The following is a 56,063-nucleotide window of genomic DNA, read 5'->3' as shown; positions in this document are numbered from 1 at the left end:
CTGATGTGGCGATCGGCCCCGTCGTCTCGGTGCTCGTCGGCCATCTGGTGAGAGCAGTGCTGCTGCCGGACGACTGGCGACGGGACCTGCTGCGCTCGCTCGAAAGCGTGCGCGGCCGGATCAACCAGATCCTCTTCAAGCTCGCCGCCCTTGCCGGCGGCGCTGAGATCGGCGAAGCCGACCGGCAGGAGCTGCGCCAGCTGGAAGACCGGCTGAAGGAAGTGGTGCTGATGGCGGAGACCTTTATTCCGCGCCCGCCCGGCGGGGTTTTCGATGCCACCGCTGATCCCGCCGCCGAGCTGGCGATCCGGCTCTTCGATGCGCATCTTGCTGCCGAGAGCGCGATCGTGCTGAGCTTCCAGAGTCCGCCGCCCTTTGCGCTGGTGCATGCCGTGATCGAGGCGGATGCGGTGGAACTTGGAAGATATGAGGAAATGGCCGAAACCATCAAGGACCAGCCGCAGGGCGAGACCGTGCGTGCGCTTCTCTGGCTCGGTAAGGCCCGGCAGGAACTGACGCAGGCGATCGGCGAGGGGCAGGCCTCCGGTTTCTCCGGCATTGACGCCGTCATGGATACGGGGCAACCTCAGCCTATCGACTTTTCGTTCGCCAATCCGCTGCTGCGCTTGGCGCTACAGATCACGCTCGCCTCGGCGATCGCCATGGGTTTCGGTCTGCTGCTGTCGCGCGAGCGCTGGTTCTGGGCGGTGCTCGCCTCCTTCCTCGTCTTCACCAATACCAATTCGCGCGGCGATACGGCGATGAGGGCCCTATCGCGCTCACTCGGCACGGTATTCGGCATCGCCATCGGCCTCGTGCTGGCAACGATGATTTCGGGCGAGCCTGATATCGCCATTCCGGTCGCCGCCATCTGCATCTTCCTCGCCTTCTATTTCCTGCAAGTTTCCTATGCGACGATGACCTTCTTCATCTCCATCGTGCTCTGCCTGGTCTACGGGATGACCGGCGTGCTGACGCTCGATCTGTTGAAGCTGCGCATCGGGGAGACCATGATCGGGGCGGCGGCCGGAACGGCGGTCGCCTTCGTCGTTTTCCCCACGCGCACGCGCGGCGCGCTCGATACTGCACTCGCGCACTGGTTCCAGGCGCTGCGCGACCTGCTTGCCGGGATCGGCGAGGGCAAAAGCGGTTTCGAGTTGATGGCGCTGTCGCAGACGATCGATGCCTGCTACCGCGACGTAACGGTGGCGGCGCGCCCGCTTGGCTCGTCCTGGTCGGTGGTGACGCGCCCAGGCCAGATCCGCCAGACGCTGGCGATCTTCCTCTCTTGCACCTATTGGGCGCGTATCCTGGCGAAGAGTTATGACGCGCCGGCCGCCGACGACAATCTGAAGACGCTGATCGCGGCGGATCTGGCGCTGATCGACAATGCAGCGCCGCGCGGCTCGACCTGTTTCCTCATTCAGCGCAAGGCATCGCGGACAACAGGCCGGCACCTGCCGCTGTCGCGCGAGGGCGCGAGACTCGGGCTCGAAATGATCGGTTCGGCGCTGGAAAGGCTTTATCCTGACGCAGACGTCTTGCCGTTTGCAGCAGGCGAGGCTATTGCGCGCTCGAAACAGGGATAGGACCATGGCAGGCACGAACAGCGAGCGTCAACTTCTGGCCGAAGGCCCGGCCATCATTCTGGTCGAGCCGCAGATGGGCGAGAATATCGGCATGGTGGCGCGCGCCATGGCGAATTTCGGCCTTGCTGAACTGCGCCTCGTCAATCCGCGCGACGGCTGGCCGAACGAGAAAGCCCTGGCGACCGCCTCCAAGGCCGATCACGTCATCGAGGCGACCAAGGTCTACGACACGCTGGAACAGGCGGTCGCCGATCTTAATTTTGTCTATGCGACGACCGCGCGCGAGCGCGACGGCTATAAGCCGGTGCGCTCTCCCGTCATCGCCGCCGAGACGCTCCGGGCGAGGTTCCGCGCCGGTGAGGGCACCGGCATCCTCTTCGGGCGCGAGCGCTGGGGGCTGACCAACGAGGAGGTGGCGCTTGCCGACGAGATCGTCACCTTTCCGGTCAATCCGGCCTTTGCCTCGCTGAACATCGCCCAGGCAGTGCTCCTGATGTCCTATGAATGGATGAAATCCGGCATGGAGGATCTCGGCGCCGTGCCTTTTCAGGCGATGGGGCAGACGCCTTCGACCAAGGACCAGCTGTTCGGCCTGTTCGATCAGCTGGAAGAGGCGCTCGATGCGCGGGGTTATTTCCATCCTGCCGGGAAAAAGCCGAAAATGGTCGACAATCTGCGCGCTGTTCTATCCCGCCGGGCCTTCACGGAGCAGGAAATCAGCGTGTTGCGCGGCGTCATCTCCTCTCTCGACCGCTTCTCGCGCAAGAGCCCGCGCGGCGGCAGGTTCCCGACCGCGACCAAGGAAACACCGCCAGATGACAGCGCCGACGCATGAGCTGAAACCCGTCCTCGTCTTCGATTCCGGCATCGGCGGGCTGACCGTCTTGCGCGAAGCGCGCGTGCTGATGCCGGAACGTGGCTTCATCTATGTCGCCGACGACGCCGGCTTTCCCTATGGCGGCTGGGAGGAACAGGCGCTGAAGGAACGGATCATCGGGCTTTTCGGCCGGCTGCTCGAACAACACGATCCCGAGGTCTGCATCATCGCCTGCAACACCGCCTTCACGCTGGTTGGCGCCGCTCTCCGCGCCGCCTTTCCTCAGATGACCTTCGTCGGCACCGTGCCGGCGATCAAGCCGGCGGCGGAGCGCACGCGCTCCGGCCTGGTCTCGGTGCTCGCGACGCCGGGTACGGTCAAGCGGGCCTATACACGTGATCTCATCCAATCCTTCGCCCAGCAATGCCATGTCCGCCTCGTCGGCTCGGAGAACCTTGCGCGCATGGCGGAGGCCTATATTCGCGGTGACGCCGTCTCCGACGACGCCGTGCTTGCCGAAATCCACCAATGCTTCGTCGAGAAGGACAGTCAGAGGACCGATATCGTCGTGCTTGCCTGCACGCACTATCCCTTCATGGCCAATCTATTCCGCAGACTGGCGCCTTGGCCGGTGGACTGGCTGGATCCGGCAGAAGCCATTGCCCGGCGGGCGCGCACACTCGTTCCGCAGATCGCCGATGCCGTTCACCCCGATAATTTCGACTTTGCCGCCTTTACATCCGGCAATCCCGACTTTGCGACGCGCCGACTGATGCAGGGTTTTGGTCTCAGCACGCGATAAGGCACTGCACGCTTTATTTCACTGATCTCATCGCGCAAGATCTCCGCGGGGAATCGCGGGCGGGTGTTTACCGCTCAAGACTTAAAAGGGATGCGCCGTGCCGCTGCAAAGACTTGTCATGCTGATCTTTTTTCTGCAGCCGATAGCCTTTGGCGCCTGGTTACCGCGCATTCCTGATATCCAGGCGAAGCTTGAACTCGGCACCGCCGATCTCGCCGTCGCACTTCTGGGATTGCCGATCGGCACACTGATCACCCTGCCGTTTGCCGGCCGCCTCGTCTCGCGCATCGGCGGGCGCATGGCGATCATCTATGGTTTCATCTTCTTTCTTGCCGTGGTTTCGCTTCCAGCCTTCGCGCCCAGCGCCATGCTTCTATTCTTCGCCTTGATTGTCGTTGGAGTCGCGCTTTCGACGGTGGAACTCGGCATGAATGTCGAGGCCGATGTGACGGAGAAGGCGACGGGGCTGATCATCATGAGCCGCTGCCACGGCTTCTGGAGCTTTGGCATCATGGCCGGCAGCCTGGTCGGCGTTGGTGCCATAGCCATCGGGCTTTCGCCGCACTGGTCGATTCTGATCACGGCGCTCGTCATCCTGCCGGCTGCGCTGATTGCCAGCCTGCGCCTGCCGAAATTGCCGGAAAGTCCCCATGCGGAGAATTCGCAGGCAATGACCGGCTTCAAGCTGCCGAGTCTCGCTCTGCTCGGGATCTGCGCCTTCGTCTTCGGCGTGACGATGACCGAAGGTGCGATGGCCGATTGGTCGGCGGTCTACCTCCGCGATGTCATGAATGCAGAAGGCGCGCAAACCGGCCTCGGTTATTCGGTTTTCGCTTTCATGGTTGCGGCGGGGCGCTTCAGCGGTGATTACATGAAAGGCCGTTTCGGCGCGATTGCCATTGCCCGTGGTTGCGGCATCGCCTCGCTTGCCGGCATGCTCGTCGTTCTCCTTGCACCGGCGACGCCGCTTGCGCTACTCGGCTTTGCCGCAGTTGGTGTCGGTGTCTCGGTCGGGTTTCCGCTTGCGGTGACGGCCGTTGCTTCGCTGACTGACCGCCCGCCCGCTTCAAGCGTTGCGACGCTCTCCTTCGCAGCCCTGACCGGTTTTCTCATCGGGCCGCCGATCATCGGCTTTCTCGGCGAACTCCTGGGCTTGCGCGCGGGGCTTGCGGTCTTGCTGGTACCGCTTTTCGTCAGCCTGCTCTGCACACGTTTGCTGATTCCGACGCAGAAGGACATGGCGGGCGACCTCGTCGAGCGCGAGGCGGTGTGAAGCCTTATGTCCCTAGAGCGCAGAGCCGATGCTATAGGGCTGGGTTTCCCTGTGGGTTCTTGAAGGTTTGACGACAACAGTGCCTGCGAATCTGCTACAGACGGGCCGGGAATTTGTAAGGGGAATGGGACGTGCAGGTTGGCATCGATATGGGATTGGCGTCCGGCAGCCCGGCGACGCTCGATATCGAGGAGCTGCTGGCGACCCGTCTGCTCGTGCAGGGCAATTCCGGATCGGGCAAGTCGCATCTGTTGCGCCGCCTGCTCGAGCAATCGGCACAATGGGTACAGCAGGTCATCATCGATCCCGAGGGTGATTTCGTCACGCTCAGCGACAGGTTTGGCCACGTCGTCGTCGACGGTGAGCGCACAGAGGCGGAGTTGGCCGGCATTGCCAACCGCATCCGCCAGCATCGCGTTTCCTGCGTGCTGACGCTCGAAGGCCTCGATCTCGAAGATCAGATGCGTGCTGCCGCCGCTTTCCTCAACGGCATGTTCGATGCCGATCGCGAATACTGGTATCCGGTTCTCGTCGTGGTCGACGAGGCGCAGATGTTTGCGCCGTCGGTTGGCGGCGATGTCTCGGAGGATGCGCGCAAGATGTCGCTCGGCGCGATGACCAACCTGATGTGCCGCGGCCGCAAGCGCGGCCTTGCCGGTGTGATCGCGACACAGCGGCTTGCCAAGCTCGCCAAGAACGTCGCCGCCGAGGCCTCGAACTTCCTGATGGGCCGTACCTTTCTCGATATCGACATGGCGCGCGCTGCCGACCTGCTCGGCATGGACCGGCGCCAGGCCGAGATGTTCCGCGATCTCAAGCGCGGCAATTTCGTCGCTCTCGGACCGGCGCTGTCACGCCGGCCGCTGCCGATCCAGATCGGCGCCGTGGAGACCTCGGCGCGCTCTTCCAGCCCGAAGCTGATGCCGCTGCCGGATGCGCCTCAAGATGTCGAGGACCTGATCTTCACGCCCGATCCGGAGGAATTCCAGCGCCCGCCCGTGCGCCGCGCCCCGCCGGCGCCGCGGCCGACGACCGACATTCTGGCCGAGCTCTCGCGCTCGACGCCGGCGGCATCGGCAGCACCTGCCGAGGCGAGGGCGAGCCAGGTGGAAGTCTCCGCCGAGGAGCGGGAGGAGCGCCTAGCCGGCGTTCTTGCCGAAATACTCGACGATCCCGCCTCCGCCTTCCGCACCGATTCGGTGCTCTACCAGGATTTTCTCGTGCGGCTGCGCATGCGCCGCGTGCCGGGACCGCCGATCGCGCTGCCGGATTTCCGTCGGCGGGTGGCGATCTCGCGTTCCGGCGTCGATGCGACGACAGCTGCGACTGTTGCCTGGGCGACGGCGCTGTCGCTGTCATCGGGTGTCACCGACGACCTGCAGGGCGTCTTCCTGATGCTCGCCAAAGCCGCCGTCTGCGGCGAGCCGTGCCCGTCGGATGCGCGCATCGCCCGCGCCTACGGCACCCATTCCGCCCGCCGCGCCCGCCGCCTGCTTGGTTATTTCGAGGAGCAGGGCATCATCGTCGTGCACGCCGATTTTTCCGGCAAGCGTATCGTCGCTTTCCCGGATATGGACTGCCAGACGGCGCCGGGCGACGCCAACGCCCCCGACACGGGCGACCAGCCGCTGGCGGCGGAATAGTGGCGCTTTCGGGGTTTGCCGCTGTTGACATTTTCATGACGGCCCTCTAAAGACCGCCGCAAGCACCGGGCAGCAATGTCCGGTGTTTCATTTGACATGTCCCGTGGATCGTTCCTGTTCGCTAACCGGAACATCCTGTCAGATCTCGGCAGAGATCAGAGGAGGGCGTGTTTCCTTCGTGCGGTTTGGCAACAAACCGTCATAAACCTTTGAAAGGAAATACGATGAGCAAGCGCGAATCGTCCAAGTACAAAATTGACCGCCGTATGGGCGAAAACATCTGGGGCCGTCCGAAGTCCCCGGTGAACCGCCGCGAATACGGCCCGGGCCAGCATGGCCAGCGCCGCAAGGGCAAGCTTTCGGATTTCGGTGTGCAGCTGCGCGCCAAGCAGAAGCTCAAGGGTTACTACGGTGACCTGCGCGAGAAGCAGTTCCGCGCGATCTTCGCCGAAGCCGACCGCCGCAAGGGCGACACCTCTGAAAACCTGATCGGCCTGCTGGAATCGCGCCTCGACGCAATCGTCTATCGCGCCAAGTTCGTTCCGACGGTCTTTGCTGCCCGTCAGTTCGTCAACCATGGCCACGTCACCGTCAACGGTGTGCGCGTCAACATCGGTTCCTACCGTTGCAAGGCCGGCGACGTCATCGAAGTTCGCGAAAAGTCGAAGCAGTTGGTGACCGTTCTGGAAGCCGTCAGCCTCGCAGAGCGCGACGTTCCCGACTATATCGAAGTCGATCACAACAAGATGGTCGCAACCTTCGGCCGCGTTCCGACGCTCAGCGACGTTCCGTTCCCGGTCGTCATGGAACCGCACCTGGTCGTCGAATTCTATTCGCGCTAATGCATTCGTCTCGCAGTCGAAACCGATTGCGAGACAACAGCATGCGTCGATATACGGAAAGCCGCTCTTTCGAGCGGCTTTTTTTGCGATCTGGAGAGAAGCGATGGCAGATTTGCAGGCGATCCTCGATAGCATCTACGCCGATATCCAGCCGCGGATCGGCGAGGGCAAGGTCGCGGACTATATTCCCGAGCTCGCCAAGGTCGACCCGAAGCAGTTCGGCATGGCGATCGTCACTGTCGACGGCAAAGTCTATCGCGTCGGCGATGCCGACACTGCCTTCTCTATCCAGAGCATATCGAAGGTCTTCATGCTGACGCTGGCGCTCGGCAAGGTCGGCGAGGGGCTGTGGAAGCGGGTCGGACGCGAACCCTCCGGATCGGCTTTCAACTCGATCGTCCAGCTTGAGCACGAGAGCGGCATCCCCCGCAACCCCTTCATCAATGCCGGCGCGATCGCCGTCAGCGACGTCGTCATGGCCGGCCATGCGCCGCGCGAGGCAATCGGCGAGCTGCTGCGCTTCGTGCGTTATCTGGCCGATGACGAGTCGATTACCATCGATGACAAGGTGGCGCGCTCGGAAACGCAGACGGGATACCGCAATTTCGCGCTTGCCAATTTCATGCGCGCCTACCGCAATCTCGACCATCCCGTCGACCACGTGCTCGGCGTATATTTCCATCAATGCGCCTTGTCGATGAGCTGCGAGCAGTTGGCCCGCGCCGGGCTGTTCCTGGCGGCGCGCGGGAGCAATCCGACGACTGGCCATTCGGTGGTTTCGCCGAAGCGGGCGCGGCGTATCAATGCGCTGATGCTGACCTGCGGCCATTACGACGGCTCGGGCGACTTCGCCTATCATGTCGGCCTGCCCGGCAAGAGCGGCGTCGGCGGCGGCATCTTCGCCGTGGCGCCCGGTATTGCCTCGATCGCGGTGTGGTCGCCGGGGCTGAACAAGGTCGGCAATTCGCAGCTCGGCGCCGCGGCGCTGGAAATGCTCGCAGCGCGCACCGGCTGGTCGGTTTTCGGCGATTGATGCTGTGTTGCGAGGCGCGTTTCTGCTAGAGCAAATGTGGAATTTCTGTAGGACGAAGCAATGAATATCGCAGCCAATATCGCCGACGAGTTGGAGAGTGGCGAGGCCGATAGCAGCGGCCATGCGCTGTTTGCTGATGCGCCGCGTTCGGTCTCCTTCAACAAGCTGCGCAAGCGCCTGCTGCGGCAGGTGCGCCAGGCTTTCGACGATTTCGACATGCTGAAGGGCCAGAAGCGCTGGCTGGTCGGCCTTTCCGGCGGCAAGGATTCCTACGGGCTGCTGGCGCTGCTGCTCGATCTCAAATGGCGCGGCCTGTTGCCGGTCGAACTCATCGCCTGCAATCTCGACCAGGGCCAGCCGAACTTCCCCAAGCACGTGCTGCCGGATTATCTCACCAAGATCGGCGTTCAGCACCGGATCGAGTATCGGGATACCTATTCGATCGTGAAGGAGAAGGTGCCTGAAGGCGCCACCTATTGCTCGCTCTGTTCGCGGCTGCGCCGCGGCAATCTCTACCGCGTCGCGCGGGAAGAGGGTTGCGATGCGCTGGTGCTTGGCCACCACCGCGAGGACATTCTCGAAACCTTCTTCATGAATTTCTTCCATGGTGGCCGGCTCGCCTCGATGCCGGCGAAACTTCTGAACGACGAGGGCGATCTGATGGTGCTCCGGCCGCTCGCCTATGCCGCTGAGGACGATCTCGCGAAATTCGCCGCCGCCATGCAGTTTCCGATCATCCCCTGCGATCTCTGCGGATCGCAGGACGGGCTGCAACGCAATGCGATGAAGGACATGCTCGCCGATATCGAGCGGCGGATGCCGGGCCGCAAGGATACGATGCTGCGGGCGCTTTCGCATGTGAACCCGTCGCATCTGCTCGACCCAAAACTCTTCAACTTTTCCACCCTTGGTGTCACCGATCCTTCATAAAGGGCCGGCTATGGAGGCTGGCTATTGAATGAAGGCAGGATTTCGCATGACTATTTCAGACCAGGATATTCTCTTTCTCGGCGATTGCGTCAGGGAGGCCGCGCGAGCCGAGATCATGCCGCGTTTCCGCAATCTCGGCGCTGCCGATGTTTCGGAAAAGACTTCGGCAATTGATCTGGTGACGCAGGCGGACGTGCTTGCCGAACACCGGATCACCGCGGCGCTAAGAGAGCGCTTTCCCGCAGCACTCGTCGTCGGCGAGGAGGCTTATGATGCCGACCGGTCGGTCGTGCCGGCCCTTGCCGATGCGGAGCTCGCCTTCGTCATCGACCCTGTCGACGGGACGTTCAATTTCGCCGCCGGGCTTCCCGTTTTCGGGACGATGCTGGCGGTGACGATCAAGGGCGAGACGGTCGCCGGCATCATTCACGATCCCGTTCTCGGCGATACAGTGACCGCGATCAGGGGCGCAGGCGCCTTTCTGACGCGTCGGGACGGGCAGTCGACAAAGCTGAAGGTCGCTGAGCCTGCTAGCCTGAACCAGATGGTCGGTGGCCTGTCATGGAGCCACATGGACGAACCGGATCGCGCGCGTATCTGCGCCAACATGGCAAAGATCCGGATGACCTTCGCCTTCAACTGCTCGGCCTACGAATACTGGATGGTCGCCTCCGGCAAGATGCATTTCATCGGCCATGCGAAGCTGATGCCCTGGGATCACCTGGCCGGCGTGCTCGCGCATCAGGAGGCCGGTGGCCATACGGCGAAATTCGACGGTACGCCCTATCGCCCCGGCGAGACGACGGGTGGCATCATCTCTGCGCCCGACCGGGAGAGCTGGCAGCTCATCCGGCGCGAGATCGTCGGCATCTGATTCAAGGTTCTCCGAAGAGACCTAAGCGTGAGGATTTGACATGACTTCGACTGTTGACGTGAGCGTTCTGGCCGATCTGCTGCGCCGCGCGGCGAAGGCAGAGATCCTGCCACGCTTCCGCCGGCTCGGTCAGGACGATGTGCGCGCCAAGAGCGAGGCGACCGATCTCGTCACCGAGGCCGATGAGCAGGCCGAGCGGATGATCAAGGCGGAAGCTCAGCGGCTCTGGCCGGGCGCGCTGTTCCTTGGCGAAGAATCGGTCGCGGCCGATCCTGATTTGCTCGGCAGCCTCGAACATGCCGATCTTGCGATCGTCGTCGATCCGGTCGACGGCACGTTCAATTTTGCCGCCGGTATCCCGGCCTTCGGCGTCATGGCGTCCGTCATCTACGGCGGCGAGACGGTTGCCGGTATCATCTACGATCCGATGGGCGACGACTGGGTGATGGCGGAAAAGGGCGGCGGCGCCTGGCTGCGGCGGCCGGAAGGCGGCGCCGAGCGGCTCTCGGTCGCAGCGCCCGTGGGACTGGAGCATATGGTCGGGATGGCCTCGACCGGCTACCTGCCGAAGGAGAAACGCGCCGAAGTGCTCGGCAATCTCGCAAAGGTGCGCTTCCTCACCAATTACCGCTGTGCGGCCCACGAATACCGCACCTTTGCCGGCGGCCATGTGCATTACCTCATGTACAACAAGCTGATGCCCTGGGATCACCTTGCCGGTACGCTGATCTCGCAGGAGGCAGGCGCTTATGTGGCGCGCTTCGACGGCTCGCCCTACCTGCCGCATCATCTCGATGGCGGGCTGCTGATTACCCCCGACAAGGCCTCCTGGGAGGTGCTGCGGCGTGAGGTGTTCACGGTCTGAACAACCGCTCGACCTGCCGCATACTACTGGTAGAGTTTTTCCTTGAGAAAGTTTTCCAGGCCTTGCCCACGCTTCTCGACGATTTGCTTCGTTATGACGCGGAATCCTTTGCGCTCAAAAAACGGTCGGGCCGTTCTGCTGGCTTCGATATAGATTCGGCTAAACCCCAGCTTCAGGGCTTCGTCTTCGACCCTGCTCAATAGCCGGCTTGCTATTCCAAGCCCCTGAAACTCGGGGTGCACAAACATCATGTCCAGGCATCCGTCGCCGGTCAGGTCGGAAAACCCGGCAGGCTGTCCGTCAAATTCTGCGATCCAGGCAGGCCTGCTTGTCCTTCGCTCTGCCCATAGTCCGCGATCTTCCACCTTTGCCCAAGCCTGGATCTGAGCGGGTGAGTAGTCTTTCGACGCGACCTCTCGTATGGCGCTCAGAAAAATTTCAATCGTCGCGTCCACGTCGCCTGGCGCGTAAGGCCTGATCAGAATTCGGTCGTCCATGGAGGGCGCCTTTCGCGCAATGCTGCGCCAATCCGATGGATTGAACCATCGATCAAATCACTGCAGCGCTCACGCTACAGCATCTCAAGAATATGTTCCCATGCGGGTCGTCCCAATTTGGCGTCGGCCTCGTCACTTCCACCATGAGCGCGCAGCGATGATCGGGGGGTGGTTTCGCCCGGCAGCAGAATGCGATGGCCCGCATCTTCTCCCAACACAAGCTGGGTGAGTAAGCCCGAAGCTGCGCGCCGCCGAACAAGTGACGCGGCAAATTTGTCTGATGGCCAGAGCGCGTCAGAGCATCCTGCTACGAGCAGAATTTCGGCATTCGTTCTCTCCAAAGGGATAGCCGCTGCTTCGATCTCAGACTCGTGCACCTGAAGGCATCTTTCGAACAGGCCTCGATAGGAGACCAGCTCGTCTCTGTATTCTCGCACCCATTCTGGGTCCGACGAAACAAAGGGAAGCGGTGTACCTCGCAATGTCCACGACGAGCGTTCCGGCCAGCTAATGCCATCAAGCCCTGGACCAATATTTCCCCACACGACTGACGAAGGGCTCATCGCGACGACCGCGCTGATGCGCGGATCGTATACCGCTGTGAGCAGCGCAGCTTCGGCGCCTTTCGATGTCCCCACCAGGACGATGCGTTTGCAACCGAGTTCGATCAAATAATCAGTAGCAGCGAAGAAGGTTTCCAGCGGCACCTCGCAAATGCCTGGCGCCTGGCCTTCGCCGCCGAACCAGCGAAGCGCTATGACCGTTGCCCCTTGGCTGGCAAACAGCCTGGCACGGGCCACATCCACCCGGCCACTGGAGCCGCCGAGTACGACAACGCCAGTGCCGGTATCTGGCTTGACTTGAAATATCTCGCCCTGCAATGGCGGGGGGAGACGTTGATATCCTGCATCCAAAACCAGGCTCCTTCTTCCAGGACATCCAGATTTAGGAATGTGCCGAGTTGCCATCTAATGCGATGCCGCCGGCGATCAACCGCTCCGACAGATTTCCCAATTCAGAAGTGGGCAGCACCCGGATCGAGCTGCGGGCTGTCGCCCGGATGGGTGAAGAGCTTGCCGTTCTCAGCCCAGAGGGTGGCTGCGATGGTGACAGCACCGAAGAGCGCGAAGCCGCCGAAGAGCGGCTGCACCGTGCCGTTGAACATCTGGCCGACCAGGCCGCCGAGAATGGCGCCGGCCGTCGTCGAGACGAAGCCGGTGATGGCGGTCGCCGTGCCGGCGAGATTGCCCATCGGCTCGAGGCTGATGGCGGTGAAATTGGTGGCGATCACGGCAAACATCATCAGCACGATGGTGAAGATGCCGTAGGCGACGGCGAAATCCGGCTTGCCGGCCAGCGAGAGGAAAAAGCCGGCGGCTGACAGGGCCGTGAAGATCAGCAGGGCGGCGTGCGAGATGCGGCGCATGCCGAATTTGCGCACGAAGAAGCCGTTGGCGAAATTGGCGACGGCGATGCCGCCTGCGGTGGCCGCAAAGGCGATCGGCAGCCAATCGCCAAGGCCATAGACCTCGCCGAAGACCTGCTGCACCGAGATCACATAGGCGCTGATGACGCCGGTGAACATGGTGAGGCCGATCATGTAACCGCAGGTGATGCGGTTGGTGAGCACGGTCTTGAAGCCCTCCAAGACAGAGCTGACCGACAGCGGCAGCCGCTCTTCCGGTGGCAGCGATTCCTTCAGCCGCAGAAGAGCCCAGACGAACAGGATGGTGGCGATGATACCGAGCAGGATGAAGATCCAATGCCAGTTGGCATAGAGGATGATGAGTTGGCCAACGGAAGGGGCAACGATCGGCACGATCATGAAGACGATCATGACATAGGACATCACGCGGGCCATTTCACGGCCGCCGAAGCAGTCGCGGACGATGGCCATGGTGGTGATGCGCACCGCCGCACCGCCCACGCCCTGAACGAAGCGCATGACCAGCAGCATTTCGAAGCTGCCGGTTGCTGATGCGGCAAACATTCCGACAACGTAGCAAGCCAAGCCGCCGAGCAGGATGTTGCGGCGGCCGAACGTATCCGAAAGGCTGCCGAAGAAGATCTGCGAGAAGCCGAAGCCTAAGAAGAACACGCCGATGATGAGCTGGGCGTCGTTGGTATTGGTGACGCCGAGGGAATGGCCGATATTGGGCAATGCCGGCAGCATGCTGTCGATCGCCATGGCGATGCTGGCGGTCATGATGGCGATGGTGACGATGAATTCGCCAAAGCCCATGCCGATGCGGCGAGAGCCCTGGTTTTCCTGGTGCGGTTTATGCGGCGGCGTCATGTGATTGGAAATCCCGGATGCGGAGGAGGGCGGCCGTTCAGACGGCCGGGTTCTGCGATTGGAAGAGGCGACCCTTTTCGGCGATCAGCACGAAGACGAGCCCGATGATCGACACGGTGAAATAACCGGCGACCATCGGCAGCGCCGTGCCGTCGAAGGCCTGGCCAATGCCGGCGCCGATGATGGCGCCGCCGACCGTGCTCATGAAGCCGAGGACGGAGGAGGCGGTGCCGGCGACGTGGCCGAGCGGCTCCATGGCGAGCGAATTGAAGTTCGAGCCGATCCAACCGAACTGGAACATCGCAAGGCCGAAGAAGGAGATGAACAAAGCGAAGGGCATCGGCTCGGTGCTTGCCATCTGGACGATCAGCCAGATGGTGTTGATGGCGATGAAGCCGATGAGCGAGCCATGCGACAGGCGGCGCATGCCGAGCTTCCCGACGAAGCGCGAATTGAAGAAGGACGACAGCGACATGAAGATCGCCACACCGGCGAAGGCGAAGGGGAAATAGACGCCGAGATCGTAGATGCCGACATAGACCTGCTGGGCTGAATTGATGAAGCCGAACAACGCGCCGAAGATGAAGGTGCTGGCAATGGTGTAACAGAGCGCAACGCGATTGGTCAGTACCAGCTTGAAGGCGCCGAAGATCGAGCGGGCGGTGAAGGGCCTGACATTGGCGGGATGCAGGGTTTCCGGCAGACGGAGATAGGCCCAGACGGTGATACCAGTCGCCATGGTGGCGATGAAAAGGAAGATCAGGTGCCAGTTGCCGAAAAACATGACGATCTGGCCAGTGCCGGGCGCAATGACCGGAACGATCATGAAGACCATCATGATCAGCGACATGACCTCGGCCATCTGCCGGCCGCCATAGATATCGCGAACGATGGACACAGTGATGACGCGGGTTGCGGCTGAGCCGACGCCCTGGATGAAACGCAGCATCAGCAAGCCGGCGAAGGTGGGGACGAAGACGATGCCGATGGCGGAAACGATATAGATGACGAGACCGACCAGAAGCGGCGTGCGGCGGCCGAAGCGATCGGAGAGCGGGCCGTAGAACAGCTGGGCGCAGCCAAAGCCGAGCAGATAGGTGGAGACGACGAACTGCCGGTGATTCTCACTCTCGACGCCGAGGCTCGCGCCGATCTGCTGCAAGGCCGGAAGCATGATGTCGATCGCCAGCGAGTTGACGGCCATCAGGAAGGCTGCGAGCGCGATGAATTCACGCTTGCCCATGGGCAGGCGGCCCGCGGACACGGCTTGTGATGAATCTGTCACAATGAAATTCCGATAAACAGGTCAAGGCGCTGCTGGCCGCAGCGCCTCGAACTCAAGAAACAGATTTGGAAACCGGGCGGACGTCCGGTGACCGGTCAGGCGGCGCCGCGAACGGTGATGCCATTTTCCTGAAGATGCTGCTGCAGCTCACCAGCCTGGAACATTTCCCGGACGATGTCACAGCCGCCGACGAACTCGCCTTTTATGTAAAGCTGCGGGATTGTCGGCCAGTTGGAATATTCCTTGATGCCCTGGCGGATTTCCGAATCGGCGAGCACGTTGACGCTCTTGTAGTCGACACCGATGTAATCAAGAATCTGCACGACCTGACCGGAGAAACCGCACTGCGGAAACTGCGGCGTGCCCTTCATGAAGAGGACGACGTCGTTGGTCTTGATTTCGTTGCCGATGAATTCGTGAATGCCGCTCATGGGATCTAATCCTTTCAACAGGCGGGTTAAAGGCCCACCGTTTCAATCGTTGCCTTTAGATAGCATGCGACGGCAGGAATTCCAGCCGCCCGAACCAAAAAAAGACCAGTTCGCGCAGGCCGTTGCCGGGGTTGTTGCCGTCGCGTTACGGTCGAATGGCGAGATAGGTCTGAATCTGTTCGATTTCGACATCGGTGAAATGGCTGAAATCCCATTGGGAAACCTGTGTCATCACGCCGAGATCCCGGCCGCCGACGCCCTTGCCGGTGCGCAGCAGCGTCTTGAAATCGGCAGCTGAATAGGATTGCGCCAGGGGCTTAAGCGCCGGCGCCAGGAAGGCTTCCGACTGCTTTGCCGTATCGAGATTATGACAGTGGCTGCAATCGGTCCTGAAGGCGTATTCGCCGATATCGGTCGGACGCGTCGCGGCAGGGGAGACGACGGCAGGCACCAGATCGGCCTCGAAGGGGATCTTGTCGAGCGCCAGGCCGATTCGCCCGAGCGGTCCCCATTGCGTCGTTCCGGCCACAGCATCGGGAAGCTGCTTCAAACTGCGCATCCACGCAATGATCGCCGCCATATCGTCATCGGTGATATTGGCGAAGTTGCTTGCCGGCATGATGAAGGCGCCGGTACCGTCCTTCTTGACGCCATGGCGGATGAGGCGCACGAGTTCAGCATCGCTGTACATGGGCACGAAGCGGGTCAGGTTCGGCGCGACGATGCGGCCGATGCCCGGCTCGTCGATGAGCACGTTGCCGGCATCGTGATGACAGCCGCCGCACATCAGCGTGCGGGCACGACGTTCGACTTCCTCGGCAGGCAGCGTCGTCTTGACGGTGAAATCGGCAACCGCAACGTCATAGGTCCTGGAAAGGCGCATCTCCGACAGGGCGTAGACGCCGGCGACGGCGATGAGACAGATCGCGACGACGGCCGCGAGAGTGATTTTCAGAATGCGTTTCATCGGTTCAGTCCCCCAGTGTCCCGAACATGCAGCTTTTGCTCGAAAGATATCAGCTGCGTCGCTGACGGCTGCGGCCAGCGGCGGTGCGGCGCTTGCTGACTTGTTTGCGGGCGGGCTTAGGCTTGGCCGAGGTCGTCTTGCGCGCAACCTTCGTCGTCGCGGCGGGGCGTGTCTTACGCCTCCTGCGCTTCGTCGTGGCGCGGCCGGTGGTTTTTTTCAGGATCTCCTTCAGCACGCTGTCGACGACGCCTGATATCAATTCTTTGACTAGGTCGGCCACAAAACCCCTCCGTTCGTGATGGAAACGACATGGATGCTATTGAATTCCGGAAGAGTTCGGTTAGCAAGACGGCTTCGAGACCATAGCTGCTTTTTTGCCCCTATCCGCGGCGCAGCAGCCGGATCGCAGCAACATGCCGGCCATCTGCCCGGCCGGAAGAGTGGAATGAAACTAATCGAGAAGCGGGTCGTCCTGCATTTCACGGGCTTCGAGCCGCTCGACGGCGTTGCCCACAGGGCGCGCTACGAGCGTTCGGCCAGGCAGAGTGCCGCCGTCTGGGGCTATTCGCTTGAAACGGGCGCGCCGGAGGCGGGAAGTGATCCCCTCAGTTTCGTGGTCACGACGGGCGAACGGGCAGCCGAAGCGGCGCCCGCGGCAGCCAAAGCGGCGCCCGCGGCAGCGCCGGTGGCAGCCGACAAGGCGGCGACCGGGGAAGGGACCGGTTCCCACGGCTGGCAGACGAAGAGCCGGATCCACATGGTCGATCACGATACGCTGGTAAGCAGGCTGCGCGGCGGAAACACGCTGAGCCAGATCATGGCAGGCTTCCGGAGCTGCGCCGAGATCATGCTCGAAGGCGGCATGCGCGGATATTTCCGCCACGCCTGGCGCTTCGGCCTGTTCTTCCTCTTCCCGTTCCTGCTGACGGCGCTGGCGATCGCACTGACGGCGCAGATTGCCATCCTGCCCTATGGTCTCGGCTTTTCGCCGTGGCACATGCTCTGGAGCGGACCGCTGGCGCTTTGTTTCTTCATCTTCGCCTTCCTGCCGTTTTCCGAACGCTTCCATACGCTGCATCTGTTCGCCGATTGGGCAATGGCCGTGGCGCTCGGCCGCATGGACCGAACAGATTTCAACGACTGGCTGGAAGGCCGGGCCACTGCCGTGCGCAAGGCGCTTGACGAAGAGGCGGACGAATATGTGATCTCCTCGCACAGCATGGGATCGAGCGTCGCCGCCCATGTCATCGGCATTTTGTTGGAAAGGGAGCCGGAGATCTTCAAGGGCAAGCGTGTGGTGTTTGCCACACTCGGCAGCGCCATCCTGCAATGTGCGCTCATGTCATCGGCATCACTGCTTCGCGCCCGCGTCGGGCTGATCGCCCGCTGTCCCGACATTTCCTGGCTCGATGTGCAGTGCCTGACGGATTCGATCAATTTCTACAAGGTACCGGTCGTTGCTGTCTCCGGCCATAGGGATGCGCCTCAGGCGAAAATGATCCTGATTCGCGTCAAGCAGATGCTGACGCGCGAGCACTACCGCAAGATCCGCAAGGACCAGCTACGCGTCCACCGGCAATATGTGCTTGGGCCTGATCTGCAGGCACCCTTCGACTTCACGCTGCTGACATCTGGGCCGATGCCGGCCTCGGTCTTTGCCAATCCCGACGAAAAGAGAATGCCCGGCTGAGGGCCGGGCATCGTCATCGGGATCGCGTCGGACTCTATTCCGGCGCGGAGGTCTGCAGCGCCAGCGCGTGCAGTATGCCGCCCATATTGCCCTTCAGCGCCTCGTAGACCATCTGGTGCTGCTGCACGCGGCTCTTGCCGCGGAAGGCTTCGGCGACGACTTCGGCGGCGTAGTGATCGCCATCGCCCGCCAGATCGCGGATCGTCACCTTGGCACCGGGAATCCCAGCCTTGATCATGTCTTCGATATCGCCGGGTTTCATGGCCATGATCGTTACTCCTTGCGCATCATTCCGCAGCAAGTTCGCCGCGGCCTTCCATGAAATCAGGGAACCACGATTCATGGGCATCGCGCAATTGCTGAATCGGCAGCGAGATGAGATCGCCGACGATGAGCGCCGTTCCCCCGACCGTGCCGAGACGGCGGAAGGGAACGCCGCCACCTTCTGCATTGACGCAGACGAAATCGGCGACATCGGCAGGCAACGTCAGGACGTAGCGCGCCTGATCCTCGCCGAAGAGCAGCGCATGCGGCGCACCCTTGCCTTCGCTCAGATCAATCGTCAGGCCTTTGCCCGAGGCCATCGCCATTTCGGCGAGCGCCACGGCAAGGCCGCCCGAGGAGATGTCGTGGCAGGCGGTCGCCTGGCCGTTGCGGATCACGGAGCGAACGAAATCGCCGTTGCGGCGTTCGGCAAACAGATCCACCTCCGGCGCCGGACCCTCGCGGCTGGAAAGCACGTCGCGGAGATAGACGGACTGGCCGAGATGGCTGCCGTCGACGCCGATCATGATGACCTTATCGCCATCGTTGGCAGCGCCGATGCGGGCCATCTTGCGCCAGTCCGGCAGCAGGCCGACGCCTGCGATCGTCGGGGTCGGCAGGATGGCGACGCCGTTGGTCTCGTTGTAGAGCGAGACGTTGCCGGAGACGATCGGGAAGTCGAGCGCGCGGCAGGCCTCGCCGATGCCCTTCACCGCCTGAACGAATTGGCCCATGATCTCGGGCTTTTCGGGATTGCCGAAATTGAGATTGTCGGTGGCGGCGAGCGGTTCGGCGCCTGTCGCTGTGATGTTGCGCCAGCATTCGGCGACCGCCTGCTTGCCGCCTTCGAACGGGTCTGCCTCGACATAACGCGGGGTGACGTCGGAAGAGAAGGCGAGCGCCTTGGAGGGATGGCCGTCGACGCGCACGACGCCGGCATCACCCCCCGGAAGCTGCAGCGAATTGCCTTGGATCAGCGTATCGTATTGCTCATAGACCCAGCGGCGGCTCGACTGGTTGGCGGAACCGACGAGCTGAAGCAGCGCCTGGCCATAATCCTCGGGTGCGGCGACGAGATTTGCCGGCAGGGGGCCATGCTTGCCGGATTCGCGCCAGGGGCGGTCATATTCCGGCGCCTGGTCGCCGAGATCCTTGATCGGCAGGTTGGCGACTTCCTCGCCCTGATGCATGACGCGGAAGCGCAGATCGTCGGTCGTCTTGCCGACGATGGCGAAATCGAGGCCCCACTTGACGAAGATCGCCTTGGCTTCCTCTTCCTTTTCCGGCTGCAGTACCATGAGCATGCGCTCCTGGCTTTCCGACAGCATCATTTCGTAGGCCGTCATTCTCTCTTCGCGCACCGGCACCTTGTCGAGCTCGAGCAGGATGCCGAGATCGCCCTTGGCGCCCATTTCGACGGCCGAGCAGGTCAGGCCGGCTGCACCCATATCCTGGATGGCAATGACGGCGCCGGTCTTCATCAGCTCGAGGCAGGCTTCCAGCAGGCACTTTTCGGTGAAGGGGTCGCCGACCTGAACGGTCGGGCGCTTCTCCTCGATCGATTCGTCGAATTCGGCCGATGCCATCGTCGCGCCACCGACGCCGTCGCGGCCGGTCTTGGCGCCGAGATAGACGACCGGAAGTCCGACGCCCTTGGCTTCGGACAGGAAGATGGCGTTGGACTTCGCAATACCGGCAGCAAAGGCGTTGACGAGGATGTTGCCGTTGTAGCGAGCGTCGAATTCGACTTCGCCGCCGACCGTCGGCACGCCGAAGGAATTGCCGTAGCCGCCGACGCCGGAGACGACGCCGGAGACGAGATGGCGGGTCTTCGGATGATCCGGCTCGCCGAAGCGCAGGGCGTTCATCGCGGCAATCGGGCGCGCACCCATGGTGAAGACGTCGCGCAGGATGCCGCCGACGCCGGTCGCAGCACCTTGATAAGGCTCGATATAGGAGGGGTGGTTGTGGCTCTCCATCTTGAAGACGACGCAATCGCCGTCATCGATGTCGACCACGCCGGCATTTTCACCCGGGCCCTGGATGACGCGCGGCCCCTTGGTCGGCAGCGTGCGCAACCATTTCTTCGAGGATTTGTAGGAGCAGTGCTCGTTCCACATGGCCGAGAAGATGCCGAGCTCGGTGAAGGTCGGTTCGCGGCCGATCAGATCCAGAATACGCTGGTATTCGTCGGGCTTCAGGCCATGACCCGCGATGAGTTCCGGCGTGATCGGGATGGTGTTTGGAATGGTCATGAGCTCTCGAAAGTCCCTGCCGTTGCGCGTTTTCCGCTCTTTAGCCTATGTAGGGACGGCGCGCGACAGGAAAATGCCCGCCGTCAACAGCGGGCGGTCAACTTCTTCCTGACGATGAAATGCGGTCGCAGCCTAGAATTTGTAGCCGATCTGCAGACCGGCGCGCGTCATGCCGTCGTTCGGCCCATCGCAGAGATTGGCATGCGAGGAGTGGGCGATCTGGGCCATGACGTTCCAGTGGGCGTTGAAACGATAGCCGGCACCCAGATATTCGTGGAAGAGGACGCGACAGCCGAGTTCCGGGCCGTCACCATCGCCCTCGAGATCGCCGGTATGAATCACGCCGCCGAAGCCGGCTTCGGCAAAAAGCTTCTCGTTGAAATCGACGGTCCAGGTGAAGCCGGTGAAGAACTGGCTGGCCTCGCCTGACGTGCCGATCGAGGTGCCGAGATGCACACGAGGTGCCATACCCAAAAAACGCAACGGGATCTTTCCGAAGTCGACCTCATTTGCTGTCCTTTGATTCGCGTCAGACGGGAACAACAAGGAGGTAATATGGAAGTTGAGTCGGTGAAGCGCTCCGAATAGGCTCCGGATTTTTCCGAATTATGACGTGTATTTGCAACACGTCATATTTCGCCGTCATAGGCGGAGCCGCCATTTTCCAGCAGCCGGCGCAGGATCATCAAGCCCGAGATCAGTTCCTGCCCCGTCTTCGGCGAGGAAAAACCGATGCGAACGCGATGATAGGGTCGCTCTCCGCGCGCCGACTTGAACTCGTCCTCGTCGTCGACGAGCACACCGTCGCGGAAGGCGGCATTTTTGAATGTGCCGGACATCCAGGGCTCCGGCAGTTTCAGCCAGAGGAAGGGCGCGTGTACGTGCGATTCGAAATCGAAGCCCTGCAGCTGCTCGCGGGCGAGACGGACGCGCCGTGAAAGTTCCTCAACACTTGCCTTGCGGATCTCGTGCGCCATGCCGCTTTCGACGAGGCGCGCGCAAGTCTCGGCCAGGATGAAGGGCAGGCCGCCAGTAATCATCCTATGCGTCACCTTGATGCGCTGGGCAAAATGCGGCGGGCAGGCGACCCAGCCGCCGCGCACGCCGGCGGCGACCGATTTCGACAGGCCGTTGACGAGGAAGGTGCGATCGGGCGCAATCGAGGCGAGCAGCGGCGTATCGTCGTCGGCCATGCCGCCGTAGAGGTCGTCCTCGATCAGCCAGACACTGTGTTTCCTGGCGATTGCGGCGATATCAGCGCGCCGCTCATAGGGCATGATCGCCAGCGTCGGATTGTGGACGGTCGGCATCAGGAAGGCGATCTTCGGATGCTGCTGCTGGCAGAGCCGCTCGAAATCCTCGGGGATCACGCCGAGCTCATCGGAATCGACCGTCAGTGTGCGGCGGCCGAGCAGGCGGGCGCTGCGGCTGACCTGCGTGTAGGTGAGATCTTCGAAGACGATCTTGTCGCCCGGCGCAGAAACGGCGGCGATGACTGATATCGCCGCCGCATGGGCGCCGAGCGTCGGCACGATGTTTTCGACCTCCGGTGTCCAGCCGCTGCGGGCAAGCCAGAGGCGACCGGCCTCGAACCAGTTGCGCGGGAAACTGCGGGAATAAGAGGAGATTTCAGAAAGATGCTGTTCGCCGATCTCGGCGAGAATGCCTGCTATGATCTTGCCCTGGCCGAGATCGGGCGCGGCTGTCGTGTCGAAGCGGATCTTGTTCGCCGGCGCATCCTGGACGCGGGTACCGCCGAGCGAGACGGTCAGCGGATCGATCTGTTCGCCGGGCGCCGTCTCCGAGCGGTTCAGCACATAGGTGCCGCGCCCCACTTCGCCGGCGACCAGACCCCGCTCATGCACCAGCGCATAGGCGCGGCCGATCGTGCCGATCGTCACGCCGATATCATAGGCGAGGTTGCGCTGCGGCGGCAGTTTGCTGCCAGCGGGCAGGGCGCCGCTTGATATGGCGGATTCGATGCTGTCGGCAAGCCGGAGATAGACCGGCCCGGAACCGCGGGAAATATCGGGAAGCCAATTTGTCATGGTGACAATTGTATATATTGGCACATTGTATCGGTCAAGCGTATGAGTCAATTCCAACGGCACGCCGAGAGGATTCCTGGAATGTCTGCCTTGCCTGAGATAAAAATGCCGATTGTACCGATTGTCTCTTATGAAGACAGGAGACAGATTGTCCTTCCCGTCGCGCCCGCCGAGGCGACGACGCGTTTGGGCCGAATCTGGGCTGCCATTCTTCTCTGGCATCAGAAGCGGGAAGGCCGGCGCGCTCTGAGGGGCCTGACGGCGACCGAGCTCAAGGATATCGGAGTGTCACAGTCCGAAGCCGCGCGCGAAGTCGGCAAGTCGTTTTTCTGGGACTGATCTTGCTTTCGAGCAGATCATTCTTTCAGGGCCGATTGGGCGATCAGCTGCAGGCCTTGTTGCCTGCCGACCAGCGATTGACGTCGGTGGTGATGCGGCCAGCGACCGGCTCCTGCATCATCGGCCCGAAGGCCTGCAGGCGCGACGGGCTTCCCTCGGCCTGAACGACCAGTAGCGGCCGGCTCTCCGGGCTGCCCTTGTGGACAAGCAGGATGCGTGGACGGCCGGAGAAGGAGTTGAGCTCCGGCGCCAGCTTATAAGCAGCAAAAGCCGGATCGCCCGATTTGAACCAGCAGGCATTGGCGCCGAGCGCCACGCGTTCCATTGTCGGCAGTGCGGCGCGGTTCGGGCCAGTCGTCGGCGCCGGCGTCTGGCAGGCTGTCACCATGGCTGCGAGAGCGGTCAACAGGGCGGCGTTTGCGAGGCGAGGGCGCATTAATCTTGCTCCAGATCCGGACGGAAGGATTTTCGGGTGCATGCCGTTGCCCAAGAGCGCTGCGCGGTTTTTGGGCGACGTGCAGGGCTCAGGCGGCGATGACGTCGAGCGCCGAGGCAAAGAGGCCGCGGCCGTCCGAACCGCCATGGGCGGCCTCGATCAGGTTCTCGGGATGTGGCATCATGCCGAGCACGTTGCCCTTTTCATTCATCACGGCGGCGATATCGTTGATCGAGCCGTTCGGGTTGGTGCCCTCGGCATAACGGAACACCACCTGGCCATTGCCTTCGATCGCAGCCAGCGTCGCTTCGTCGGCGAAATAATTGCCGTCATGATGGGCGACCGGGCAGCGGATGACCTGACCCTGCGCATAGGCGCGGGTGAAATCCGTCTCGGCATTGACGACTTCCAGCTTGATCTCGCGGCAGACGAATTTCAGCGAGGAATTGCGCATCAGCGCGCCGGGCAGCAGGCCGGCCTCGACGAGGATCTGGAAGCCATTGCAGACGCCGAGCACCTTCACACCCTTCGCCGCCTTGTCGATGATTGCCTGCATGACCGGCATGCGGGCGGCGATCGCACCGCAGCGCAGATAATCGCCATAGGAAAAGCCGCCGGGAATGACGATCAGATCGACATCGGGGATCTCGGTTTCCGTCTGCCAGATCGTCACCGGTGGCTGGCCGGAGATCTTGGTCAAGGCGGCGATCATGTCGCGGTCGCGGTTGAGGCCCGGAAGTTGAACGACGGCTGATTTCATGGGGTCCCTGCGTTTCGCGAAAGATATTGAACTGGAACGCTTTCGGCGAGCCATACTCCATTGTCGGAGACAAAGAAAGAATGACCCTCTGAAAACATGCGGACCGCGTCTACGCATAGGATGAGATGTTCACCCTTGCGGCGCATTGCGACGATTTTCGCCGTTTCGACATCTGCTGACAGATGAACGTGGTGCCGTTGCATCTTCTTCAAGCCTTCGCGCTCGATCGACTGCCAGTTCGTCAGAGACGTGCCGTGAAAAAGAGCGGCAGGCGGCTCGACCTGGTTCAATGCGAGATCGACGTCGACACTATGACCTTGGTTCGCGCGAATTCTATGATCGGTGAGCGAGAAGCGCTTCTTTGGATTGTTTTCGACAATCTCGATGATCTCGGCGCGGGAAACGTCGTATTTCGACGACAACGCTTTTTCGAGTTCGTCGAACGACACCCAACCCTCGCTATCAAGCGTCAAGCCCGCAGATTCCGGCGCATGACGCAAAACATAGCTCATATATTTCGAGACTTCCGTCTCCAGCTTTGCTTTCATCATGACGCCAAATCCTCAAAGTCCGCCAGACGACGGGTCTGTGATCATCAGTCGATCGCGATTGCGTAGTTCTCGATCACCGTGTTGGCGAGCAGTTTTTCGCACATGGCCTTGAGGTCGGCCTCGGCCTTGCCCTTGTCGGCGCCTTCCAGCTCAAGGTCGAAGACTTTGCCCTGTCTTATATGGCCGACGCCCGAGAAGCCGAGGGCGCCAAGCGCACCCTCGATAGCCTTGCCCTGCGGATCGAGAACGCCGTTTTTCAGCGTGACGGTGACACGAGCCTTGATCACTTTGTCTTTCCTGCCTTACTTGACGAGAACCGGGCCGGTGCCGCGCACGGGCTCGTTTTCATTGATGATGCCGAGACGGCGCGCAACTTCGGAATAGGCTTCGAGCAACCCGCCGAGGTCACGGCGGAAGCGGTCCTTGTCCATCTTCTCGTGGGTTTCGATATCCCAGAGCCGGCAGCTGTCCGGCGAGATTTCGTCGGCAAGGATGATGCGCATCATATCGCCTTCGAAGAGGCGGCCGCATTCGATCTTGAAATCGACGAGCTGGATGCCGACGCCGAGGAAGAGGCCGGTCATGAAGTCGTTGACGCGGATGGCAAGCGCCATGATGTCATCGAGTTCGGCGGGATTTGCCCAGCCGAAGGCAGTGATGTGCTCTTCGGAGACCATCGGATCGTCGAGCGCGTCGGACTTGTAATAGAATTCGATGATCGAGCGCGGCAGCACGACGCCCTCGTCGATGCCGAGGCGCTTGGCGAGAGAACCGGCCGCGACATTGCGCACGACGATCTCAAGCGGGATCATCTCTACTTCCTTGATCAACTGCTCGCGCATGTTGAGCCGGCGGATGAAATGAGTGGGGATGCCGATCTTGTTCAGATGGCTGAAGATATACTCGGAAATGCGGTTGTTGAGGACGCCCTTGCCATCGATGACTTCGTGTTTCTTCTTGTTGAAGGCAGTGGCATCGTCCTTGAAGAACTGGATCAAAGTGCCCGGTTCCGGGCCTTCATACAGAATCTTTGCCTTGCCCTCGTAAATACGGCGGCGACGGTTCATCGTGGTCATTCTCTGTTGTTGGCGCTCTTGGGATAGCGCGAGTGGATCGATCTCGTGGCGTCCCCTTAAAGGAAAAGAGAGGGTTTCACAATCCGCCTGTCGCTCCTTCCCTGGTTTCCGGATTTCGCGGCCTGGTTTCCAATTTTACGGAATACCGCCAAGAGAATCGAATGAATTCGCAAGACAAGTGTAGCGCCTTTTCCTCTACCGTGGAATGAAGGCAAAATGGCGGGCCGCTTATGCAGGTTTTTATTTGGCGGCTCTGCTTCGCAGCGCGCGACGAAGTTGCGTCTGCAAGGCGCGAGCGGCGATTTGCCCGTGGCGCCAGCTTCCGGCGCGGATGAAGGAGGGGATCTGCATGGCCGGCATCGGCCGGGCAAGCGCGTAGCCCTGCAGTGTGTCACAGTCGAGTTCTTCGAGAATGCGGATATGATCCACCGTCTCGACGCCCTCGGCGATGACCAGGATGTTCAGCGAGCGGCCGATATCGATGATCGAGCCGACCAGTTTGCGCTGCTCGGACGATTGCGGCAGCATGCGGATCAGTTCGCGGTCGATCTTCAGCGTTTTCGGGCTCAGGCGCAGCAGGCTGACGATCGAGGCATGGCCGGTGCCGAAATCGTCGATCTGGATGTCGATGCCGAGCTTGCGCAGCTTTTTCAGGTTGGCGGCCACCGCTTCGTCGCAATCGTCGAGCGAGATCGATTCCAGCAGCTCGAAGGAGATAGTGCCGGGCTCGATCTTCAGGGCGCGAAGCTTCTTGCCGAGATCGGGGTCGGCGAGCCGCCTGGCGGAGACGTTGACCGATATCTTCGGGATCGGCAGCCCGTCCTTGATCCAGACGCTGCGGTCGGCCAGCGCTCGCTCCAGGATCAGGGCGTCGATGGTCGAGACGACGTCGAGATCCTCGGCGATATCGAGGAAGCGGTCGGGCGTCAGCAGCCCGTGCACCGGGTGCTGCCAGCGGGCAAGCGTTTCAATGCCTGCGACATCGAGCGTGCGGGCATCGAACTGCAGCTGATAGAAGGGCACGAATTCATTGCGCTCGAGGCCGATCAGGATCTCGTCGGCGAGGTGCTTGGCGGAGATGATGTCGCGGCGGGCAGAGGCCGAGAAGAATTCGAAGCGGTTGCGGCCCAGGCCCTTGGCCCGATAAAGCGCGATATCGGCGTCGAGCAGCATCTGCTTGGCGTCGAGCGTCGATCCGCTATCGATGGCGATGCCGATGCTGGCGCCGAAACGGCAATCGTGACCCTCATATCTGACGGGTTTGCGCAATTCGCGGATAACACGTTCGGCAAGGCCGGCGATCTTCTTCGACGCGGGATCGACGGCGCAGAGGATGACGAATTCATCGCCGCCAATGCGGGCGACGAAATCGGCGGCGCGGACGGAATTTCTCAGCACGCTTGCGGCGTGCTGGAGCATGGCGTCGCCGGCCCGGTGGCCAAGCGTGTCGTTGATCTGCTTGAAGCGGTCGAGATCGATATGTAGGATCGCCAGCGCCAGGCCCTTTGCCCGGCATTCGGCCGAACGCTCGCCCAGCATCTTGTCGAGATAGCGGCGGTTCGGCAGGCCGGTGAGATAATCGTGCAGCGCCAGGTGCTCGATGCTCTCCTTGGCGGCTTCGAGCTCGCGGTTGCGCGCCTCGGCCAGATCCTTGGCGCGCTGCAGCTCGTTGCGGAGCGCGACTTCCTCGGTGACGTCCCAGTTGGCGCCGATCAGCTTGCGGTGGCCGTTGCCGTCGATGAAGAAGGCCGAGCGGGCACGGATGACGCGTTCGACGCCGTCGCCGCGAATGATGCGGTATTCCTGCTGGAAATCACTGCCGCTTTCGACGCTACGGTCGGACAAGCCAAGCACGCGCTCGCGGTCGTCGGGATGCAGGCTTTTCGCCCAGGCGTCGCTGCCGATCTGCCGCGAGGCGCCCTGCAGGCCGTAAATGGCAATGAGGCGCTCGTCCCATTCGACGACATCATGCTCGATATCCGCCTCGAAGACGCCGATGCGGGAAATCTCCAGCGCCAGATCGAGCCGGCGCGACAAACGCGACAGCGTCTCCTCGGCCTGCTTGCGGGCGGTGATATCCGTATCCGTGCCGACGATGCGCGTCGGCACGCCACTCTCGTCCCATTCCACGCAGGCGCCGCGACACTCGATCCAGACCCAGTGGCCATCCTTATGGCGCTCGCGATACTCGAAGATCTGATAATTGGGATCGCCGGCATTCTGCCGGTCGATGGCATGGACGACGAAATCGCGATCATCGGGATGGACCAGTTGCAGCCAGGCATCGTAATCGCCGGCGGCTTCCTCATCGGGCGCCATGCCGCGGATAGTTTTCCACGTCTGCGAGTAATATTTTCGGTCGAGACGGTAGTTGTGATCCCATACGCCAAGGCCCGAGCCGACGAGCGCATGGTTCCAGCGGCTTTCCCGCTCTGCCAGGTCGCAATCGTCGGTCGCCCCATTGCCGATACCTGCCTCAGCCGCTGCGGCATCGCCATGCGGATCACCGGCCTCTGAATGGGCTTTCTTCACGGGCATTCTCGCTTATCTCACCTCGGCGCAGTCTGCGGTCATTCCATTAAGAAAGACTTAGAAAGCACTTGCTCAACAAGCGGGATAGCGCCTTTTCCTCGATCAGGGGGAGAGCCGGCCGAGGAACTGGGCAAAGACCATGGTGCCTTCCGGCCAGGGACCGTGACCGGAATCGGCATTGATATGACCGGACTCGCCGGCATCGACGAGGAAGGAGCCCCAACTGCTGGCAATATCGTCGGCATGCTCGTAGCTGCCGAACGGATCGTTGCGGCTGGCGACCGTGATCGACGGGAAGGGCAGCGGATCGCGCGGATAGGGACCGAAAGTCATCAGGTGCTTTGGGCGGATGTCGGGATTGGCCACATCAGGCGGGGCGACCAAGAAAGCGCCCGCCACGCGGTTGCGGAAATGCGGGATGGCGTGGATCACCGAGGGCACGCCCAGCGAATGGGCGACCAGGACGACCGGACGGGTCGAGGCGTTCACCTCCTCGGCGATGCGGGCGATCCAATCCTCGCGAACCGGCTTCGTCCATTCGGCCTGTTCGACGCGCCGCGCCGTGCTGAGCTTTGCCTCCCAGCGGCTTTGCCAGTGGCTCGGGCCGGAATTGGTGTAACCGGGGATGATGAGGATATCTGCGTCTGAGGCTTTCATAGTGCCGCCGATGTGAGAAAGCTGGTCCAAGATGTCAAGAGGGGGTGCCAAGGGAGAGAGCGACACGGGCGTTGAAAGTTGCTATATTGCTCCAGTGCCGGTTGCGGATTTCGTGTCGGCTTGCCCGCCGATGCTGTCCGCCGCCGATCAGGTCTCGGCTGAGGAGGAGAAAACCATGGCGGCATTTCATGTCATGACGGGTGCTAGCGAAAGCTTGGCGCGGCCCGTCGTCAATCGCATCGGTATAGCTGACGTCTTCGACGCGCTGAAGCGCGGATACGAGGATTTCATGGAGAAACCGTCCCACTATGTGTTCCTGTGCCTGATGTATCCGATCGCCGGCGTCTTCCTGACGCTGTGGACCTCGGGCGCAAACCTTTTGCCGATGGTCTTCCCGCTTATGGCGGGTTTCGTGCTGATCGGCCCGATCGCAGCGATTGGCCTCTATGAAATCAGCCGCCGGCGCGAGGCCGGCCTCGATGCGTCCTGGACGCATGCGCTCGATGTGCGCCATTCGCCGGCGCTGCCGTCGATTGTGGCGGTCGGACTGATGCTCTGCGGCCTCTTCGTTGTCTGGCTGGTGACGGCACAGACGCTCTACAGCAATTTGCTCGGCGAGGTCTTTCCGCGCAGCATGGCGGATTTCTTCCGCCAGGTCTTCGGCACGTCACAGGGCATGCAGCTGATCATCTGGGGCAATCTTATCGGCTTCGTCTTTGCGCTCGTGGTGCTGGCGATGACCGTCATCACCTTTCCGCTGCTGCTCGACCGCGATGTCGGGGCGGTAGCCGCCGTCACGGCGTCAATCCGCGCGACGATTCTCAATCCGGTGCCGGTGCTGCTCTGGGGCCTGATCGTCGCAGCACTCCTCGTCATCGGCACGATCCCGGTCTTTGCCGGGCTTGCGCTGGTTATCCCGATCCTCGGCCATGCGACCTGGCATCTCTATCGCAAGCTGATTGCGCGGGAAACCACAGGGTAACCACAGCCCTTTCAGCAGGGAATCTCGGATCCCTGGGGAACCTCGAACCTGCCTCGGAGTTTGTTTAGCCAGAGCATGATGTCCGTCGACCTCATGCTCTGGAGACTTCGAGGGAGGATCTTTGAGGTGACGATGAAGCATCTGTTTGCCCACTTCGCAACCAAGGTATCGGAATGGGCGGGCAAACCCATCATCTTCATCCTGGCACTGATCGCCGTCGCTATCTGGGCGGCCCTCGGCCCCTTCTTCGATTATTCGGAAACCTGGCAGCTGGTCATCAATACCGGCACGACGATCATCACCTTCCTGATGGTGTTCGTGCTGCAGAACGCCCAGACACGCGACACGCGGGCGATCCAGGCCAAGCTCAATGAAATCATCCTGACCAGCCATGCCGAGAACCGTTTCATCGGTATCGAGAATCTCGACGAGGAAGAGCTGAAACGTCTCGACGAGCTGGTCGCCAAGGCCGCCAAAGGCAGGGGCGAGACGGAGGCTTGCCGGACAGCGGAGACAGTGAAAGCGGCGCCGTTGAAAAAGGCGGAGGCACGCAAGCGTCCTGTGGCTGCCAAAGCACCGAAGCAAAAACAATGGCCGCTTGAGAAAAGCTAGACATAAAAACGGCGCCTGCAAGGGCGCCGCCATATCGTTGATCTCGAACCGCTCACGCGTTGCCAAACACCCGTCGGAAAATCGTGTCGACATGTTTGGTGTGATAGCCGAGGTCGAATTTTTCGCGGATGTCCTCTTCCGACAGAGCAGCGCGGACTTCGGCGTCGGCAAGCAGTTCTTCCAGGAAGTCCTTGCCCTGTTCCCACACTTTCATGGCGTTGCGCTGGACGAGGCGGTAGGCATCCTCGCGGGAGGTGCCGGCCTGGGTCAGCGCCAGTAGGACGCGCTGCGAATGGACGAGGCCGCGGAATTTGTTGAGGTTCTTCTCCATATTCTCGGGATAGACCAGCAGCTTTTCGATGACGCCGGCAAGCCGCGACAGGGCGAAATCGAGCGTCACGGTGGCATCTGGGCCAATCATGCGCTCGACCGAGGAATGCGAGATATCGCGCTCGTGCCAGAGGGCGACGTTTTCCATCGCTGGCATTGCGTAAGAGCGGACCATGCGGGCAAGGCCGGTCAGGTTTTCGGTCAGAACCGGGTTGCGCTTGTGCGGCATGGCCGAGGAGCCCTTCTGGCCAGGCGAGAAATATTCCTCGGCTTCCAGCACCTCGGTGCGCTGCAGGTGGCGGATCTCGGTCGCCAGCCGCTCGATCGATGAGGCAACGACGCCGAGCGTGGCGAAATACATCGCGTGGCGGTCACGCGGGATGACCTGTGTCGAGACCGGCTCGGCCTTCAGGCCAAGCGCTTCGGCGACATGTTCCTCAACGCGCGGATCGATATTGGCGAAGGTGCCGACGGCGCCTGATATGGCGCAGGTCGCGACTTCCTCGCGGGCGGCGACGAGGCGCTGGCGGCAGCGTTCGAATTCGGCATAGGCGAGCGCCAGCTTGACGCCGAAGGTGGTGGGCTCGGCATGGATGCCATGCGATCGGCCGATAGTGACGGTGTCCTTGTGTTCGAAGGCGCGGCTTTTCAGCGCTTCGAGCAGCCGGTCGATATCGGCAATCAGGATGTCGGTGGCGCGTACCAGCTGGACGTTGAAGCAGGTGTCGAGCACGTCGGACGAGGTCATGCCCTGGTGGACGAAGCGCGCATCCGGGCCGACGATCTCGGCGAGATGGGTGAGGAAGGCGATGACGTCATGTTTGGTGACGGCCTCGATCTCATCGATGCGGTCGACGTCGAAGGTGGCGGCGCCGCCTTTCTCCCAGATCGTCTTTGCCGCCGATTTTGGGATGACGCCGAGTTCGGCCAACGCGTCGCAAGCATGCGCCTCGATCTCGAACCAGATGCGGAACTTGGTTTCGGGAGACCAGATGGCGACCATTTCGGGCCGGGAATAACGCGGGATCATGAGCGGCTGCCTTCACTTCAAGAGGTTTGCTTTATCGAGGTTAGCGCCCCTGTAGCAAAGACGGGCGGCAATCTCAACGCATGCGTTTGGCAAGATGATAGCTGCTTGCGACAAGGCAGACGAGGCCAAGCGGCAGGAAAAGGCGCAGGCCGATCACCAGGAACTGGTAGACGGCGCTGGCACCGGTGAAGACGAACTGGAAAGCCCAGACGACGCTTCCGAAGGGCGCATGCCAGCGCGAATAGAACATCCGGTATTCCATGGCGAAGAGGAAGGCGGTCATCAGGATCGTTGCTGCTGTCAGCGTCACGAAAAAAGCGGCAAAACGCGCTTCCGGCGGCCTGCCATAAGCAAAGAAACGGGCAACCGGCAGGGCAAATGGCCAAGCGAACAGACCGCCGGCGAAATAGAGTGCTGCGACCTCGGCAAGGCGGCTCGTCTGCAGGCCGTTGCGCAAGTAAAGGCCGAGCATGGCGGCGGCAAGCATCTGCATGCCCCAAAGCAAAGCGCCGGCGATCAGATCGGGGTAGGGTGGCCGTGCAGCTCTTAGACGATCCATCCTGGGGCGATCCGTCCTCGGGTGATCCGTGCTCAGGGATGAACCGGAACGGCGATCCAGCGGCCGTTCCGTTCGGCATCGAAGGCCAGGACAAGGGCGATATGGACCTGGTTTCCGGTTTCGGGCTGGTAGACCACAGCGCCGCCGATCCGGTATTCGACGGAACATGCGCGCTCGGCCGGAACCGCCATCGCCTGGCGCGCCGCCTGCCGGTTCGGAGCGCCTTCCTTTTCGATCATTTGCAGGCTGAAGCCGATGACCCGCTTGTTGGCCGCAGCGCAGTCCTTCGGCGTCGGCACCGGCATCTCGCCGAGTGAGAGCGTATAGGGCGATTTCGGCGGACCGTCGGTCGCAAGCGTCGTGTAGCGGATCGTCTTCGAAGGGGAGCCGAGTTCGGTCGGCGGATTGAAGGCGGCGATCAGGCCCGGATTGGTCAGAAGATCGTATTTGTCCATCTGGCTGCGCGCCGCCGTCAGGTTCTGCCGCCGCGCCTTGGAAAGATTGGCGTCCTTATCGGTCAGCTCCGTGTGGAAGGGCGTGCCCTCCAGATATTGGCCGCTGTCGGTATCGACAAAATAAGTGTTGGAGTAGGGGACGTCGCCGCTCTGCTCGATGCCGAATTCCTGGAATCCGAAAACCTTGCCGTCGGCGGAAAAGCCGATCGGCTGGATATTGGCGATGTCGCCGGCAAGTGACAGGCCGGGCAGGCCGGCAAATGCAACGGCAAGCATGCCGCCGATGATCAGACGTTTTTTCATGCTCGTGCCCCTTCGGCTGCCTGACGCAGATCGGCGACAGTCCGGCGATAATCCTCGACCGTATCGCCCTTGAAAATTGCCGAGCCGGCGACGAGAACGTTGCCGCCCGCCCGGGCGATATCAGGCGCCGTTTCCACTGTGACGCCGCCGTCGACCTGGAGTTCGATCGGCCGGTCACCAATCAGTGACTTCGCCGCGGCAATCTTTGCCGCCATCGCAGGAATGAACTTCTGTCCACCGAAACCGGGATTGACCGACATGATCAGGATGAGGTCGACATCGTCGAGCACGTTCTCGATGGCGCTGAGCGATGTCGCCGGATTGATCGTCACGCCGACCTTCTTGCCGAGATTGCGGACGGTCTGCAGCGAGCGGTGCAGATGCGGTCCGGCTTCGGCATGGACGGTAATGCGGTCGCAGCCGGCCTTGGCGAAGGCTTCGAGATAGTCGTCGACCGGCGAGATCATCAGGTGGCAGTCGAAGGTGGCTGATGTATAGGAGCGCAGCGACTTGATGACATCGGGGCCGAAGGAGATGTTCGGCACGAAATGCCCGTCCATGACGTCGAGATGGATCCAGTCGGCGCCAGCGGCCGTCACGTCGCGAACCTCCTCGCCAAGCCTGGCGAAATCCGCCGCGAGGATCGAGGGGGCAATGCGAATGGGCAGCGTCATCGAATCTTACTCCGTATGGGCCGCCATTTGACCGCGGCGCCCGAATTCAAGGCTGGCGCGCCGCTCATTGTGTCGGCGCGCCAGGTGGAAAAAAGCCGTTGCCCCGCCATTCGAGCAGGCGGTAGGGGTTTTGCGAAAGCTCATGCGCATCGGTGAAGGCGATGGCGCCGACCGGCGTTTGGAATGTCGTGCCGAGAAGCGTCTCCTGCAGGGGCTTGCCCGCCGCAGCGGCGGCTTGCCCCGCCTGGCCGGCAATGAGTGCCGCGGCCAGCGACGGCAGGACATAGCCTTCCGGCTCGATGCCTTTGGCGCGCAGCGCGTCGGCCGCAGCCGTGCCTTCCGGTAGAACGGCGTATTCGGGCAGGGCGACAGCGCGCACGCCTTCATTCAGCGGCAGCGGCTGGTCGGCAGCGCGCATGGCATCGCCGCCGAGGATGGACAGCGGGATATTCTCCGCCTTGGCGTCGCGGGCGATGACGGCGACGTCGTTGCGGTCGCCGCCGATGAAGACCCTGGTGGCACCGGCCCGTTTCAGGCGGCGGACAAGGGCAATCTGCTGCTCCTGTCCTGGCCGGTAGGTATCGGTAAAGACCGGCTTCAGGCCGTTCTGCTCCAGCGCATTGCGCACCGCTTCCGTCAGCTCGCGGCCATGAATGGTGCCGTCCTCGATCAGGGCGATCGGATCGGCGGCCCAGTCATTCAGGATCGCCTCGATGATCTTTGCCGCTTCGGCACCGTCGGCGGGTGCTGCCCGGAAGAGCGGCCAGCCGTTCTTCAACGCATCCTCCATGAGGATGCGGGAGCGCACCGAGACGGTGATCGCGGGAATACTGGCGTCCTTCAGCTTCGGCAGCGCGCCTTCCAGCGTTTCGCTGCAGAGAAAGCCGATCGCGACCTGCACCTTGGCATTGACAAGAGCATCGGCGACCGCAGCACCGCTGTTGTCCTCGCAGGTCTCGTTGATGGCGACGAGGGTATTTTCTGACTGCTGAATCTCGAAGCCGGCACCGGCGGTAATCTGGGCGCCGAGGAGGGCGAGCGGGCCGTTCTGAGGGGCGACAACGCCGATTGTCACGCCGGCCGCATGGCCTTGCGCCGCCGCTCCCAGCAGCGCCAGAAAAGCTGCTATGCCACGCAGGTTGATCATGAAAGGCGGAGATCCCTAGCCATCGTCATGCCCTTTTATCCGCAAGGCCGCGATCGTCAAAGAAAAACAAGCGCAACACAGCGCTTTTCACCGGTCCTATTGTAGAAAAGGTAACCGATGCTCGCCATATTGGCGCGATAGCAAGTCGAACTACAGCGCCGCGCGTCTTTTCAGGCGCGCAAACGACGCTGTAGCACTTTGAATGGCTGCATAATTTTGTCCTTAAATCGATTCCGATTTAGGGATTTATGCAGTAGGCAGAATAAGCGCGTACGGGAGAAGCAGGTGTTGAACAGGCAGCATATCGACCCTGGCCTTTATCGCGATGCCATGAGCCGTTATGCCGGCCATGTACAGCTCGTGACGACGGCGATGGGCGAGCTGCGCCGCGGCGTCACCATCACGGCCGCCTGCTCGGTTTCGGACAATCCGGCCTCGGTGCTGGTCTGCCTCAACAACACCAATCCGAAGAACGAGATCTTCTTTCGCAGCGGCATTTTCGCGCTGAACACGCTCGGCGCCCATCATCAGGGCGTTGCTGATGCCTTTTCCGGGCGCACGTCGCTTGCCAATGACGACCGTTTCGCCAGCGCCCGTTTCGAGATGCTTGCCACCGGCGCGCCCGTGCTCGCCGACGCGCTTGCCGCCTTCGATTGCCGGGTGATCGATATCAAGGAACTGCCGACGCACAACGTCATCTTCGGCGAGGTCGCGGCCGTCCGTTTCAGCGAAAAACACCCGGCGCTTATCTATCTGAACCGGGATTATCACGCGCTGTGATTGCAGTGGCCGGGATTTCGAAGGAATAAAGAATGGACAATGCCGGGATCGAGGAAATGTTTCAGGGGCTTGGCCCCGTGACGGTCAAGCGCATGTTCGGCGGCAAAGGCATCTATCATCTCGGGCGCATCATCGCGCTTGAAGTGCGTGACGAGATGCTGCTGAAGGCCGACGAGACGAGCGCCCCGGAATTTGCCGCTGCCGGTGCCACCCAATGGACGTATGAGGGCAAGAACGGCAAGCCGGTGAAGATGCCCTATTGGTCAATCCCCGACGAGGCCTACGACGATCCCGATCTGATGGCGAAATGGGTGCGGCTTGCCTATGAGGCGTCGCTTCGCGCCGAATGACTAGCCGCATTCGGCAGTCGGCAAGGCTGCTATGGCAGCCTTGGTGAAGGCCGACAGCGGCTCGGGCAGATCCGTCAGGGGAAACCAGCCGAAATCCGAAAGCTTGTCCGGTTCGGTCAGTTGCGGCTCGCCGTCGACGTCACGGGCGAGATAGAGGATCGAGATCCAGTGTTGGCGATCGGCCTCGATGATCTGCTCGCTCATGCCGAGTCGCTCGATGCGGCCGATCGTCAGGCCGGTTTCCTCTTCGGCCTCGCGGCGCGCAGCTTCCTCAGCCGGCTCCATGTGATCCACCTTGCCGCCGACGATATTCCAATAGCCGGCTTCAGGTGGACGCATGCGTTTGTAGAGAAGGATCCTGGCGTCGCGCAGAATCACCAAGCCGACGCCGAGACCCGGAAAATCAATACCGGGCCTCCCCATTGGAAGTTCAGACCTTGGCGCTGCCGGCGATCAGCATGAAGGCGGGGATATCATCGCCGAAGCCGATCGGGGTCGGGCCGTCGTCGTGATCGCGATGACGGCGGCGGTCGCGGCTGTCATCATTTGCCGGGTAAGGCCGATTGTTACGCGCATTGTTCTGCGGCTTCTGCTCTGCTTTGCGCTCGTTCTTCACGATGTCGGCCTTTACTGGTGCTGCTTCGATCACGTCTACGCCATTATCCTGGATGTCGTTGTCAGATTTATGACTCGCAGCGCTGCGACTGCCGCGTCCGCGGCCACGATCCCTGTCGCCATTCTCTCTCGGCGCGCGATCTCGGGCTGCGCCATCTCTGGCACCACGCTCGCGGCTGTTGCGCCGCGGGCGTTCAGTTTCCCGGCTTTCTTCTGCCGGTGGCAGGGAATTCAGGTCGCCGCTCAGCCATTCGACCTTTTCGCCGATCAGCTTCTCGATGGCGTCGACAAATTTGGTATCGCGCTTGGTGACCAAGGTGAAGGCGGCACCCGAGCGGCCGGCACGGCCGGTGCGGCCGATGCGGTGGACGTAATCCTCGGAATGGATCGGCACGTCGAAATTGAAGACGTGGCTGACATCGGGAATGTCGAGGCCGCGGGCGGCGACGTCGGAGGCAACCAGAAGCTGGAGGTTGCCGTCGCGGAAGCTTTGCAGCGTCATCGTGCGGGAACGCTGGTCCATATCGCCATGCAAGGCGCCGACGGAGAAGCCGTGGCGTTCAAGCGACCGGAAGAGATCGGCGACATCCTTCTTGCGGTTGCAGAAGACGATAGCGTTCTTGAGCTCGGTCTGGGCGCGGACGAGTTCGCGCAGAACCGCTCGCTTCTCGTAATCCTTGCCGTGCGAAGCGACGAAGCGCTGCGTCACGGTCGCGGCAGCGGAAGCCGGCTTTGCGACCTCGATGCGCTCTGGATTCTGCAGGAAGCGGTCCGCGAGCTTCTGAATCTCCGACGGCATGGTTGCCGAGAAGAACAGCGTCTGGCGGGTGAACGGGATCATCTTGGCGATGCGTTCGATATCGGGGATGAAACCCATGTCGAGCATGCGGTCGGCCTCGTCGATGACGAGGATCTCGACGCCGCTCATCAGCAGCTTGCCGCGCTCGAAATGGTCGAGCAGGCGGCCGGGCGTGCAGATCAGCACATCGGCGCCGCGCTCGAGCTTGCGGTCCTGGTCCTCGAAGGAAACGCCGCCGATCAGAAGGGCGACGTTAAGGCGGTGGTTCTTGCCGTATTTCTCGAAATTCTCGGCGACCTGAGCGGCGAGTTCGCGCGTCGGTTCGAGAATCAGCGTGCGGGGCATGCGCGCACGCGCACGGCCCTTCTCCAGAAGCGACAGCATCGGCAGAACAAAGGATGCCGTCTTGCCAGTGCCGGTCTGCGCGATGCCGCAAATATCGCGGCGCTCGAGCGCAAACGGGATGGCGCCCGCCTGAATAGGCGTTGGGATCGTGTAGCCCGCGTCCGTAACAGCGGATAGCACTTTTTGGCTTAAGCCAAGGTCAGCAAATGTCGTCAAAGGGAAAACTGTTTCCATTCCGTTCGGCCGAGCTCTGAACGAGTCGGCGGGATTGCATGCCGCAATGCAGCGCGACATAGCCCCGAATGGCCGGCAAGTCAAGAAATAGAGACGCCGCACCCATTGCAGAGTGAAGCGTTGGTTACCGGGCAGGAGTTACTTGATATAGGTGGCGAGTTTAAGGCCGGCATTCATGAAATATACTGGATCGACCGCGTGGCCGTCCTGGCGCACTTCATAATGCAGGTGCGTGCCCGTCGAGCGGCCGGTGCTACCGGCAAGGCCAATGACGTCATCGCGATCGACCGTGTCGCCGACCTTGACCAGGACCTGGGACATATGCCCGTAGCGCGTCGAGATGCCGTTGCCGTGATCGATCTCGACCATGTTGCCGTAGCCGCCGGTCCAACCGGCCGAAATCACCCTGCCGGGGGCCGTCGGGCGGATCCTTTCGCCCGGCGAAAAGCGGAAGTCGATGCCGGAATGGAGCGCGAGGCGGCCGAGGAAAGGGTCGCGTCGATTGCCGAACGGGCTCGTCACGTCCTTGCCGATAGCGGGATTGCGGAAAGGCAGGGATTCGGCGGTGCTGCGCACCTCTTCGAGACGGGTCAACGCGCCGTCGAGCGCGACCAGAGAATTGTTGAAGTCGTCGTTGCTTTCGGGCTCGACATAGGGGCCGCCGACGGCATCGTCATCGTCTTTCTTGGCGGCGGTCTCGGGCATCGGAATCTTGAAGCGGGTCAGCACGGTCTCGATGGCGTTGGCGGCATTGCCGGCATCGCTCGTCAGCTGTTCGACACGGCTGCACTGGTCCTGTTCGACATCTTTCAGCGATAGCGTCACCTTGGAGAAGATGCGGTCGGCACGGTCGCCGACCGTGTCGGTCGCCGGCACATAGGCAAGCGTCGAATTGTCGGGCGTCGCATCGGCGGGCGCGCCGCTTGCCAGCTGTTTCTCGATCGCCTCGATGCCGCCGCCGGTGAGTGAAGCACGCTTGTCCTTGATATCGGGGGCATAGGACTGAACGGGCGAAGACGGCGCAGGCAGGGCGCCATCTTTTTCCGTCAGGCCGGAGCTTTCGGCCCGGTCGAGCAGATTGTCGAGTTTGCCATGGCGGGAGGTGAGCGCCATCTGCTGCTCCATCAGCTTGTCGACCTTGTCTTCGACCACCTGCTGGTCGAGAAGCTGGCGGGAGGTGATGCGGTCGACCTGCGCGCGGAGGGCAGCGATGCGGTCTTCATAATCGTGCTGCATGCGGGCCTGGCGGGCCATGGTGGCGCCGATCAGGTCGTCGCGCAGCACGAGATAGGACGTGGCCAAGAGGTAGCCGATCGAGAACACGCCGACGAAGCAGAAGGCCACCGCAGCCATCCAGGGCCGGACCGTCATATGGCGAACCTTGTCACCGCTTGCCAGGATGAGGATATGTTCCTGTGCCCGCCTGCCGAATACCCGGTGCTGATGTCCGCTGTTCACGCAGGCTCTCCCGATTGATGCTCTACGCCTCTTTCGGAAAATTAGACACTGTTATGGTTAATGAATGCTTTCATTGCCGCCGTCGCATCATAAATTTCAGTGACTTCAAGCGTGGCTGATCGATGCCAACGATCTGTAGAAGGACGGCGTCAGCCCGGCTTCGGCGCGGGCAAGGTCGTTGAAGGGCGGCTTCAGCGGTCCGCGGAAATTGGCCCGTACCAGCTCCTGGAAGGCTTTTGCCGGGTCGCGTTTCTCGCGGGCGCAGAGGAAGCGGAACCATTTGGCGCCGACGGCGACATGGCCTTTCTCGTCGTTATAGATGACGTCGAGGACATCGGCACTTTCGAGATCGCCGGTCTGGCGCATCTTTGTCTGCAACGACGGCGTAACGTCGAGGCCACGGGCTTCCAGAATCAGCGGCACGACGGCCAGCCTTGCCGTCAGGTCGTTGCGCGTCGAATGGGCGGCCTTCCAGAGCCCGTCATGCGCGGGTAGGTCACCGTAATCAGCACCGAGATCGTTGAGCCTGGCGCGCACCATGCGGAAATGCTTCGCCTCCTCGAAGGCGACCTGCATCCAGCCGTCGAAAAAGGAATTCGGCACCTGCTCGGTCGCGAATCGCGCAACTATATCGAGCGCCAGATCGACGGCGTTAAGCTCGATATGAGCGATGGCGTGGAGCAGAGCGATCCGTCCTTTGAGCGTATGCAGCGAGCGCTTCTCCACCTGGGTCGGCGGTGTCAGCACCGGTTTGTCGGGCCGGCCGGGCCTGTCGGGCAGGTCTGCATCGAGTGGCGAGCGCAGCGACACCCGGCGGGCGAACCAGCGGGTGGCGCTTTCCTGCGCAAGTGCCGTCTTGCGGTCGAGATCGGCCGAGTTGATCGCATCGATGGCGCCGCCGCGCAGCGAGCTTATCGCCAGATGCCCGGTCACGCCGCCAGATTCCTCACGGCCTCGAGTACGGTTTCGGCATGGCCCTGCACCTTCACCTTCTGCCAGATGGTGGCGATCGTGCCGTCCTGGCGGATCAGGAAGGTGGTACGCTCGACGCCCATGAAATTGCGGCCGTACATGCTCTTTTCCTTCCAGACGCCATAGGCCTGCAGCGTCGTCTTTTCCTCGTCCGAGGCAAGCGCCACCGAAAGACGGTGCTTCTTGATGAACCTGTCATGGCAGGCGGCCGAATCGGGCGACATGCCGATGACGGCAGCACCGGCCGCTTCGAACTCGCTTGCTAACGCGGTGAAAGCCAATGATTCTGCGGTGCAGCCCGTCGTGTCGTCCTTGGGATAAAAGAACAATACGAGCGGCTTGCCGTGGAATTCGGCCAGCGTGACGCGGCCGCCGCCGTCGCGGGGAAGGTTGAAATCAGGGGCCGAGACGCCGATGCCGGGAACCGCCATTGGGAAAACCTTTCTTTTGCCGGGTTTGTGGATGACACTTTCTCTCCCCGAATTATATAGTGGACGGATACCCGTCCAGCATGGCCGGGTTCAATTCTTCACTTAAAGGGAGAGCCCGAGGGCGCATGTCAGCCATCCGCGGCGAAAAGGTCACGTTTCGCAAGAAGGATATCGTTGCGCTGGACCGCTTGCCGTCCGCCCAGGCCGAGGATCCGATCATCGTTCATTGCCCGCCGCCGCGTTCGCCGATGCGCCGCACGGCGAAGCTGACCTCAGGATTTCTGGGACTGATTCTCCTTATTCTCGCTGGCATCGTTTTCACCGTCGAGAGCGGCATGTTCGACAAGCCGCTGTCGCAGCAGGCTCAGGCGGCGCTGAATGGTGTGGCCGGACCGCGCTACCGCGCTGAGGTCGGCTCCACCGTCATCCGCTTCACTTCGGATTTTCGGCTGGCGCTTGAAGCGCGCAACGTCAACATGATCGACGAGGAGAGCGGCCAGCACCTGTCGACGACGGGTTCGGTGCGGCTGGGGCTCGATCCGCTGCAGCTTTTCCGCGGCCGCATCGCCGTCGCGGATATCGAAGCGGAGGATATCGCGCTCGATACCGCGCTTCTGCCCTCCGGCAATCCCGTCAAGCTCGACGATCTGCGCATCGACGCCGTACCGGGGGCGATGGAGAGGATCTTCTCGCAGTTCGACATGTTCGACAGCATCGTGACGCGCGGCTCGACGAATTCGGTGCGCATCTCCGGCATCGACATCAAGCTTGCCGATACCGCCAACGGTCCGCTGTCGCTTGTCATCGACAATCTCGTCTTTGCCCATGCCGGCCCGTCCTCGTTGCAATTGACCGGCGAAGTCGCGCTCAACGGCGAGGTGGCGGAGCTCGACATGCTGGCCGAGAAGGAAGACGGCCACGTGTCGAAGGTCGTGGCGACGCTGAAGCATGCCGACCTCACGCCCTTTGCGCTGAAACGCAACGATCAGGGCGTGATCCGGCAGGGGCTCAGCGCTTTTGTCGACCTGACGGTGTCGGCCACCAGAGCGCGCGATGGGGCGCCGCCGGCGCTTGCGGCGACGATCGACATCGATCCTGGCCAGATCTATGCGGATGGCGATCCGCAGGAGCTGTCGGGCGGCCAAATCAATCTCGTCTATGATTTCTCCAAGCAGACGCTCGAGATCGCCAGGTCGAACGCCCGATTCGGCGCGACCACGCTTCCCATCAACGGCGCCCTGATCGATCTCGACAAGCTCGACCCGCAGGCCGGCAAAGGCTTCGGCATCGACCTGCTCGTCAGCGGCGGCACGGCAGCCCCCGGCGGCTCCGGCGAGCAGCCGCTCTCCTTCGACATCCAGGCGACGGGGCGCTACATGGTCGCCGCCCGCGAATTCCAGTTTCCCAACATGACCGTTTCCAGCCCGCTTGGGGCGCTCTACGGATCACTTGATGTCAAGCTCGGCGACAAATCACCGGAGATCAGCTTCGCCGGCCAGTCGTCGCAGTTGCAGACGATAGCGATCAAGCAGCTCTGGCCGTTCTGGATGGCGCCCAAGGTGCGCAACTGGGTGCACGGCAATCTCTTCGGCGGCACCGTCACCGATGCCGCCATTTCCGTCTTCATTCCCTTCGGCAGGCTGGACGAGGCAGCCGGCGGCAAGGGATTGAAGCTCGACGCCAACCAGATCCGCATCGGCTTCGACATCACGGGTGCGCGGATGAACGTTGCCGGAGACATTCCGCCGATCCGCGACACGTCAGCACATTTCGACCTGACCGGCCCGGTTGCGACGATCGCGATCAAGAGCGGCACGTCTTATTTCCCCTCCGGCCGGTCCGTCGGTCTCGGGCAGGGGACGTTCATCTTGCCTGCCACCTACGATAAACCTCTGATGGCCGATATCGATCTTGCGGTCTCCGGAGCGGCGGACGCCGTTGGCGAGCTTCTGACCTACAGGCCGATCCGGGTGCTGCAGCGCGCCGGCTTTACGCCCGACGATCTCAAGGGCCGGATCGAGGCAAATGTGAAGGCGCATTTCGGTCTGCTCTCCTCGCAAAACCCGCCGCCGGCCGAATGGACGGCGGCAATGAAGCTCACCGATATCGATCTTGCCAAGCCGTTTTCCGGCCGCACGATCAGCAATCTCGACGGCACGCTGAACGGCAATCCGAAACGGATCACGCTCGACGCCAAGGCCCAGATCGACGGTGTCCCGGCCGATATCGACCTTACCGAACCGGTCGAGGCATCCGACACGGCGGTGCGGCAGCGGGTGATCACCGCGACGCTTTCCGAGGACCAGCGCAACAAGCTGATACCCGGCCTTTCCGGCATCGTCGGCGGCAGCGTGAAGATGGTGCTGACGCGGATCGACGACGACCGGCAGGACGTCCAGCTCGACCTCACCAAGTCGCTGCTCGAACTGCCTTGGATCGGTTGGTCGAAGGGCAGCGGCATTGCCGCCACGGCCGAATTCGAAACGTCCGGCCCGGCCGACAATACCCAGATCAAGAATTTTCGACTGAAGGGCGATGGTTTCGGCGCCAACGGATCGCTGAACATTGGCAAAGGCGGGCTGATCTCGGCTGATTTCGACAGCGTCAAGCTGTCCTCGCTCGACGATTTCGCCCTGTCGGTGAAACGTAGCAAGGGCAATTTCGACGTCTCGGTCTCCGGCGACAGCGCCGATGCGCGGCCGGTCATCGCGCGGTTGAAATCGGGCTCGGACGGCGATGATGATGGGGATGCCGGCGACACCGGCGTATCGGTGCGTGCCAGGCTGAAAAATGTCATCGGCTTCAATGACGAGAAGGTCGGCAATTTCCAGGCGCAAATATCACTGCGCGGCGACAAGCTGCAGGCGCTCAATTTCTCCGCCGTTACCGACAGCGGCGAGGCCGTGGTCAGCCAGATGAAGGACGGCGGCGTCATCAACATCACCAGTGGCGATGCCGGCGCGGTGTCACGTTTCGCCGATCTCTATCAGCACATGCAGGGCGGCCTGCTTAATCTGGCGATCCGGTTGGGGGCAGAGGGCGGCTGGGATGGCTCGCTCGACGTGCGCCGCTTCGCGATCGTCAACGAACAACGCCTGCGGTCGATCGTTTCGACACCTGTGGGAAATGAGCAGCGCAGCCTCAACGAAGCCGTCAAACGCGATATCGATACCTCGTCGCAGCGCTTCCAGCGCGGCTTTGCCCGTGTCGTCTCGCGCAATGGCATGGTCGGCATCGAGAACGGCGTGCTGCGCGGCGACCAGATCGGCGCAACCTTCCAAGGCATCGTGCGCGATCGCAAGGGCAACATGGACATGACCGGCACCTTCATGCCGGCCTACGGCCTCAACCGGCTCTTTGCCGAATTGCCGCTGATCGGCGTCATTCTCGGCAATGGCAGCGACCGCGGCCTGATCGGCATCACCTTCAAGCTGACAGGCAAGTTCGACCAGCCGAACCTGCAGATCAACCCGCTGTCGATCATCGCGCCTGGCGTTTTCCGGCAGATCTTTGAGTTCCAGTGAGGCGGGTGAAGCCGGGAGGTCGCAAATCCCGGCAGGTGCAAAAGGTTCCGACAAAGCGTCCGGTGTGTGACTTGTTGCCGGATCGCAGCAGAGGAATGCGCGAGTTCGTTCTCGGCAAGGCCAATTCCGACCTATCCTGACAAGTCCGACATTGATGCTTTGCCTATTTTAGGAAAATCTGATGTACTATATTGTCCCGGCCAGGAAGCAACGGTCGGTGCAATGTCGGAGGATGCGATGCAGTGCGCCCGGACAGTTTCTTTCGCATCGGCCGCCATGATGGCTGTGACAATTGCCGACACTTCGCTTGCCGCGGAAAAGGTCGTGCGGCTGAAGTCGCAAGAGGCGGTCATCCGTTCCGACCACGTCCTCATGGTTCCCCTCGACGCGATGATGACGCCGCCGATCTTCTCGATCAGTTGGTGGTCGCGAGTGAAGCCCGATTCAAGCGTCGATCCGCCGGCTATCTTCTCCGGGAGACCAAACGAGATGACGCGGAATGCCGACGGGGAGCTGAATGATCTTGCTCGCCGACCCGAATAGTGAGGCACAGAAAAAGCCAGCGCGGGCGCCGGCTTAGGTATCTGTTCGGTAAAGCCGCTTACGCCGCGCGGCGGATCAGGATGTGTTTCTTCTTACCGAGCGAGAGCTTGATGATGCCGTCGGCGGTGATTTCGCCGCTGCCGATCATCTTGCGTTCGTCGCTGACCGCCTCGTCGTTGATGCGGACCGCACCGCCCTGGACGTGACGGCGCGCTTCGCCGTTCGAACCGGCAAGGCCGGCACGTACGATCAGCGACAGAAGGCCGATGCCAGCGTCGAGCTCGGAGGCGGGCACGTCGACCGACGGAAGATTTTCCGAGAGGCCACCTTCCTCGAAGGTCTTGCGTGCCGTTTCGGCGGCCTGTTCAGCGGCCTGGCGGCCGTGCAGGATTGCCGTCACCTCGGTCGCAAGGATCTTCTTGACCTCGTTGATCTCCGAGCCGCCGAGTGCGGAGAGACGGGCGATTTCATCCATCGGCAGCGTGGTGTAGAGCTTCAGGAAGCGCGAGACGTCGGCATCCTCGGTGTTGCGCCAGTACTGCCAGAAATCATAGGCCGAGAGCATGTCGGAATTCAGCCAGACAGCGCCTGTTGCCGACTTGCCCATCTTGGCGCCGGATGACGTCGTCAGCAGCGGCGATGTCAGTGCATAGAGCTGCTGTGTCCCCATGCGGTGACCGAGATCGATACCGTTGACGATATTGCCCCACTGGTCCGAACCACCCATCTGCAGGCGGCAATCGTAGCGCTTGGCAAGCTCGACGAAGTCATAGGCCTGGAGGATCATGTAGTTGAATTCCAGGAAGGACAGGGACTGTTCGCGGTCGAGACGCGTCTTGACGCTGTCGAAGGACAGCATGCGGTTGACCGAGAAGTGCTTGCCGACATCGCGCAGGAATTCGAGGTAGTTCAGCGAGCGCAGCCATTCGGCATTGTTGATCATCAGCGCGTCCTTCGGACCGTCGCCGTAGTTCAGGTAATTTGAGAAGACGCGCTTGATCGAGGCGATATTGCCTTCGATCGTATCTACGGTCATGAGCTGGCGCGCTTCTTCCTTGAAGGAGGGATCGCCGACCATACCGGTGCCGCCGCCCATCAGCGAGATGGCGCGATGACCGGTCTTCTGCATCCAGTGCAGCATCATGATCTGGATCAGCGAGCCGGCGTGCAGGCTGGGCGCCGTCGGATCGAAGCCGATATAGGCCGTCACGGTTTCCTTGGCGAACAGGTCATCGAGGCCGCTTTCATCGGAGACCTGATGAATGAAGCCGCGCTCTTTCAGCGTGCGGAGGAAATCGGACTTGAACTCGGACATGGGTTTCGTCTCTTGGTGTCTGCGCTTACCCGAGTGGGCCTCACGCAAGTTCGTTGTTGTTGATCTGTCGCGGCGCGTTTAGCACTGTTTTTATAAAAGTGCATCCGGGAATCGCATGGGAGGCAAGCCTCATGGATATCATCAGGACCGCGATCGGTCTGATGAGCGGCACGTCGATGGACGGAATCGACGTCGCGCTGATCAGGACCGACGGCCGCGGCTTCATCGAGCGCGGACCATTCATGGGCGTGCCCTATGATGCCGATTTTCGCGGGCAGCTCAAACGGGCGCTGGAAATCGCACGTCCACTGAGCGACAGGAACGAACGGCCCGCTGAGCTTCGTGCCATCGAGTTGGAACTGACCTTACGGCATGCAATTGCCGTTACGGCATTCATGGAGCGTTTCGAGCTCTTAGCCGATGGCGTCGATGTTCTCGGCTTCCATGGCCAGACGGTGCTTCATCGCCCTGATGAGGGATTGACGATCCAGATCGGCGACGGCCCGGAACTGACGCGCCGAACCGGGATAGCGGTGGTCTACGACATGCGCGCCAACGACATGGTCCATGGCGGGCAGGGTGCGCCGCTGGTGCCGGCCTATCACGCAGCACTCGCGGGAAAATTCCAACAGCAGGGACAGGCGGTGTGCTTCGTCAATATCGGCGGCATCTCCAATCTCACTTCTATCGGCACGGACGGCCGGATATCGGCCTTCGACAGCGGGCCGGGCAATACGCTGATCGACCAGTGGGTGGAGATGCAGACCGGCAGAACCTATGATCCGGGCGGCGAGATCGGCGGGCGCGGCAAGGTCGTTGCCAGCCTGGCGGAGCGCTATCTGCAAAGCCCATTCTTTCGCGGCAATGTTCGCCGCTCGCTCGACCGCGGCGATTTTGCGCCGCTTCGGCCGGAGGAGGCGAGCCTTGAAGACGGCGCCCGGACGCTGGCGCATGTCGCCGCCGCCTCGATCATCAAATCCGCCAGCTTCCTGCCCGAGACCCCAGCGGTCTATATCGTCTGCGGCGGCGGGCGCCTGAACGCCACTCTGATGGCGGAATTTTCGGTCATGGCCGAAGGGCTCGGCTCGAAGGTACTGAGCGCCGAGGAGGCAGGCTTCGATGGCGACGCGATGGAAGCCGAGGCCTGGGCCTATCTCGCCGTCCGGTCGCTGGACGGGCTGCCGTTGACATTTCCCGGCACAACGGGAGTGGGCATCCCAGTCAGCGGCGGGGTGCTGGCAACGCCATGAGAGAGCAGAGGGTCATACTAAAGACGCCACGGCTCAGCCTGGTCATGTGGGACGAAGGCGATGCGGCCTGGTACAGCAGCTGCATTCGACGATGGCGACGACCCGCTATCTGTCCGGCAATGCGCCGTGGAGCCTCGAGAAGGCTGAGCAGCGGCTGAAGGGCTGGTTCGAAGAGCAGGCGCGCGACGGCACGACCAAATACAAGCTCCTCGCCGAGGACGGCAACTTCGTCGGCCGCGCGGGCCTTTCGAAGTTCAGGAGCGAGCAATTCGAACTCGGTTATTCCCTGCGCGAGGAGGCGTGGGGCAAGGGCCTGGCAACGGAGGCGGCAGGCGCCTTGGCCGACTTGTTCTTCGAAAGGCAGTTCGCATCCGGCTTCATCGCCTTCACGCATCCCGAAAACATCGCCTCGCAACGCGTCCTCAGAAAGATCGGCATGCGCGAACGCGCGCCGATCCCGATCGACGGAGTGCTTGGCACGGCTTCCGAACTCACCGCCGACATGCGGCCGCCAATGCCCTAACTTTTTACCGCGACCGGCCGGACATTTGATTCGCGACCAGCCTGGTTGCCATCCTCGACGCCCCTGACCTGAGCAATGAACGAGAACTTCTTGCGAAGGCCAAGGATCGGCTTCTCGATGAAATGCCAGGACAGCACCGCGACGGCGAGAGCCGATGGCAGGCCGACGAGATAGAGCGCCAGCGCACCATATTTCGGATAGAGAAACACCGACGGGAACGAGCTGATCCAGATCTGCAAAAACGGGTCGTGATAGAGATAGACGCCGTAGGAATAGTCGCCCTTCCTGAAAAAGGCCGGAATGGGCACCTCAGACAGGCCGACGAAGACGGTGATGTAAACGAGAGAGGTGATGACCAGGGGTCGGTTCATCACCGACTCCGTCGCCCGGCTGTCCAGGGTCAGAATGGCGACGATGCAAATCAGGCAGGCGGCGGCGAACAGCCAGCGGGAATGCGGAATGACCGCTTTGAACTGAAAGGCGACGATGCCCATCATGAAGGCGGTTATCAGCTGGGAGCCTCGGCTCATGAACAGGAAGCGAGCGATCGGCTTGATTGTATCAGGTAACAGATAGGGCATCTTCTGCACGATAAGGCCGATGACGATGTAGGCGATCGTCACCGCGAGCAGCTTGTAGCGCGTCTTGACGATGGCGGTGATCATCAGGAACGACATGATGATGTAGCAGAAGATCTCCCAGGGAACCGTCCAGAGAGCGCCGTTGACCCGTTGACTCGGATTATTCTCGAACACGCCCGGAAGCTCGTAATGGATCCAGCCGACGATATTCAGGAAGTATTTGAAAAATCGCTGATCGGTAAAATATTCGGAATGATAAACGACCGTTATGATCGGCCCGATAATCAACGAACAGACGACGATATCGACCGCCAGGGCCGGGACGATGCGCAAGCCTCGGTTGATCAGGAAATTCCGGAGGCTCAGTCGCTGGGCGCTGCCGGCGATCAGAAATCCGCTCAAAGCGAAGAACATCGGAACAAGAGCGTATTCAGTAAACCAGAATACCGACCCCCTGATGAAGTCATTGTTCTCGGTTAACAAAAAGGAATGGGTCAATACGATGGAAAAGGCGAGCCCTATTCGAAGAAAATCGAACCCCGGACCAATTCCCCTATACTTATCCAGGACTTCCCCGAACGACTTGGTCATTGCGGACCTCGCTTTTGTTAGGATCGCGAGGACCCTACCGCACTGCAACATACATTGCAACACGGTAGGTGATCTGTTCTGACACATCCGGCCCGGTGGTGTTCCGGACCGTCACGGCATCGATGAGGCCGAGATTTTGTGGTGTCAGCGAATCCGCTTGGCGGCCGGTTCCGGCACCAGTTCACCGTTGAGGCGACGGTCGAGATAATCCTCGCATTCGCCCATCAGTGTTTCCACCTGGCCATTGAAGAAGTGGTTGGCGTTGGCAACGGTGCGGTGGGTGATGAGGATGCCCTTCTGGGTCTTCAGCTTCTCGACCAGGCCGTTGACATCCTTTTCCGGCGCCACCTTGTCGGCTTCGCCGTTGATGATCAGGCCAGAAGAGGGGCAGGGCGCCAGGAAGGAAAAGTCGTAGGTGTTCGGCTGCGGCGCGATCGACATGAAGCCTTCGATCTCCGGCCGGCGCATCAGGAGCTGCATGCCGATCCAGGAGCCGAAGGAATAACCGGCGACCCAACAGGTCTTGGAATCGGGATGCAGGCTCTGCACCCAGTCGAGCGCCGAGGCGGCATCCGAGAGTTCGCCGGCGCCATGGTCGAATTCACCCTGGCTGCGGCCAATGCCCCGGAAGTTGAAGCGCAGCGTCGTGAACCCGCGCTTCTGGAACATGTAGAAGAGCTGATAGACGATCTGATTGTTCATCGTGCCGCCGAACTGCGGATGCGGATGCAGAATCAGGGCGATGGGCGCGCTTTTTTCCTTGGAGGGCTGGTAGCGGCCTTCAAGACGGCCGGCTGGGCCGTTGAAAATAACTTCGGGCATTGGTACTCCGGGTTTTATTTCGCGTTCGCGCTGCGCTGGATGACAACATGACTTGACTAGTGTTGTCAGCTTTTCTAAAACGCAGTTTAGAACAATTCGAAACTTGCATGGCGATCCACGCATCGTGGAACGTGTCATAAGGCAAGCCCGGCGGAAATTTCAAGAAAAATGAACCGCGGCCGCTGAAGCAAGCTCGTCAAGCGCAGGACTGAAGATCATGGCGCCGCCACGCCTTTATCTCGACTGGAATGCCACAGCGCCGCTGCACCCCGCAGCACGCGCGGCGATCATGCGCGCCATCGATGTGTTTGGCAATCCGAACAGCGTGCACGGAGAGGGCCGCGCCGCGCGCGCCGCCATCGAAGGCGCACGGCGCAAGGTGGCGGCACTTGCCGGCACCGGTCCTGGCAATGTGGTCTTTACCAGCGGTGCGACCGAAGCCGCTAACCTGGTGCTGACACCGGATTTCCGCATGGGCCGCACGCCGCTTCGGCTCGGCCATCTTTATTTTTCGGCGATCGAGCATCCGGCTGTGCGCGAAGGCGGCCGCTTCGCCAGGGAGAGTATGACGGAGATCCCGGTGACGGAAGCCGGAATCGTCGATCTCGATGCGCTCGGCCTCCGGCTTGATGCGCATGACAAGGCCGCCGGCCTGCCGATGGTCGCTATCATGCTCGTCAACAACGAGACGGGCATCGTGCAGCCGGTTGAGGCGGCGGCAAAGATCGTCCACGCCCATGGCGGGCTCTTCGTCGTCGACGCCGTGCAGGCGGCAGGCCGCATCGCGCTCGATATCGAGAAGATCGGCGCCGATTTCATGATCGTCTCCTCGCACAAGATCGGCGGGCCGAAGGGGGCCGGCGCGCTCATCGCACGCGGCGAGGCGCTGATGCCCAGGCCGCTGATCCAGGGCGGCGGGCAGGAGCGGGGTCACCGCTCAGGGACACAGAATTCTCTGGCGCTGATCGGCTTCGGCGCGGCGGCAGAAGCTGCGTCCGACGAACTCGAGGCGCGCAATGCGACGATCGGCACGCTGCGCGAGCGGCTGGAAGCCGGCATGCGTGAGGCGGCATCCGATGTGATGATCCACGGCGAGGGCGGCGAGCGCGTCGCCAATACGGTCTTCTTCACCCTGCCGGGGCTGAAGGCTGAGACCGGGCAGATCGCCTTCGATCTCGAAGGCGTTGCCCTTTCTGCAGGTTCGGCCTGCTCATCCGGTCGGCTCGGGGAAAGCCACGTGCTGACGGCAATGGGACGTGACGCCAAGCTCGGAGCGCTACGCATCTCGCTCGGCTTTTCGACGACGGAAGACGATGTCGACAGGGCGATTGCGGCTTTCGCGAAGATTGCCTGTCGGCGGAGGTCGGCGGGCGAGGCGGCTTGACCCGTCAAAACTTGCGGAAACGCAAATTTCTGCTTGCCAATCGGGCTGAAAAGTCCCTTTTGGCCTCTTACATAAAGGGCAAGACAATTGCCCAAACGCTACAAGCTGCCGGACCTTGTATCCGGCGAGATTGGAGAATGAGATGGCTGCCGTGCAGGAAACAATCGACCAGGTCCGCCTGATCGATGTGGACCAGTACAAATACGGTTTCGAGACCGTCATCGAGATGGATAAGGCGCCAAAAGGCCTGTCCGAGGACATCATTCGTTTCATTTCGGCGAAGAAGCAGGAGCCGGAGTGGATGCTGGAATGGCGTCTCGAGGCCTATCGTCGCTGGCTGACGCTGGAAGAGCCGACCTGGGCGCGCGTCAACTATCCGAAGATCGATTTCAACGACATCTATTATTACGCCGCGCCGAAAAGCACGCCGGGTCCGAAGTCGCTCGACGAGGTCGATCCGGAGCTGTTGAAGGTCTATGAGAAGCTCGGCATTCCGCTGCGTGAACAGGAGATTCTTGCCGGCGTCGAGAAGCCGAAGATCGCCGTCGACGCCGTTTTCGACAGCGTCTCGGTCGTCACCACCTTCAAGGCAGAGCTGAAGAAGGCCGGCGTGATCTTCATGTCGATCTCGGAAGCCATCCGCGAATATCCCGATCTCGTCCGGAAATATCTCGGCTCGGTCGTGCCGACCTCGGACAATTATTACGCGACGTTGAATTCGGCGGTCTTTACCGACGGCTCCTTCGTCTTCGTGCCGAAGGGCGTTCGTTGCCCGATGGAGCTGTCCACCTATTTCCGCATCAATGAGAAGGGCACCGGCCAGTTCGAGCGCACGCTGATCATTGCGGAAGAGGGCGCCTACGTCTCCTATCTCGAAGGCTGCACGGCGCCGCAGCGCGATGAAAACCAATTGCATGCCGCCGTGGTCGAGCTGGTTGCGCTCGATGACGCCGAGATCAAATATTCAACGGTGCAGAACTGGTATCCGGGCGACAAGAACGGCAAGGGCGGCATCTACAATTTCGTCACCAAGCGCGGCGATTGCCGCGGCGACCGTTCGAAGATCTCCTGGACGCAGGTCGAAACCGGCTCGGCGATCACCTGGAAGTATCCGTCCTGCATCCTGCGCGGCGACGACAGCCGCGGCGAATTCTACTCGATCGCCGTGTCCAATGGCCATCAGCAGATCGACAGCGGCACCAAGATGATCCATCTCGGCAAGAACACGTCGAGCCGCATCGTCTCCAAGGGCATCGCGGCCGGTGTTTCCAACAACACCTATCGCGGCCAGGTCTCGGCTCACCGCAAGGCGTCGAATGCGCGCAACTTCACGCAGTGCGATTCGCTTTTGATCGGTGACAAGTGCGGTGCCCATACCGTGCCCTACATCGAGGCGAAGAATTCGACGGCGCAGTTCGAGCATGAGGCGACAACCTCAAAGATCTCCGAGGACCAGCTGTTCTACTGCCTGCAGCGCGGCATCCCGACCGAAGCGGCGATCGCACTGATCGTCAACGGCTTCGTCAAGGAAGTCCTGCAGGAACTGCCGATGGAATTCGCTGTTGAGGCGCAGAAGCTGATCAGCATCTCGCTCGAGGGCTCGGTGGGGTAAACACGGTTTCCGTCATCCTCGGGCTTGTCCCGAGGATCTGCAGCGGCCAGAGAACAAAGGATGAGTGGTTTCGTCTACATGATGTCCGACAAACCGCGAGGCGTGATCTACACCGGCGTCACGAGTGATTTGCACGGACGCATATGGGAACACCGCAACGAGATCCAGAAGGGCTTTACGCAGAAATACAGAGCAAAGAGTCTTGTCTGGTTTGAGAACCACTCGAACATCGTGTTGGCGATCCGATTGAGAGAAGTCTTTGAAACGCTACCTGCGTGAATGGAAAATCAAGCTTATAGAGGGCATCAATCCGACCTGGATCGACCTTTACGAGCGGATCGATGAAATCGAGAATATCTATCGACCGCATCCGAATACGCGGGAGTGGAGCGATTACAATTGAAGGCTTAGATCCTCGGGACAAGCCCGAGGATGACGATCGAGACCGATGAGCACGGTCAATCAGGCGGCACTTGGACCCGCCTTATGGACAGGAAGAACGAAATGCTTGAAATCAGAAACCTCCATGCCCGCATCGCCGAGGACGGCACCGAGATCATCCGTGGCCTGAACCTGACGGTGAAGGCCGGCGAAGTTGCCGCCATCATGGGGCCGAACGGCTCCGGCAAGTCGACGCTCTCCTATGTGCTCTCCGGCCGCAGCGATTACGAAGTCACCGAGGGCGACATTCTCTATAATGGCGAGAGCATCCTCGAGCTCGATCCGGCCGAGCGTGCGGCCAAGGGCATCTTCCTCGCCTTCCAATATCCGGTCGAAATCCCCGGTGTTGCCACCATGCAGTTCCTGAAAGTGGCGATGAACGAGCAGCGCAAGGCGCGCGGCGAAGACGAATTGACGACGCCGGATTTCATGCGCCGGGTCAAGGATGCTGCCGGCAAGTTGCAGATCAATACCGAGATGCTGAAGCGGCCGCTGAATGTCGGCTTTTCCGGCGGCGAGAAGAAGCGCGCCGAAATCCTGCAGATGGCGCTGCTCGAACCGAAGCTCTGCGTGCTCGACGAAACCGACTCCGGCCTCGACATCGACGCGCTGAAGATCGTCGCCGACGGCGTCAATGCGCTGCGTTCGCCGGACCGCGCGGTTGTGGTCATCACCCATTACCAGCGCCTGCTCGACTATATCGTGCCGGATACCGTCCACGTGCTCTACAAGGGCCAGGTGATCAAGTCGGGCGACAAGACGCTGGCGCATGAGCTGGAAGCCAACGGCTATGCCGACATTATCGGCACGGCGGCCTGAGTTTCGGGTGGAAAGGACGACGTCCATGAACATGCAGACGACGAGCCGCCTGACTGCGGCCGAGACGGCGTTGATCGAGGCCTTCAACCAGCAGATCGGCGAGCTGCCGGGCAATGGTGCGGTGACGGCCCTGCGCGACCGGCTTCTCGACGACCTGAAGAAGGCCGGCCTGCCGACGCGCCGCATCGAAGCCTGGCATTATACCGACCTCAAGAATCTGCTGCGCACCGTTCCGCCGCAGGCAGGCGATGCCGGCTCGGAGGCGTTGGAGCCGCTCGTTGCTGATGCCACGGTGCTGGCGGTGATCCAGGGCCATTCCAACCAGAAGGCTACGGCCGACGGTCTTGGCGTTTCGGCCTATTTTGAACGTCTGCTTGACGGCTCTGCCGCAGGCGGGCTCGATGCGCTCGGCAGCGACGACGCCGTCGGCCGGATCAATGGCAGCTTCGTGCGCGACGGCTATGTCATCGACGTGCCTGCCGATGCCGAGCTTGAAAACCCCCTTGAAATCCAGTTCATCCATGCGGGTGGGCAGGCACATACGCGTCTTCCCGTGGCCTTCGGCGCCGGTGTCAAGGCGACCGTCATCGAGCGTCACCTCACGGTGACCGGTGATGCGGCCCTCGTGTCCCACGTCAGCGACATCACGGTCGGCGAAGGCACGGAACTGACCTGGATCATCCTGCAGCAGCAGGGGCCCGACGATACGCATCTCGGGCAGATCCGTATCGATCTCGGCGCTGACGCCAAGCTCCGGCTTTTCGTCATCAATGCCGGCGGCAGGCTGGTGCGCCAGGAGCTTAACATCAAGGTGACGGGCGAGGGCGCCGATCTGACGTTGCGCGGCATCAACCTGCTCGGCGGCGACAGCCATACCGACGTGACGATGGTGCTCGGCCACGACGTGCCGAACACCGGCTCGACCGAAGTGATCCGCAACGTCGTCTTCGACCGCGCCAAAGGTGTCTTCCAGGGCATGATCCGGGTCGCGCCCGATGCGCAGAAGACCGATGCCAAGATGGCCTGCAACACGTTGCTGATGTCCGACGATGCCGAATTCTCGGTCAAGCCCGAGCTCGAAATCTTCGCCGACGACGTGCAGTGCGGCCACGGCGCGACGGTGACCGATATCGACGCCAATCATCTCTATTACATGATGGCGCGCGGCATTCCGGAGAACAAGGCGCGGGCGATGCTCGTCAACGCCTTCGTCGCCGAGATCGTCGAGGAACTGGAAGACGAAGCCCTTGTCGAGGCGCTGGAAGGCGTGATTTCGGCCTGGCTCGAAAAGCACGCCTGATCGGATATATCAATGGACAAGATAGCGCCGGCCACCCAATACGACGTCGAAGCCATTCGCCGGGATTTTCCGATCCTGGCGGAGAAGGTGCACGGCAAGCCGCTGGTCTATCTCGACAACGGTGCCTCGGCGCAGAAGCCGCAGGTGGTGATCGACGCCATCTCGCATGCCTATAGCCATGAATATGCCAATGTGCATCGCGGCCTGCACTATCTCTCGAATGCGGCCACGGACGCCTATGAGGCAGCGCGCGAGAAGGTGCGCCGCTTCCTTAATGCGCCTTCGGTCAACGACATCGTTTTCACCAAGAATTCGACGGAAGCGATCAACACCGTCGCCTATGGCTGGGGCATGCCTAGGATTGGCGAAGGCGACGAGATCGTCCTGACGATCATGGAGCACCATTCCAATATCGTGCCCTGGCACTTCATCCGCGAGCGGCAGGGCGCCAAGCTTGTCTGGGTGCCAGTCGACGACGAGGGCGCTTTCCATATCGAAGATTTCGAGAAAAGCCTGACGGAGCGCACCAA

56 protein-coding genes and 2 pseudogenes (2 of these 58 only partly in view) are annotated in these 56,063 nt (G+C 61.6%); 27 read left to right on the top strand and 31 right to left on the bottom strand.

Annotation, left to right across the window (positions count from 1 at the left end):
* The 10 genes from U5G49_RS10910 to U5G49_RS10865 form a co-directional block, all read left to right on the top strand.
* On the top strand, positions 1-1,589 hold the 3' portion of the coding sequence (locus tag U5G49_RS10910) for an FUSC family protein (RefSeq protein WP_193442396.1). It extends 445 nt beyond the left edge of the window; 1,589 of the gene's 2,034 nt are visible here — the last part of the coding sequence; its start codon lies beyond the left edge, outside the window; the stop codon is at positions 1,587-1,589.
* Positions 1,590-1,593: 4 nt separating this feature from the next.
* Complete coding sequence (locus tag U5G49_RS10905) at positions 1,594-2,424, top strand: RNA methyltransferase (RefSeq protein ID WP_018242212.1); 831 nt, start codon at positions 1,594-1,596, stop codon at positions 2,422-2,424.
* The gene (gene murI / locus U5G49_RS10900) at positions 2,405-3,208 is read left to right on the top strand and encodes a glutamate racemase (RefSeq protein ID WP_193442394.1); all 804 of its coding nucleotides are present in this window, start codon (positions 2,405-2,407) and stop codon (positions 3,206-3,208) included. The genes U5G49_RS10905 and murI overlap by 20 nt, the downstream gene beginning before the upstream one ends.
* A 97-nt stretch (positions 3,209-3,305) precedes the next feature.
* Positions 3,306-4,481 carry an MFS transporter gene (locus U5G49_RS10895; RefSeq protein WP_193442392.1) on the top strand — a complete coding sequence of 392 codons (1,176 nt, stop codon included), beginning with the start codon at positions 3,306-3,308 and terminating at the stop codon, positions 4,479-4,481.
* Positions 4,482-4,612: 131 nt separating this feature from the next.
* Positions 4,613-6,124, top strand: a complete 1,512-nt coding sequence (locus tag U5G49_RS10890) for an ATP-binding protein (RefSeq protein ID WP_193442390.1) — start codon at positions 4,613-4,615, stop codon at positions 6,122-6,124.
* Positions 6,125-6,348: 224 nt separating this feature from the next.
* On the top strand, positions 6,349-6,966 hold the full coding sequence (rpsD, locus tag U5G49_RS10885) for a 30S ribosomal protein S4 (RefSeq protein ID WP_004676212.1): 618 nt from the start codon (positions 6,349-6,351) through the stop codon (positions 6,964-6,966).
* A gap of 103 nt (positions 6,967-7,069) precedes the next feature.
* Entirely contained in the window at positions 7,070-7,999 is a 930-nt protein-coding gene (locus tag U5G49_RS10880; RefSeq protein WP_018242209.1) for a glutaminase, read from the top strand.
* A gap of 60 nt (positions 8,000-8,059) precedes the next feature.
* A complete protein-coding gene (ttcA, locus tag U5G49_RS10875) occupies positions 8,060-8,929 on the top strand; it encodes a tRNA 2-thiocytidine(32) synthetase TtcA (protein WP_193442388.1) in 870 nt (289 codons plus the stop codon).
* 46 nt (positions 8,930-8,975) lie between these two features.
* Complete coding sequence (locus tag U5G49_RS10870; protein ID WP_026188410.1) at positions 8,976-9,803, top strand: inositol monophosphatase family protein; 828 nt, start codon at positions 8,976-8,978, stop codon at positions 9,801-9,803.
* A 40-nt stretch (positions 9,804-9,843) separates the two neighbouring features.
* Entirely contained in the window at positions 9,844-10,668 is an 825-nt protein-coding gene (locus U5G49_RS10865) for an inositol monophosphatase family protein (protein WP_193442386.1), read from the top strand.
* A gap of 23 nt (positions 10,669-10,691) precedes the next feature.
* On the opposite strand, the gene U5G49_RS10860 is transcribed toward U5G49_RS10865, so the two are convergent.
* The 7 genes from U5G49_RS10860 to U5G49_RS10830 all read right to left on the bottom strand — a co-directional run bounded on the left by U5G49_RS10860 (position 10,692) and on the right by U5G49_RS10830 (position 16,424).
* Positions 10,692-11,165: a GNAT family N-acetyltransferase gene (locus U5G49_RS10860; protein WP_193442384.1), complete on the bottom strand. Its 474-nt coding sequence runs from the start codon at positions 11,163-11,165 to the stop codon at positions 10,692-10,694.
* Positions 11,166-11,239: 74 nt separating this feature from the next.
* Positions 11,240-12,079, bottom strand: coding sequence for an alpha/beta hydrolase (locus U5G49_RS10855; protein ID WP_193442382.1), 840 nt, complete (start codon positions 12,077-12,079; stop codon positions 11,240-11,242).
* A gap of 101 nt (positions 12,080-12,180) precedes the next feature.
* A complete protein-coding gene (locus tag U5G49_RS10850) occupies positions 12,181-13,461 on the bottom strand; it encodes a multidrug effflux MFS transporter (protein WP_193442380.1) in 1,281 nt (426 codons plus the stop codon).
* Positions 13,462-13,498: 37 nt separating this feature from the next.
* Complete coding sequence (locus U5G49_RS10845; RefSeq protein WP_115157668.1) at positions 13,499-14,704, bottom strand: multidrug effflux MFS transporter; 1,206 nt, start codon at positions 14,702-14,704, stop codon at positions 13,499-13,501.
* Positions 14,705-14,841: 137 nt separating this feature from the next.
* The gene (grxD, locus tag U5G49_RS10840) at positions 14,842-15,177 is read right to left on the bottom strand and encodes a Grx4 family monothiol glutaredoxin (protein WP_018242201.1); all 336 of its coding nucleotides are present in this window, start codon (positions 15,175-15,177) and stop codon (positions 14,842-14,844) included.
* 145 nt (positions 15,178-15,322) lie between these two features.
* The gene (locus U5G49_RS10835) at positions 15,323-16,144 is read right to left on the bottom strand and encodes a c-type cytochrome (RefSeq protein ID WP_193442378.1); all 822 of its coding nucleotides are present in this window, start codon (positions 16,142-16,144) and stop codon (positions 15,323-15,325) included.
* Between the two features lie 49 nt (positions 16,145-16,193).
* A complete protein-coding gene (locus U5G49_RS10830; RefSeq protein ID WP_027684531.1) occupies positions 16,194-16,424 on the bottom strand; it encodes a hypothetical protein in 231 nt (76 codons plus the stop codon).
* 165 nt (positions 16,425-16,589) lie between these two features.
* Between U5G49_RS10830 and U5G49_RS10825 the strand changes: the two genes are divergently transcribed.
* A complete protein-coding gene (locus tag U5G49_RS10825) occupies positions 16,590-17,834 on the top strand; it encodes a hypothetical protein (protein WP_193442374.1) in 1,245 nt (414 codons plus the stop codon).
* 34 nt (positions 17,835-17,868) lie between these two features.
* On the opposite strand, the gene U5G49_RS10820 is transcribed toward U5G49_RS10825, so the two are convergent.
* The 4 genes and pseudogenes from U5G49_RS10820 to U5G49_RS10805 form a co-directional block, all read right to left on the bottom strand.
* A complete protein-coding gene (locus tag U5G49_RS10820) occupies positions 17,869-18,102 on the bottom strand; it encodes a BolA/IbaG family iron-sulfur metabolism protein (protein ID WP_003579540.1) in 234 nt (77 codons plus the stop codon).
* 19 nt (positions 18,103-18,121) lie between these two features.
* Positions 18,122-20,353 (bottom strand): phosphoribosylformylglycinamidine synthase subunit PurL, encoded by a 2,232-nt coding sequence (purL, locus tag U5G49_RS10815; RefSeq protein ID WP_018242197.1) that lies wholly within the window; start codon positions 20,351-20,353, stop codon positions 18,122-18,124.
* Between the two features lie 132 nt (positions 20,354-20,485).
* Positions 20,486-20,815, bottom strand: a pseudogene (locus U5G49_RS10810) (acyloxyacyl hydrolase); the annotation flags it as partial.
* 167 nt (positions 20,816-20,982) lie between these two features.
* The gene (locus U5G49_RS10805) at positions 20,983-22,401 is read right to left on the bottom strand and encodes an aminotransferase-like domain-containing protein (protein WP_018242196.1); all 1,419 of its coding nucleotides are present in this window, start codon (positions 22,399-22,401) and stop codon (positions 20,983-20,985) included.
* Between the two features lie 81 nt (positions 22,402-22,482).
* Between U5G49_RS10805 and U5G49_RS10800 the strand changes: the two genes are divergently transcribed.
* A complete protein-coding gene (locus tag U5G49_RS10800) occupies positions 22,483-22,740 on the top strand; it encodes a DUF1127 domain-containing protein (RefSeq protein WP_018242195.1) in 258 nt (85 codons plus the stop codon).
* Positions 22,741-22,783: 43 nt separating this feature from the next.
* On the opposite strand, the gene U5G49_RS10795 is transcribed toward U5G49_RS10800, so the two are convergent.
* The 7 genes from U5G49_RS10795 to U5G49_RS10765 form a co-directional block, all read right to left on the bottom strand.
* Positions 22,784-23,176: a hypothetical protein gene (locus tag U5G49_RS10795; RefSeq protein ID WP_018242194.1), complete on the bottom strand. Its 393-nt coding sequence runs from the start codon at positions 23,174-23,176 to the stop codon at positions 22,784-22,786.
* Positions 23,177-23,264: 88 nt separating this feature from the next.
* Positions 23,265-23,936, bottom strand: coding sequence for a phosphoribosylformylglycinamidine synthase subunit PurQ (gene purQ / locus U5G49_RS10790; RefSeq protein WP_105006267.1), 672 nt, complete (start codon positions 23,934-23,936; stop codon positions 23,265-23,267).
* The gene (locus U5G49_RS10785) at positions 23,933-24,487 is read right to left on the bottom strand and encodes an RNA 2'-phosphotransferase (protein WP_193442372.1); all 555 of its coding nucleotides are present in this window, start codon (positions 24,485-24,487) and stop codon (positions 23,933-23,935) included. The genes purQ and U5G49_RS10785 overlap by 4 nt, the downstream gene beginning before the upstream one ends.
* 44 nt (positions 24,488-24,531) lie before the next feature.
* On the bottom strand, positions 24,532-24,774 hold the full coding sequence (purS, locus tag U5G49_RS10780) for a phosphoribosylformylglycinamidine synthase subunit PurS (protein ID WP_018072257.1): 243 nt from the start codon (positions 24,772-24,774) through the stop codon (positions 24,532-24,534).
* Between the two features lie 15 nt (positions 24,775-24,789).
* A complete protein-coding gene (gene purC, locus U5G49_RS10775; protein ID WP_018242191.1) occupies positions 24,790-25,554 on the bottom strand; it encodes a phosphoribosylaminoimidazolesuccinocarboxamide synthase in 765 nt (254 codons plus the stop codon).
* A gap of 249 nt (positions 25,555-25,803) precedes the next feature.
* Entirely contained in the window at positions 25,804-28,101 is a 2,298-nt protein-coding gene (locus U5G49_RS10770; protein WP_193442370.1) for a putative bifunctional diguanylate cyclase/phosphodiesterase, read from the bottom strand.
* Positions 28,102-28,197: 96 nt separating this feature from the next.
* Positions 28,198-28,752 carry an RBBP9/YdeN family alpha/beta hydrolase gene (locus U5G49_RS10765; RefSeq protein WP_113542049.1) on the bottom strand — a complete coding sequence of 185 codons (555 nt, stop codon included), beginning with the start codon at positions 28,750-28,752 and terminating at the stop codon, positions 28,198-28,200.
* Between the two features lie 175 nt (positions 28,753-28,927).
* Between U5G49_RS10765 and U5G49_RS10760 the strand changes: the two genes are divergently transcribed.
* Both U5G49_RS10760 and U5G49_RS10755 read left to right on the top strand, forming a co-directional pair.
* Entirely contained in the window at positions 28,928-29,734 is an 807-nt protein-coding gene (locus U5G49_RS10760) for a DUF2189 domain-containing protein (RefSeq protein WP_193442368.1), read from the top strand.
* A 132-nt stretch (positions 29,735-29,866) separates the two neighbouring features.
* Positions 29,867-30,346, top strand: a complete 480-nt coding sequence (locus U5G49_RS10755) for a low affinity iron permease family protein (RefSeq protein ID WP_193442476.1) — start codon at positions 29,867-29,869, stop codon at positions 30,344-30,346.
* Positions 30,347-30,398: 52 nt separating this feature from the next.
* On the opposite strand, the gene purB is transcribed toward U5G49_RS10755, so the two are convergent.
* The 5 genes from purB to U5G49_RS10730 form a co-directional block, all read right to left on the bottom strand.
* Positions 30,399-31,706: an adenylosuccinate lyase gene (purB, locus tag U5G49_RS10750; protein ID WP_028733781.1), complete on the bottom strand. Its 1,308-nt coding sequence runs from the start codon at positions 31,704-31,706 to the stop codon at positions 30,399-30,401.
* A gap of 73 nt (positions 31,707-31,779) precedes the next feature.
* Positions 31,780-32,265, bottom strand: a complete 486-nt coding sequence (locus U5G49_RS10745; protein ID WP_047621271.1) for a hypothetical protein — start codon at positions 32,263-32,265, stop codon at positions 31,780-31,782.
* A gap of 32 nt (positions 32,266-32,297) precedes the next feature.
* Positions 32,298-33,023 carry a DUF2259 domain-containing protein gene (locus U5G49_RS10740; RefSeq protein ID WP_193442366.1) on the bottom strand — a complete coding sequence of 242 codons (726 nt, stop codon included), beginning with the start codon at positions 33,021-33,023 and terminating at the stop codon, positions 32,298-32,300.
* The gene (gene rpe, locus U5G49_RS10735) at positions 33,020-33,697 is read right to left on the bottom strand and encodes a ribulose-phosphate 3-epimerase (protein WP_018242183.1); all 678 of its coding nucleotides are present in this window, start codon (positions 33,695-33,697) and stop codon (positions 33,020-33,022) included. Before rpe ends, U5G49_RS10740 begins: the two co-directional genes overlap by 4 nt.
* Before the next feature lie 64 nt (positions 33,698-33,761).
* Entirely contained in the window at positions 33,762-34,844 is a 1,083-nt protein-coding gene (locus tag U5G49_RS10730) for a branched-chain amino acid ABC transporter substrate-binding protein (protein ID WP_193442364.1), read from the bottom strand.
* A gap of 285 nt (positions 34,845-35,129) precedes the next feature.
* On the opposite strand from U5G49_RS10730, the gene U5G49_RS10725 reads away from it, so the two are divergent.
* Together U5G49_RS10725 and U5G49_RS10720 are read left to right on the top strand one after the other, a co-directional pair.
* A complete protein-coding gene (locus tag U5G49_RS10725) occupies positions 35,130-35,624 on the top strand; it encodes a flavin reductase (RefSeq protein ID WP_018242181.1) in 495 nt (164 codons plus the stop codon).
* Between the two features lie 32 nt (positions 35,625-35,656).
* Positions 35,657-35,974, top strand: coding sequence for a TfoX/Sxy family protein (locus U5G49_RS10720; protein WP_018072246.1), 318 nt, complete (start codon positions 35,657-35,659; stop codon positions 35,972-35,974).
* Here the strand turns inward: U5G49_RS10720 and U5G49_RS10715 are convergent, their stop codons facing one another.
* The 5 genes from U5G49_RS10715 to U5G49_RS10695 form a co-directional block, all read right to left on the bottom strand.
* A complete protein-coding gene (locus tag U5G49_RS10715; RefSeq protein ID WP_193442362.1) occupies positions 35,975-36,397 on the bottom strand; it encodes an NUDIX domain-containing protein in 423 nt (140 codons plus the stop codon).
* A 7-nt stretch (positions 36,398-36,404) separates the two neighbouring features.
* Positions 36,405-37,967: a DEAD/DEAH box helicase gene (locus tag U5G49_RS10710; protein ID WP_018242179.1), complete on the bottom strand. Its 1,563-nt coding sequence runs from the start codon at positions 37,965-37,967 to the stop codon at positions 36,405-36,407.
* A 138-nt stretch (positions 37,968-38,105) separates the two neighbouring features.
* Entirely contained in the window at positions 38,106-39,425 is a 1,320-nt protein-coding gene (locus tag U5G49_RS10705) for a peptidoglycan DD-metalloendopeptidase family protein (protein WP_193442360.1), read from the bottom strand.
* Between the two features lie 105 nt (positions 39,426-39,530).
* Positions 39,531-40,358 carry a ferritin-like domain-containing protein gene (locus U5G49_RS10700; protein WP_193442358.1) on the bottom strand — a complete coding sequence of 276 codons (828 nt, stop codon included), beginning with the start codon at positions 40,356-40,358 and terminating at the stop codon, positions 39,531-39,533.
* Positions 40,355-40,828: a peroxiredoxin gene (locus U5G49_RS10695; RefSeq protein ID WP_018242176.1), complete on the bottom strand. Its 474-nt coding sequence runs from the start codon at positions 40,826-40,828 to the stop codon at positions 40,355-40,357. Before U5G49_RS10695 ends, U5G49_RS10700 begins: the two co-directional genes overlap by 4 nt.
* A 125-nt stretch (positions 40,829-40,953) precedes the next feature.
* Here U5G49_RS10695 and U5G49_RS10690 point away from each other — a divergent pair, with 125 nt between their 5' ends.
* Together U5G49_RS10690 and U5G49_RS10685 are read left to right on the top strand one after the other, a co-directional pair.
* Entirely contained in the window at positions 40,954-44,352 is a 3,399-nt protein-coding gene (locus U5G49_RS10690; RefSeq protein WP_193442355.1) for a YhdP family protein, read from the top strand.
* Between the two features lie 222 nt (positions 44,353-44,574).
* Positions 44,575-44,895: a hypothetical protein gene (locus tag U5G49_RS10685; RefSeq protein WP_026188406.1), complete on the top strand. Its 321-nt coding sequence runs from the start codon at positions 44,575-44,577 to the stop codon at positions 44,893-44,895.
* A 58-nt stretch (positions 44,896-44,953) separates the two neighbouring features.
* On the opposite strand, the gene tyrS is transcribed toward U5G49_RS10685, so the two are convergent.
* Positions 44,954-46,210 (bottom strand): tyrosine--tRNA ligase, encoded by a 1,257-nt coding sequence (gene tyrS / locus U5G49_RS10680; RefSeq protein ID WP_112903266.1) that lies wholly within the window; start codon positions 46,208-46,210, stop codon positions 44,954-44,956.
* Between the two features lie 131 nt (positions 46,211-46,341).
* Here tyrS and U5G49_RS10675 point away from each other — a divergent pair, with 131 nt between their 5' ends.
* Complete coding sequence (locus U5G49_RS10675; RefSeq protein ID WP_193442352.1) at positions 46,342-47,460, top strand: anhydro-N-acetylmuramic acid kinase; 1,119 nt, start codon at positions 46,342-46,344, stop codon at positions 47,458-47,460.
* Positions 47,457-47,983: pseudogene (locus U5G49_RS10670) on the top strand (GNAT family N-acetyltransferase). Before U5G49_RS10675 ends, U5G49_RS10670 begins: the two are co-directional and overlap by 4 nt.
* Here U5G49_RS10670 and U5G49_RS10665 read toward each other — a convergent pair.
* Both U5G49_RS10665 and U5G49_RS10660 read right to left on the bottom strand, forming a co-directional pair.
* Positions 47,980-49,155: an acyltransferase family protein gene (locus U5G49_RS10665; RefSeq protein ID WP_193442350.1), complete on the bottom strand. Its 1,176-nt coding sequence runs from the start codon at positions 49,153-49,155 to the stop codon at positions 47,980-47,982. The pseudogene U5G49_RS10670 and the gene U5G49_RS10665 sit on opposite strands and share 4 nt — an antisense overlap.
* A gap of 144 nt (positions 49,156-49,299) precedes the next feature.
* The gene (locus U5G49_RS10660; protein WP_003559715.1) at positions 49,300-49,977 is read right to left on the bottom strand and encodes an alpha/beta hydrolase; all 678 of its coding nucleotides are present in this window, start codon (positions 49,975-49,977) and stop codon (positions 49,300-49,302) included.
* 217 nt (positions 49,978-50,194) lie between these two features.
* Between U5G49_RS10660 and U5G49_RS10655 the strand changes: the two genes are divergently transcribed.
* The 7 genes from U5G49_RS10655 to U5G49_RS10625 all read left to right on the top strand — a co-directional run.
* Entirely contained in the window at positions 50,195-51,361 is a 1,167-nt protein-coding gene (locus tag U5G49_RS10655; RefSeq protein ID WP_193442348.1) for a cysteine desulfurase family protein, read from the top strand.
* Positions 51,362-51,503: 142 nt separating this feature from the next.
* Positions 51,504-52,973, top strand: coding sequence for a Fe-S cluster assembly protein SufB (gene sufB / locus U5G49_RS10650; protein ID WP_018242169.1), 1,470 nt, complete (start codon positions 51,504-51,506; stop codon positions 52,971-52,973).
* Between the two features lie 60 nt (positions 52,974-53,033).
* Entirely contained in the window at positions 53,034-53,252 is a 219-nt protein-coding gene (locus U5G49_RS10645) for a GIY-YIG nuclease family protein (RefSeq protein ID WP_246288704.1), read from the top strand.
* Complete coding sequence (locus U5G49_RS10640) at positions 53,233-53,376, top strand: GIY-YIG nuclease family protein (RefSeq protein ID WP_080764107.1); 144 nt, start codon at positions 53,233-53,235, stop codon at positions 53,374-53,376. The genes U5G49_RS10645 and U5G49_RS10640 overlap by 20 nt, the downstream gene beginning before the upstream one ends.
* 101 nt (positions 53,377-53,477) lie before the next feature.
* Entirely contained in the window at positions 53,478-54,233 is a 756-nt protein-coding gene (sufC, locus tag U5G49_RS10635; RefSeq protein ID WP_018445225.1) for a Fe-S cluster assembly ATPase SufC, read from the top strand.
* Between the two features lie 25 nt (positions 54,234-54,258).
* Positions 54,259-55,533, top strand: coding sequence for a Fe-S cluster assembly protein SufD (gene sufD / locus U5G49_RS10630; RefSeq protein ID WP_028733776.1), 1,275 nt, complete (start codon positions 54,259-54,261; stop codon positions 55,531-55,533).
* Positions 55,534-55,545: 12 nt separating this feature from the next.
* On the top strand, positions 55,546-56,063 hold the 5' end (the start) of the coding sequence (locus U5G49_RS10625; protein ID WP_018445227.1) for a cysteine desulfurase. 724 nt of this gene lie beyond the right edge of the window; the window shows 518 of its 1,242 coding nt (coding positions 1-518); it begins with the start codon at positions 55,546-55,548; the stop codon falls past the right edge of the window.

The sequence above is a fragment of the Rhizobium indigoferae genome (genome assembly GCF_034554815.1).
In the GTDB taxonomy this organism is placed as follows: Bacteria; Pseudomonadota; Alphaproteobacteria; order Rhizobiales; family Rhizobiaceae; genus Rhizobium; species Rhizobium leguminosarum.
This window is presented reverse-complemented; position numbering and strand designations above follow the sequence as displayed.

What these genes read in the sequence shown, in the direction of transcription:
- U5G49_RS10645 (WP_246288704.1), top strand. Translation starts at nt 53,034, where the DNA reads ATGAGTGGTTTCGTCTACATGATGTCCGACAAACCGCGAGGCGTGATC.
- sufD (WP_028733776.1), top strand. Translation starts at nt 54,259, where the DNA reads ATGAACATGCAGACGACGAGCCGCCTGACTGCGGCCGAGACGGCGTTG.
- U5G49_RS10860 (WP_193442384.1), bottom strand. Translation starts at nt 11,165, where the DNA reads ATGGACGACCGAATTCTGATCAGGCCTTACGCGCCAGGCGACGTGGAC.
- U5G49_RS10690 (WP_193442355.1), top strand. Translation starts at nt 40,954, where the DNA reads ATGTCAGCCATCCGCGGCGAAAAGGTCACGTTTCGCAAGAAGGATATC.
- murI (WP_193442394.1), top strand. Translation starts at nt 2,405, where the DNA reads ATGACAGCGCCGACGCATGAGCTGAAACCCGTCCTCGTCTTCGATTCC.
- rpsD (WP_004676212.1), top strand. Translation starts at nt 6,349, where the DNA reads ATGAGCAAGCGCGAATCGTCCAAGTACAAAATTGACCGCCGTATGGGC.
- U5G49_RS10835 (WP_193442378.1), bottom strand. Translation starts at nt 16,144, where the DNA reads ATGAAACGCATTCTGAAAATCACTCTCGCGGCCGTCGTCGCGATCTGT.
- U5G49_RS10800 (WP_018242195.1), top strand. Translation starts at nt 22,483, where the DNA reads ATGTCTGCCTTGCCTGAGATAAAAATGCCGATTGTACCGATTGTCTCT.
- U5G49_RS10850 (WP_193442380.1), bottom strand. Translation starts at nt 13,461, where the DNA reads ATGACGCCGCCGCATAAACCGCACCAGGAAAACCAGGGCTCTCGCCGC.
- U5G49_RS10845 (WP_115157668.1), bottom strand. Translation starts at nt 14,704, where the DNA reads ATGGGCAAGCGTGAATTCATCGCGCTCGCAGCCTTCCTGATGGCCGTC.
- U5G49_RS10745 (WP_047621271.1), bottom strand. Translation starts at nt 32,265, where the DNA reads ATGGATCGTCTAAGAGCTGCACGGCCACCCTACCCCGATCTGATCGCC.
- U5G49_RS10660 (WP_003559715.1), bottom strand. Translation starts at nt 49,977, where the DNA reads ATGCCCGAAGTTATTTTCAACGGCCCAGCCGGCCGTCTTGAAGGCCGC.
- U5G49_RS10765 (WP_113542049.1), bottom strand. Translation starts at nt 28,752, where the DNA reads ATGAAAGCCTCAGACGCAGATATCCTCATCATCCCCGGTTACACCAAT.
- U5G49_RS10655 (WP_193442348.1), top strand. Translation starts at nt 50,195, where the DNA reads ATGGCGCCGCCACGCCTTTATCTCGACTGGAATGCCACAGCGCCGCTG.
- purB (WP_028733781.1), bottom strand. Translation starts at nt 31,706, where the DNA reads ATGATCCCGCGTTATTCCCGGCCCGAAATGGTCGCCATCTGGTCTCCC.
- sufC (WP_018445225.1), top strand. Translation starts at nt 53,478, where the DNA reads ATGCTTGAAATCAGAAACCTCCATGCCCGCATCGCCGAGGACGGCACC.
- purQ (WP_105006267.1), bottom strand. Translation starts at nt 23,936, where the DNA reads ATGAAATCAGCCGTCGTTCAACTTCCGGGCCTCAACCGCGACCGCGAC.
- U5G49_RS10755 (WP_193442476.1), top strand. Translation starts at nt 29,867, where the DNA reads ATGAAGCATCTGTTTGCCCACTTCGCAACCAAGGTATCGGAATGGGCG.
- U5G49_RS10730 (WP_193442364.1), bottom strand. Translation starts at nt 34,844, where the DNA reads ATGATCAACCTGCGTGGCATAGCAGCTTTTCTGGCGCTGCTGGGAGCG.
- U5G49_RS10770 (WP_193442370.1), bottom strand. Translation starts at nt 28,101, where the DNA reads ATGCCCGTGAAGAAAGCCCATTCAGAGGCCGGTGATCCGCATGGCGAT.
- U5G49_RS10870 (WP_026188410.1), top strand. Translation starts at nt 8,976, where the DNA reads ATGACTATTTCAGACCAGGATATTCTCTTTCTCGGCGATTGCGTCAGG.
- U5G49_RS10820 (WP_003579540.1), bottom strand. Translation starts at nt 18,102, where the DNA reads ATGGCCATGAAACCCGGCGATATCGAAGACATGATCAAGGCTGGGATT.
- U5G49_RS10665 (WP_193442350.1), bottom strand. Translation starts at nt 49,155, where the DNA reads ATGACCAAGTCGTTCGGGGAAGTCCTGGATAAGTATAGGGGAATTGGT.
- U5G49_RS10720 (WP_018072246.1), top strand. Translation starts at nt 35,657, where the DNA reads ATGGACAATGCCGGGATCGAGGAAATGTTTCAGGGGCTTGGCCCCGTG.
- grxD (WP_018242201.1), bottom strand. Translation starts at nt 15,177, where the DNA reads ATGAGCGGCATTCACGAATTCATCGGCAACGAAATCAAGACCAACGAC.
- U5G49_RS10675 (WP_193442352.1), top strand. Translation starts at nt 46,342, where the DNA reads ATGGATATCATCAGGACCGCGATCGGTCTGATGAGCGGCACGTCGATG.
- purC (WP_018242191.1), bottom strand. Translation starts at nt 25,554, where the DNA reads ATGAACCGTCGCCGCCGTATTTACGAGGGCAAGGCAAAGATTCTGTAT.
- ttcA (WP_193442388.1), top strand. Translation starts at nt 8,060, where the DNA reads ATGAATATCGCAGCCAATATCGCCGACGAGTTGGAGAGTGGCGAGGCC.
- sufB (WP_018242169.1), top strand. Translation starts at nt 51,504, where the DNA reads ATGGCTGCCGTGCAGGAAACAATCGACCAGGTCCGCCTGATCGATGTG.
- rpe (WP_018242183.1), bottom strand. Translation starts at nt 33,697, where the DNA reads ATGACGCTGCCCATTCGCATTGCCCCCTCGATCCTCGCGGCGGATTTC.
- U5G49_RS10795 (WP_018242194.1), bottom strand. Translation starts at nt 23,176, where the DNA reads ATGCGCCCTCGCCTCGCAAACGCCGCCCTGTTGACCGCTCTCGCAGCC.
- U5G49_RS10710 (WP_018242179.1), bottom strand. Translation starts at nt 37,967, where the DNA reads ATGGAAACAGTTTTCCCTTTGACGACATTTGCTGACCTTGGCTTAAGC.
- U5G49_RS10685 (WP_026188406.1), top strand. Translation starts at nt 44,575, where the DNA reads ATGTCGGAGGATGCGATGCAGTGCGCCCGGACAGTTTCTTTCGCATCG.
- U5G49_RS10695 (WP_018242176.1), bottom strand. Translation starts at nt 40,828, where the DNA reads ATGGCGGTTCCCGGCATCGGCGTCTCGGCCCCTGATTTCAACCTTCCC.
- U5G49_RS10865 (WP_193442386.1), top strand. Translation starts at nt 9,844, where the DNA reads ATGACTTCGACTGTTGACGTGAGCGTTCTGGCCGATCTGCTGCGCCGC.
- purL (WP_018242197.1), bottom strand. Translation starts at nt 20,353, where the DNA reads ATGACCATTCCAAACACCATCCCGATCACGCCGGAACTCATCGCGGGT.
- U5G49_RS10740 (WP_193442366.1), bottom strand. Translation starts at nt 33,023, where the DNA reads ATGAAAAAACGTCTGATCATCGGCGGCATGCTTGCCGTTGCATTTGCC.
- U5G49_RS10880 (WP_018242209.1), top strand. Translation starts at nt 7,070, where the DNA reads ATGGCAGATTTGCAGGCGATCCTCGATAGCATCTACGCCGATATCCAG.
- U5G49_RS10715 (WP_193442362.1), bottom strand. Translation starts at nt 36,397, where the DNA reads ATGGGGAGGCCCGGTATTGATTTTCCGGGTCTCGGCGTCGGCTTGGTG.
- U5G49_RS10785 (WP_193442372.1), bottom strand. Translation starts at nt 24,487, where the DNA reads ATGATGAAAGCAAAGCTGGAGACGGAAGTCTCGAAATATATGAGCTAT.
- U5G49_RS10805 (WP_018242196.1), bottom strand. Translation starts at nt 22,401, where the DNA reads ATGACAAATTGGCTTCCCGATATTTCCCGCGGTTCCGGGCCGGTCTAT.
- U5G49_RS10760 (WP_193442368.1), top strand. Translation starts at nt 28,928, where the DNA reads ATGGCGGCATTTCATGTCATGACGGGTGCTAGCGAAAGCTTGGCGCGG.
- tyrS (WP_112903266.1), bottom strand. Translation starts at nt 46,210, where the DNA reads ATGTCCGAGTTCAAGTCCGATTTCCTCCGCACGCTGAAAGAGCGCGGC.
- U5G49_RS10905 (WP_018242212.1), top strand. Translation starts at nt 1,594, where the DNA reads ATGGCAGGCACGAACAGCGAGCGTCAACTTCTGGCCGAAGGCCCGGCC.
- U5G49_RS10825 (WP_193442374.1), top strand. Translation starts at nt 16,590, where the DNA reads ATGAAACTAATCGAGAAGCGGGTCGTCCTGCATTTCACGGGCTTCGAG.